Origin of the sequence: Salinivibrio sp. MA351, assembly GCF_001996065.1 — a bacterium.
Taxonomy (GTDB): Bacteria; Pseudomonadota; Gammaproteobacteria; order Enterobacterales; family Vibrionaceae; genus Salinivibrio; species Salinivibrio costicola.
In genome coordinates, this window is sequence record NZ_MUFG01000002.1 from 115,343 (window position 1) to 173,013 (window position 57,671).

General features: G+C 49.9%; 53 protein-coding genes, 9 tRNA genes and 1 pseudogene (2 of these 63 running past the window's edge). 26 read left to right on the forward strand and 37 right to left on the reverse strand.

Translation table 11 applies throughout. The features are described 5' to 3' along the window. From BZG78_RS01910 to BZG78_RS01925, 4 genes are all read right to left on the reverse strand, one after another. Window positions 1-34, reverse strand: the start of a protein-coding gene (locus BZG78_RS01910; RefSeq protein ID WP_077660233.1) for a YjjI family glycine radical enzyme. Its footprint begins 1,526 nt before the window's first position; the window shows 34 of its 1,560 coding nt (coding positions 1-34); its start codon is at window positions 32-34; its stop codon lies off the left edge, out of view. A gap of 98 nt (window positions 35-132) precedes the next feature. Beyond that, the gene (locus BZG78_RS01915) at window positions 133-1,017 is read right to left on the reverse strand and encodes a sterol desaturase family protein (RefSeq protein WP_077660234.1); all 885 of its coding nucleotides are present in this window, start codon (window positions 1,015-1,017) and stop codon (window positions 133-135) included. Between the two features lie 176 nt (window positions 1,018-1,193). Next, entirely contained in the window at window positions 1,194-1,856 is a 663-nt protein-coding gene (locus BZG78_RS01920; RefSeq protein WP_021023127.1) for an epoxyqueuosine reductase QueH, read from the reverse strand. Between the two features lie 240 nt (window positions 1,857-2,096). Continuing rightward, window positions 2,097-2,187 (reverse strand) — tRNA-Ser (locus BZG78_RS01925). A gap of 183 nt (window positions 2,188-2,370) precedes the next feature. Here BZG78_RS01925 and BZG78_RS01930 point away from each other — a divergent pair. Further along, window positions 2,371-2,730, forward strand: a complete 360-nt coding sequence (locus tag BZG78_RS01930; RefSeq protein WP_021023128.1) for a HopJ type III effector protein — start codon at window positions 2,371-2,373, stop codon at window positions 2,728-2,730. 67 nt (window positions 2,731-2,797) lie between these two features. Here the strand turns inward: BZG78_RS01930 and BZG78_RS01935 are convergent, their stop codons facing one another. Next, window positions 2,798-3,775 carry an arginine deiminase-related protein gene (locus BZG78_RS01935; RefSeq protein WP_077660235.1) on the reverse strand — a complete coding sequence of 326 codons (978 nt, stop codon included), beginning with the start codon at window positions 3,773-3,775 and terminating at the stop codon, window positions 2,798-2,800. A 243-nt stretch (window positions 3,776-4,018) separates the two neighbouring features. Between BZG78_RS01935 and BZG78_RS01940 the strand changes: the two genes are divergently transcribed. Then, window positions 4,019-4,990 carry a sensor domain-containing diguanylate cyclase gene (locus BZG78_RS01940; protein ID WP_077660236.1) on the forward strand — a complete coding sequence of 324 codons (972 nt, stop codon included), beginning with the start codon at window positions 4,019-4,021 and terminating at the stop codon, window positions 4,988-4,990. 147 nt (window positions 4,991-5,137) lie between these two features. Here BZG78_RS01940 and BZG78_RS01950 read toward each other — a convergent pair. The 6 genes from BZG78_RS01950 to BZG78_RS01975 form a co-directional block, all read right to left on the reverse strand. Further along, window positions 5,138-5,214 (reverse strand) — tRNA-Met (locus BZG78_RS01950). A gap of 36 nt (window positions 5,215-5,250) precedes the next feature. After that, a tRNA-Gly gene (locus BZG78_RS01955) sits at window positions 5,251-5,326 on the reverse strand. A 37-nt stretch (window positions 5,327-5,363) separates the two neighbouring features. After that, window positions 5,364-5,440 (reverse strand) — tRNA-Met (locus BZG78_RS01960). A gap of 29 nt (window positions 5,441-5,469) precedes the next feature. Beyond that, window positions 5,470-5,543: transfer RNA gene (locus BZG78_RS01965), tRNA-Cys, on the reverse strand. 250 nt (window positions 5,544-5,793) lie between these two features. Next, window positions 5,794-6,363: an alpha-ketoglutarate-dependent dioxygenase AlkB gene (locus BZG78_RS01970; RefSeq protein ID WP_242412973.1), complete on the reverse strand. Its 570-nt coding sequence runs from the start codon at window positions 6,361-6,363 to the stop codon at window positions 5,794-5,796. Between the two features lie 116 nt (window positions 6,364-6,479). Further along, window positions 6,480-7,088, reverse strand: a complete 609-nt coding sequence (locus BZG78_RS01975; RefSeq protein WP_021023132.1) for a 2OG-Fe(II) oxygenase — start codon at window positions 7,086-7,088, stop codon at window positions 6,480-6,482. 295 nt (window positions 7,089-7,383) lie between these two features. Here BZG78_RS01975 and BZG78_RS01980 point away from each other — a divergent pair, with 295 nt between their 5' ends. The 6 genes from BZG78_RS01980 to BZG78_RS02005 all read left to right on the forward strand — a co-directional run bounded on the left by BZG78_RS01980 (window position 7,384) and on the right by BZG78_RS02005 (window position 15,013). Further along, the gene (locus BZG78_RS01980) at window positions 7,384-8,427 is read left to right on the forward strand and encodes a spermidine/putrescine ABC transporter substrate-binding protein (protein ID WP_077660238.1); all 1,044 of its coding nucleotides are present in this window, start codon (window positions 7,384-7,386) and stop codon (window positions 8,425-8,427) included. An 80-nt stretch (window positions 8,428-8,507) separates the two neighbouring features. Further along, a complete protein-coding gene (gene ltaE / locus BZG78_RS01985; protein ID WP_242412974.1) occupies window positions 8,508-9,515 on the forward strand; it encodes a low-specificity L-threonine aldolase in 1,008 nt (335 codons plus the stop codon). 205 nt (window positions 9,516-9,720) lie between these two features. Beyond that, on the forward strand, window positions 9,721-12,096 hold the full coding sequence (locus BZG78_RS01990) for an ATP-binding protein (protein ID WP_021023135.1): 2,376 nt from the start codon (window positions 9,721-9,723) through the stop codon (window positions 12,094-12,096). A 175-nt stretch (window positions 12,097-12,271) separates the two neighbouring features. Beyond that, on the forward strand, window positions 12,272-12,499 hold the full coding sequence (locus tag BZG78_RS01995; protein WP_021023136.1) for a FeoA family protein: 228 nt from the start codon (window positions 12,272-12,274) through the stop codon (window positions 12,497-12,499). Further along, a complete protein-coding gene (gene feoB / locus BZG78_RS02000; RefSeq protein WP_077660240.1) occupies window positions 12,499-14,841 on the forward strand; it encodes a ferrous iron transport protein B in 2,343 nt (780 codons plus the stop codon). Before BZG78_RS01995 ends, feoB begins: the two co-directional genes overlap by 1 nt. Continuing rightward, window positions 14,792-15,013: a FeoC-like transcriptional regulator gene (locus tag BZG78_RS02005; protein ID WP_158009972.1), complete on the forward strand. Its 222-nt coding sequence runs from the start codon at window positions 14,792-14,794 to the stop codon at window positions 15,011-15,013. Before feoB ends, BZG78_RS02005 begins: the two co-directional genes overlap by 50 nt. A gap of 49 nt (window positions 15,014-15,062) precedes the next feature. Here BZG78_RS02005 and BZG78_RS02010 read toward each other — a convergent pair. The 5 genes from BZG78_RS02010 to BZG78_RS02030 all read right to left on the reverse strand — a co-directional run bounded on the left by BZG78_RS02010 (window position 15,063) and on the right by BZG78_RS02030 (window position 16,261). Next, window positions 15,063-15,149, reverse strand: a tRNA-Leu gene (locus BZG78_RS02010). A gap of 41 nt (window positions 15,150-15,190) precedes the next feature. Next, window positions 15,191-15,266, reverse strand: a tRNA-Gly gene (locus BZG78_RS02015). Between the two features lie 2 nt (window positions 15,267-15,268). Then, window positions 15,269-15,345: transfer RNA gene (locus BZG78_RS02020), tRNA-Met, on the reverse strand. A gap of 26 nt (window positions 15,346-15,371) precedes the next feature. Beyond that, a tRNA-Cys gene (locus tag BZG78_RS02025) sits at window positions 15,372-15,445 on the reverse strand. A 228-nt stretch (window positions 15,446-15,673) separates the two neighbouring features. After that, on the reverse strand, window positions 15,674-16,261 hold the full coding sequence (locus BZG78_RS02030) for a TfoX/Sxy family DNA transformation protein (RefSeq protein ID WP_077461225.1): 588 nt from the start codon (window positions 16,259-16,261) through the stop codon (window positions 15,674-15,676). Window positions 16,262-16,550: 289 nt separating this feature from the next. On the opposite strand from BZG78_RS02030, the gene BZG78_RS02035 reads away from it, so the two are divergent. From BZG78_RS02035 to BZG78_RS02045, 3 genes are all read left to right on the forward strand, one after another. Continuing rightward, window positions 16,551-17,156, forward strand: coding sequence for an LON peptidase substrate-binding domain-containing protein (locus BZG78_RS02035; RefSeq protein WP_077461224.1), 606 nt, complete (start codon window positions 16,551-16,553; stop codon window positions 17,154-17,156). Window positions 17,157-17,281: 125 nt separating this feature from the next. Beyond that, window positions 17,282-18,205 carry an HDOD domain-containing protein gene (locus BZG78_RS02040; protein ID WP_077660241.1) on the forward strand — a complete coding sequence of 308 codons (924 nt, stop codon included), beginning with the start codon at window positions 17,282-17,284 and terminating at the stop codon, window positions 18,203-18,205. A gap of 181 nt (window positions 18,206-18,386) precedes the next feature. After that, the gene (locus tag BZG78_RS02045) at window positions 18,387-19,292 is read left to right on the forward strand and encodes a lysine exporter LysO family protein (RefSeq protein ID WP_021023143.1); all 906 of its coding nucleotides are present in this window, start codon (window positions 18,387-18,389) and stop codon (window positions 19,290-19,292) included. 72 nt (window positions 19,293-19,364) lie between these two features. Here BZG78_RS02045 and ptsG read toward each other — a convergent pair whose 3' ends face one another. The 15 genes from ptsG to yceD form a co-directional block, all read right to left on the reverse strand. Beyond that, window positions 19,365-20,795, reverse strand: coding sequence for a PTS glucose transporter subunit IIBC (gene ptsG / locus BZG78_RS02050; RefSeq protein WP_077461222.1), 1,431 nt, complete (start codon window positions 20,793-20,795; stop codon window positions 19,365-19,367). A gap of 330 nt (window positions 20,796-21,125) precedes the next feature. Further along, window positions 21,126-21,353: a hypothetical protein gene (locus BZG78_RS02055; RefSeq protein WP_077660242.1), complete on the reverse strand. Its 228-nt coding sequence runs from the start codon at window positions 21,351-21,353 to the stop codon at window positions 21,126-21,128. 55 nt (window positions 21,354-21,408) lie between these two features. Next, a complete protein-coding gene (locus BZG78_RS02060) occupies window positions 21,409-22,188 on the reverse strand; it encodes a YchF/TatD family DNA exonuclease (RefSeq protein ID WP_077660243.1) in 780 nt (259 codons plus the stop codon). A gap of 1 nt (window position 22,189) precedes the next feature. Next, entirely contained in the window at window positions 22,190-23,182 is a 993-nt protein-coding gene (gene holB, locus BZG78_RS02065; protein WP_077660244.1) for a DNA polymerase III subunit delta', read from the reverse strand. Next, the gene (gene tmk / locus BZG78_RS02070; protein WP_077660245.1) at window positions 23,179-23,817 is read right to left on the reverse strand and encodes a dTMP kinase; all 639 of its coding nucleotides are present in this window, start codon (window positions 23,815-23,817) and stop codon (window positions 23,179-23,181) included. The genes holB and tmk overlap by 4 nt, the downstream gene beginning before the upstream one ends. Next, window positions 23,814-24,830, reverse strand: coding sequence for an endolytic transglycosylase MltG (mltG, locus tag BZG78_RS02075; RefSeq protein ID WP_077660246.1), 1,017 nt, complete (start codon window positions 24,828-24,830; stop codon window positions 23,814-23,816). The genes tmk and mltG overlap by 4 nt, the downstream gene beginning before the upstream one ends. Next, window positions 24,824-25,633: an aminodeoxychorismate lyase gene (gene pabC, locus BZG78_RS02080; RefSeq protein WP_077660247.1), complete on the reverse strand. Its 810-nt coding sequence runs from the start codon at window positions 25,631-25,633 to the stop codon at window positions 24,824-24,826. Before pabC ends, mltG begins: the two co-directional genes overlap by 7 nt. Before the next feature lie 108 nt (window positions 25,634-25,741). Beyond that, window positions 25,742-26,980, reverse strand: coding sequence for a beta-ketoacyl-ACP synthase II (gene fabF / locus BZG78_RS02085; protein ID WP_021023150.1), 1,239 nt, complete (start codon window positions 26,978-26,980; stop codon window positions 25,742-25,744). Between the two features lie 92 nt (window positions 26,981-27,072). Further along, window positions 27,073-27,309 (reverse strand): acyl carrier protein, encoded by a 237-nt coding sequence (gene acpP, locus BZG78_RS02090; protein WP_025673161.1) that lies wholly within the window; start codon window positions 27,307-27,309, stop codon window positions 27,073-27,075. A 157-nt stretch (window positions 27,310-27,466) separates the two neighbouring features. Next, entirely contained in the window at window positions 27,467-28,201 is a 735-nt protein-coding gene (gene fabG / locus BZG78_RS02095; protein ID WP_021023151.1) for a 3-oxoacyl-ACP reductase FabG, read from the reverse strand. A gap of 72 nt (window positions 28,202-28,273) precedes the next feature. After that, window positions 28,274-29,200, reverse strand: coding sequence for an ACP S-malonyltransferase (gene fabD, locus BZG78_RS02100; protein WP_077660248.1), 927 nt, complete (start codon window positions 29,198-29,200; stop codon window positions 28,274-28,276). Between the two features lie 17 nt (window positions 29,201-29,217). Then, window positions 29,218-30,177, reverse strand: coding sequence for a beta-ketoacyl-ACP synthase III (locus BZG78_RS02105; RefSeq protein ID WP_021023153.1), 960 nt, complete (start codon window positions 30,175-30,177; stop codon window positions 29,218-29,220). Window positions 30,178-30,185: 8 nt separating this feature from the next. Next, entirely contained in the window at window positions 30,186-31,208 is a 1,023-nt protein-coding gene (gene plsX, locus BZG78_RS02110) for a phosphate acyltransferase PlsX (protein WP_077660249.1), read from the reverse strand. Between the two features lie 9 nt (window positions 31,209-31,217). After that, window positions 31,218-31,388 (reverse strand): 50S ribosomal protein L32, encoded by a 171-nt coding sequence (gene rpmF, locus BZG78_RS02115; RefSeq protein WP_021023155.1) that lies wholly within the window; start codon window positions 31,386-31,388, stop codon window positions 31,218-31,220. 5 nt (window positions 31,389-31,393) lie between these two features. Then, window positions 31,394-31,924, reverse strand: a complete 531-nt coding sequence (gene yceD / locus BZG78_RS02120; RefSeq protein ID WP_021023156.1) for a 23S rRNA accumulation protein YceD — start codon at window positions 31,922-31,924, stop codon at window positions 31,394-31,396. 204 nt (window positions 31,925-32,128) lie between these two features. Between yceD and BZG78_RS02125 the strand changes: the two genes are divergently transcribed. Then, the gene (locus BZG78_RS02125) at window positions 32,129-32,722 is read left to right on the forward strand and encodes a nucleoside triphosphate pyrophosphatase (protein ID WP_077660250.1); all 594 of its coding nucleotides are present in this window, start codon (window positions 32,129-32,131) and stop codon (window positions 32,720-32,722) included. A gap of 114 nt (window positions 32,723-32,836) precedes the next feature. Here the strand turns inward: BZG78_RS02125 and BZG78_RS02130 are convergent. The 4 genes and pseudogenes from BZG78_RS02130 to rluC all read right to left on the reverse strand — a co-directional run. Then, window positions 32,837-33,034, reverse strand: a pseudogene (locus BZG78_RS02130) (type II toxin-antitoxin system death-on-curing family toxin); the annotation flags it as partial. A gap of 34 nt (window positions 33,035-33,068) precedes the next feature. Next, the gene (locus BZG78_RS02135; protein ID WP_077461211.1) at window positions 33,069-33,239 is read right to left on the reverse strand and encodes an acetyltransferase; all 171 of its coding nucleotides are present in this window, start codon (window positions 33,237-33,239) and stop codon (window positions 33,069-33,071) included. A gap of 76 nt (window positions 33,240-33,315) precedes the next feature. Continuing rightward, window positions 33,316-34,053, reverse strand: a complete 738-nt coding sequence (locus tag BZG78_RS02140) for an HAD-IA family hydrolase (protein WP_242412969.1) — start codon at window positions 34,051-34,053, stop codon at window positions 33,316-33,318. Window positions 34,054-34,137: 84 nt separating this feature from the next. After that, a complete protein-coding gene (gene rluC, locus BZG78_RS02145; protein WP_021023160.1) occupies window positions 34,138-35,088 on the reverse strand; it encodes a 23S rRNA pseudouridine(955/2504/2580) synthase RluC in 951 nt (316 codons plus the stop codon). A 719-nt stretch (window positions 35,089-35,807) separates the two neighbouring features. On the opposite strand from rluC, the gene rne reads away from it, so the two are divergent. The 14 genes from rne to gspS2 all read left to right on the forward strand — a co-directional run bounded on the left by rne (window position 35,808) and on the right by gspS2 (window position 56,768). Then, window positions 35,808-38,828 carry a ribonuclease E gene (gene rne, locus BZG78_RS02150; protein WP_077660296.1) on the forward strand — a complete coding sequence of 1,007 codons (3,021 nt, stop codon included), beginning with the start codon at window positions 35,808-35,810 and terminating at the stop codon, window positions 38,826-38,828. A 290-nt stretch (window positions 38,829-39,118) separates the two neighbouring features. Next, complete coding sequence (locus BZG78_RS02155) at window positions 39,119-42,526, forward strand: hybrid sensor histidine kinase/response regulator (protein ID WP_077660297.1); 3,408 nt, start codon at window positions 39,119-39,121, stop codon at window positions 42,524-42,526. Window positions 42,527-43,184: 658 nt separating this feature from the next. Further along, entirely contained in the window at window positions 43,185-43,385 is a 201-nt protein-coding gene (locus tag BZG78_RS02160; RefSeq protein ID WP_077660251.1) for a hypothetical protein, read from the forward strand. Window positions 43,386-43,473: 88 nt separating this feature from the next. Next, complete coding sequence (locus BZG78_RS02165) at window positions 43,474-45,162, forward strand: ABC transporter substrate-binding protein (protein WP_077660252.1); 1,689 nt, start codon at window positions 43,474-43,476, stop codon at window positions 45,160-45,162. 83 nt (window positions 45,163-45,245) lie between these two features. Further along, complete coding sequence (locus BZG78_RS02170) at window positions 45,246-46,238, forward strand: ABC transporter permease (protein ID WP_025673154.1); 993 nt, start codon at window positions 45,246-45,248, stop codon at window positions 46,236-46,238. Continuing rightward, entirely contained in the window at window positions 46,235-47,263 is a 1,029-nt protein-coding gene (locus tag BZG78_RS02175; RefSeq protein ID WP_077660253.1) for an ABC transporter permease, read from the forward strand. The genes BZG78_RS02170 and BZG78_RS02175 overlap by 4 nt, the downstream gene beginning before the upstream one ends. Continuing rightward, entirely contained in the window at window positions 47,260-48,249 is a 990-nt protein-coding gene (locus BZG78_RS02180) for an ABC transporter ATP-binding protein (protein WP_077461207.1), read from the forward strand. Before BZG78_RS02175 ends, BZG78_RS02180 begins: the two co-directional genes overlap by 4 nt. Window positions 48,250-48,276: 27 nt before the next feature. Continuing rightward, entirely contained in the window at window positions 48,277-49,272 is a 996-nt protein-coding gene (locus tag BZG78_RS02185; RefSeq protein WP_077461206.1) for an ABC transporter ATP-binding protein, read from the forward strand. 20 nt (window positions 49,273-49,292) lie between these two features. After that, a complete protein-coding gene (locus tag BZG78_RS02190) occupies window positions 49,293-51,269 on the forward strand; it encodes a glycoside hydrolase family 9 protein (protein ID WP_242412970.1) in 1,977 nt (658 codons plus the stop codon). Continuing rightward, a complete protein-coding gene (locus BZG78_RS02195) occupies window positions 51,269-53,233 on the forward strand; it encodes a family 20 glycosylhydrolase (RefSeq protein WP_077660254.1) in 1,965 nt (654 codons plus the stop codon). The genes BZG78_RS02190 and BZG78_RS02195 overlap by 1 nt, the downstream gene beginning before the upstream one ends. A 109-nt stretch (window positions 53,234-53,342) precedes the next feature. Then, a complete protein-coding gene (miaE, locus tag BZG78_RS02200; protein ID WP_077461204.1) occupies window positions 53,343-54,110 on the forward strand; it encodes a tRNA isopentenyl-2-thiomethyl-A-37 hydroxylase MiaE in 768 nt (255 codons plus the stop codon). A gap of 344 nt (window positions 54,111-54,454) precedes the next feature. Beyond that, window positions 54,455-55,405, forward strand: coding sequence for a transposase (locus BZG78_RS02205; protein ID WP_077660255.1), 951 nt, complete (start codon window positions 54,455-54,457; stop codon window positions 55,403-55,405). Window positions 55,406-56,079: 674 nt separating this feature from the next. Further along, window positions 56,080-56,391 (forward strand): YciI family protein, encoded by a 312-nt coding sequence (locus BZG78_RS02210; RefSeq protein WP_077461202.1) that lies wholly within the window; start codon window positions 56,080-56,082, stop codon window positions 56,389-56,391. Beyond that, the gene (gene gspS2 / locus BZG78_RS02215) at window positions 56,391-56,768 is read left to right on the forward strand and encodes a type II secretion system pilot lipoprotein GspS-beta (RefSeq protein ID WP_077660256.1); all 378 of its coding nucleotides are present in this window, start codon (window positions 56,391-56,393) and stop codon (window positions 56,766-56,768) included. Before BZG78_RS02210 ends, gspS2 begins: the two co-directional genes overlap by 1 nt. On the opposite strand, the gene BZG78_RS02220 is transcribed toward gspS2, so the two are convergent. Both BZG78_RS02220 and BZG78_RS02225 read right to left on the reverse strand, forming a co-directional pair. Next, on the reverse strand, window positions 56,761-57,429 hold the full coding sequence (locus tag BZG78_RS02220; protein WP_077660299.1) for a TIGR01621 family pseudouridine synthase: 669 nt from the start codon (window positions 57,427-57,429) through the stop codon (window positions 56,761-56,763). The two genes, gspS2 and BZG78_RS02220, sit on opposite strands and share 8 nt — an antisense overlap. 97 nt (window positions 57,430-57,526) lie before the next feature. Then, window positions 57,527-57,671 carry the 3' portion of a substrate-binding domain-containing protein gene (locus tag BZG78_RS02225; RefSeq protein ID WP_077660257.1) on the reverse strand. 860 nt of this gene lie beyond the right edge of the window, so 145 of the gene's 1,005 nt are visible here — the last part of the coding sequence; the start codon falls outside the window, past its right edge; the stop codon is at window positions 57,527-57,529.

The following is a 57,671-nucleotide window of genomic DNA, read 5'->3' on the forward strand; positions in this document are numbered from 1 at the left end:
GATGGGTAACAATGGCATGCATAGCGTCTGTCATGTGGAAACTCCTGGCGAACTGAATTCTGAAAGTAACCCTATGAGGATAAAGGGTTGTTTCCTCAGAATATGTTAGCTTGCCCGCAAGGTAGCAAACCGCTATGTCTTACGTGATGCTTCCTCGTCTGTCGTGTGACCTTGTGTTTGTTCTGGCGGTGCAAACAAGCACTGCCATCGTTGCCGCAGGGTCAGATCTGGCTGCGTGGCATCGCGCCACATTTGTTGCCATTCTGAAAAGGTCACCACCAGAGGATTGAAACTGTTCACTGGCTTGGGGATTCCATAGCGCACCGGTTCAGATTCCGGCTCGAAGGTGCCAAATAATTTGTCCCAAATGATCAAAATGCCCGCGTAGTTTTTGTCGATGTACTGAGGATTTACGCCATGATGAACGCGATGATGAGACGGGGTATTAAAAATCCACTCCACAGGCCCCAGTGTCTTTATCCATTGGGTATGAACAAAAAACTGTAACCCTAAATTCAGCAGTACAACAAACACCACCCATTGCGGCGGAAACCCAATCACTACAAGCGGCAGCCAAAACAGCCACATCCCTGCCAGCGGGTACATTAGGCTTTGGCGAAACGCAGTACTAAAGTTCATGCGCTCTGAGCTATGATGCACCACATGCGCCGCCCACATCCAGCGAATACGGTGGCTGGCGCGATGAAACCAGTAGTAACAAAAATCCTGCGCGACCATCAGCAGTAAAAACAGGCTCACCGACATCTCAATATCGAACAACCGCCAGCCAAACCACCATAAATAGACCTTGGCAATCAGTAACCCGGTCAGTAAATCTGCAGCTTGATGCAACCCCGCCAAGGTAAAATTGCAAAGCACTTCCGGCACGTAATAACGGGCGTTGTCGCCCAATTTCCCGCGGCGCAGCGCCACCCAGTACTCTCCCAACATGCATAAGAAAAACACGGGAGCCAGCACAAGCAGTAGCCATTCGGGATGAGCAATCAGTTCGGTCACGGGGCCTTTATCGCACGGTACAATTTATTAACATATTAGGGGGTTCTGCCCTACCTGTAAGGAAAAGCATCACCAAGCTGTTAATTTGCGCACACATTGCAATGCGGTGGGCATTCTCAGTGAGTGGAGAAAAAAGCGCCGAAACGGCGCCCTTCGCTGGTGTCAGCGGTTTAGTTTTAATCGTCGCCGTAGTATTGCACGCCGAGCTTAATTCGCTCGCGTCCTTGCGCTAGGCGGTGTTTATTCGTATCCCGCAGCGAATAAATACACCCGCAGTATTCCTGCTGGTAAAAACGCTCGCGCTTGCTGATTTCTATCATTCGCTGACTACCGCCTTGCTTGCGCCAGTTGTAATCCCAATAGCTTACATCTGGATATGGGGCGGCTGCGCGATGGCCACAATCATTAATTTGCTGCATGTTCTTCCAGCGCGAGATACCCAGTGAACTACTGATAAACCGGAAACCATGTTCGGCGGCATATAACGCTGTACGCTCGAACCGCATATCAAAGCACATGGTACATCGGATGCCGCGCTCGGGTTCAAACTCCATCCCCTTTGCTCTGGCGTACCAGTTATCGGTGTCGTAATCCATATCGATAAACGGCACGTCATGATCTTCTGCAAAGCGAATATTCTCCTGCTTGCGAATTTCGTATTCTTTAACAGGATGTATGTTGGGATTATAAAAAAAGATACTGTAGCGGATCCCGCTTGCTTGTATAGCTTCCATCACCTCTCCCGAACAAGGGGCACAACAAGAGTGAAGGAGTAACTGGTCGTTGTCGCGATCAAAGTCAGGCGGCAAAGGCAACGGCGTACGTGTAAATTCAGGCATGGCAATTCCGTGTTCACAATGCAAAAAATAAAACGCCAATATTCATATATTTGCGTATGTAACGGATTCTAGCACGCCATCGCCCAAATTTGCAGACGTTGTGATTTTCGAGCGGTGTTTTGCGCTTATTTATGATGAACTTTACATCACTTACTCGGGCGAGTGTGAACAGACTTCGGAAAGAGAAGGTTAAAATAGATACAAAAAAGCCGCTGATTTTTCAGCGGCTTTTTTTAAATTTGGCGGAGGGACAGGGATTTGAACCCTGGAAGGGCTATTAACCCTTGCCGGTTTTCAAGACCGGTGCTTTCAACCGCTCAGCCATCCCTCCGAACAGCTTTGTATACTAATGATGCCCTAGTGCAATGTAAAGTACTGCAACACTATTTTTTGTTTAAGTGATGGATATTCATCCATTACTGACATGTCGCGGCTTCACATTCGGTGAACAAGTTGGTACAACGTGCATATACTCTCCATTGAGAGCTCGCATGTTACTAACTCAGGAACCGACATGACCTTAGACAGCTTTCTCGCCAAAGTCACACAAACACCCGATATGGTAATGTTTGATGAGACGATGGCGGTGATAGATGCACATTACGACTACGCGCCCACGCGATTTACTAACGGTAACCTCGCCAATAAAGCTGGACAAAATACAGGCTCTTGCAAAGTGCTCGCGTTTTGCCGGCTGCATGAGTTAACAGAAGCGCAAACGCTCGCGTGTTTCGGAGGGTACTACCGCGAGGACGTGTTGAGCCATCCCTCTGGGACTGATCATAAAAATATTCGTAATTTTATGGTAACCGGATGGAAAGGTGTGTCGTTTGACAAAATGCCCTTAAAAGCAAAAACGCGAACGCATTCTTAAATGACGTCCGATCAAAAACGGCGACCCGCGGTCGCCGTTTACCTATGACGCCATACTTGATCGAACGCTAGCTAGTATGCTGACGCGGCAGAAATATCTCCCCCATCATACAACGTACGCTACCGCCGCCAATTGTCTCTATTGTTGTGACATCGATAGGAACCAGTTTCCCAAACTGGCGTAATGTACGCTTTTGCGCTTCTGTAAAAGCACTGTAAGCAGACAACGACATCACAATCACCGATTCGCCATGTCGATTTCGCAATTGCAAGATATTGCCACAAAGCTGATTCATTTGTGATTCACTGATCGAGACGAGCGTTTTGTCTTCGCTCAGTGTATTGCAGACCAAATCCCGCTGCCCGACCTCTATTACCTCATCACAAACCACGGCAAACGCTTCGCCCACAGCCATCATCACATTGGTATGATAAACCGGATTGCCATCGCTCATCTCGGTGTTGAAGCTCACGACTTGTCGCATGCCCACCTTTGCTGCCCATTCGGTCAATAAAATACTGTCACAACGGTGTGAAAGTGCCGCATAAACACGCTGGTTAAGGTGATCGATAACCATTGCGCCTGTGCTTTCGAGAAACGCCTCTTCTTTATCGTGACATTTGACCTTATGCACATGATTAACGTCATAGCCGGCACGATCCAATGCTGCCATTAAACGCTCTGGCTTTACCTCCAACTGACGGTTTGGGCATGCCATAGGGTAAAGATAAAGCTCACCACTGGGCAAGGTGCTAAACCAGTTATTCGGGAAGACGGCATCCGGTGTCGCCGGATCCGAGTCAGGGTATTCCATCACCACCACATCAATACCGTGGCGACGCAAAATCATCACCATGTTATTAAACTCTGCCATGGCGCGCGTTTTTACTTCCTCGTCGGGCAATGAGGGAGCGTGTTGAAAACCATTATCCTCACTGGTTTGTGCATTAAACTTAAAATGAAGCGGGGGCACCATCAACACGGCCGACGCTGCGTGGGGATGGGATAGCGGATATTGGGTATCATAGCTCGCTAAAAACGCCATAAGCAAACCTTCTAAAACAACATGACTTAAAGAGTATAGATGGGCTATGGGGTACGCGATCAGTTTTAAACGCGCAACAGCCTCACCCGGTGGAATGAATAACCGCAGGAAAATATCATTGAAACAAGTTTTTTACAAATCGGTTTTTACAAATCATTTTTTTTACAAATCCAGGTGAATCCGCACATTGCAGGGCGGAAGTTTAGTTAACTACACTATTAAAATAAACAGGGAGAACAAAGCATGAAACCAGCGCAGCCAACTCGCCACGAAGATAAGCGTCTTCACGCCTTGTACGATCTAGGGATATTAGATACGGGCCGTGAAGATCGATTTGAGCGAATTGTGCGTGTCGCTGCCTACGTATCTGATTGCCCGGTGGTTGCGATTAGCCTGGTTGATGAAGATCGCCAATGGTTTAAAGCCAAACGTGGGTTAGCCGTTAATCAGACTGGGCGCAGTGAGTCCATTTGTGGGCATGCTATTCATCAACTCGAACCATTTATCATTGAGGACACGCTTAATGATCGTCGATTTGATGATAACCCATTGGTAACCGGCCCTCCTAACATCCGTTTTTATGCTGGATTCCCTTTTAGTCTTGATAGCGAGCACTTGCTTGGTACCCTCTGTGTCATCGACCACAAGCCTCGTCAGCTCACTGACGCCTGTGAGCGCGCGCTGTCAGATCTCGCGCGAATCGTGGAACATGAGCTGGTCATGACTCAACAAAATGTGATCGACCCTTTGACAAGCGTATTTAATCGCCGTGKCTTTTACCGAGAAGTAACCAGCTATTTGACCGATGAGATGGTGATCGAAGATCAACATACTTTGCTGCACTTTGACGTCCGTCAGCTACAAGGCATAAATCGGCACTATGGCAAGCATGCGGGTGATGGCGTCCTGAGAGCATTTGCCGCCTGTTTAAGGGATGTCTTTGATGATACAGGCTGGATAGGACGTTTAGAAGGCTGTGAATTCGCCGTATTATTGATTCAACAAGACGTTGACGCCGTCGAAGCCCAATTAGATCGATTTTACCTAAGGCTCTGCCGGCGTTTATCGTCAGAACGTTATCCGTTTGTCTATTCGATCGGCCTCGCCCACTTCACCCAGATCGATGAAACAGTGACATTAGAAACCATGTTATTAGACGCAACGAACGACACTCGGACATACCCTGTGCCTTCGGAAACACGTGATATTGGATAACGCTAACAAAATAGATGAGATAAACGATGAGGAGATTGGAGCGACATACGAGGTTCGAACTCGTGACCTCGACCTTGGCAAGGTCGCGCTCTACCAGCTGAGCTAATGTCGTTTATTCAATCAAGCGCTTAAAAACGCTTAGAAAATTGGTTGCGGGAGGCGGATTCGAACCACCGACCTTCGGGTTATGAGCCCGACGAGCTACCAGACTGCTCCATCCCGCGTCCGTAACATCAATCATGCTTGATGTGGGCAAAACTTGGAGCGACATACGAGGTTCGAACTCGTGACCTCGACCTTGGCAAGGTCGCGCTCTACCAGCTGAGCTAATGTCGCCTATGCAATTAAGCGTTGCATCACGCTTTGTAAAAATTGGTTGCGGGAGSYGGATTYGAACCAMCGACCTTCGGGTTATGAGCCCGACGAGCTACCARACTGCTCCATCCCGCGTCCGATTTTACTGTGCACCTAGAGGAACTTGGAGGCGCGTCCCGGAGTCGAACCGAGGTACACGGATTTGCAATCCGCTGCATAGCCACTCTGCCAACGCGCCTTTGTTTTGTTTCCGTCTCTGCGGTACGGGGAGGCATTCTACGGATAAACGTGATCGAGTCAACACTTATTATTTAATAAAAGTTTCAGATGGCTGTTTTACAAACAAAAGCGTCAAACTTCGACCAATCCGCTGTTATTTTCAGCATTTATTACTGCCATTCCCCTATTCGTTGCTAAAAATTTCACGCAATCGCATGGACGAGGCGTAATGCGATAGTGACTTGTTCACCGCAGGCCATCAGTTTGCTTTACTTAGCCTCTTCACTGTTTAACCAACGAAACGTCAGGTTGATTCGCTCACCCAGCGGCTTTTGCGTTTTGGGCACACTATGTTGCCAGTGGGTTTGCGTCTCGCCTGCCATCACTAACAGTGAGCCATGATCGAGTAAAAACTCACGCTTTAGCTGTCGCTTGGGGTGACGGAATAAAAACCGACGACTCGCGCCCAGACTCACCGAGGCAATGGTCGGCTGCTTCCCCAATTCCAATTCATCGTCTCTATGCCAGCCCATGTAATCGCTACCATCTCGATAGAGATTGAGCAAGACGGTATTGAAACGGGCGTGGGTGGCGGCTTCAACACGCGCTTTCAAATCCAGTAACTCTGATGTCCAAGGACGGGGAGATAATGTGAGTCCACTGTAGGTATAAGCATGATCACCATACCAAGCTAATAAGCGCGGCTGCATCACGGTTCGCCCAAACATCGAAATAGGAAGTTGCTGCCAAGCCGTTTGTTCGCGAAGCGATGTAAAAAACGCATCCGCTTGATTGCTCGCTAGCCAGTTTGGGGACCAATAGACCTCAGCTTGGGGCATAGCGACACCTTGCTGCGGATCAAACGTCGTGTCGGTAAAAAAACATTGTTGCTGTGGGGGGCGTGCCATACACAATTGTCACCTCGGTTCTCATATGGCATTCAGTATGGCTGTGGTTAACGAATTGGATCAACACGTCGGCCACTCATGCCATTTAACCGATACCAACCCGCAATACTAAACCGTTGCCTTTTGGCCGGGAGCACTTCATGGGGAAACGCTTCGGATAAAAAAGTGACCAGCCGTCCCGCTTTGGGCCACAGCGTTTGGCGATGCGACCCATCAGGGTTGTAGATCACTATTTCACCACCGTCTTGCTCAGACCAATCGTGGTTTAGATAGAGTACCGTCGTGACTTTACGATTTGATCGTCCCTCAAACGCATCATAATGTTTGGCATAAAAATCACCGGGATTGTACTTAGCAAAATGCGCCTCGTACTCAAACAACCCCAAAAATAAATGCCGATTGAAGGCGTACTGCAAATTCGCCATTTTATCCAAAAGCGTATCGATAGCGGGCGCCGTATCACGTTCTAACCAATAGATTTTGTCGCGACGAATTTGGGTATTGGTATGCTGTTTACGCTCTCGGCCAATTGCCGCTTGATTCCACTGAGCGGGTAAGCATGCCTGCAAATCGCTAACCGCTTGCGCCGATAAAAAATCGTCACAAACACTAAGGCCATGAGTCGCAATATCATCGATGATGGTCAGTTCGTTCAAATACTTATCTCCGCCGCCAATTAGAACGGTTACCTTACTGCCTTTTGACTGGGGGGCAACCTATTTTCTTTATCGTGACGATAAGGACTATTTATCGAACCGTCTGTGTCATCACCCATATCACTCACCTTGTATTCGGCGCGAGTTTAGGGGGCGAGCACGGCATTATGCTACTGTTTAGCGGAACCTTTAAAAAGGCCGAGATTGATCAAGAAAAGGCTTTTATACAGAGTCTGGGTGCAATATTATGCGCTCGACGTGTACTCGGCCAGTTAGCCATTGAAGGACCATGATAATGAAGAAAATCACTCACGGAATCACCGCAACAGCACTTGCACTCACGACGGTATTCGCAAGCGGCGTCCATGCCGAAGATAAGGTGCTCAATCTTTATAATTGGGCAGAGTATATGCCCATGGATGTCATTGAAGCGTTTGAAGAAAAATACCAGGTTGATGTGAACTACTCGACATTCGAGAGTAACGAATCCATGTATGCCAAGCTTAAGCTGCTAAACAGTGAAGGCTATGATCTGGCGTTTGCCTCAACCTATTTTATTGAGCGCATGATCAACGAGGATATGCTCGCTAAAATTGATAAAAGCCAGATTGGTCATTTTGACCAGTTACGCCCAGGCTTGCTCGGCCAATCATTTGATCCAAAGAATGACTACTCGCTTCCTTATGTTTTTGGTGTCACGGGTATTAGCTACCACAGCGATTACATCGACGGTAGCAAAGTGACAAAATGGGCAGATTTATGGCGCGACGATTTTCGTGGCCAAGTCATGCTGCTGAATGATGTGCGTGACGTGTTTGGGATGGCGTTAAAAGCCCAGGGCCATAGCATTAACAGCACCGATGAAGCGGAAATTAAGCAAGCCTATCAGTCCCTACGCGATCTGCGTGATAACGTGGTGGTTTATAACTCCGATGCGCCACACGTCCCGTTTATTACAGGCGAAGTCAATATTGGTCAGCAATGGAATGGCAATGCCCATATGGCTCAACAAGAGATCGATGGAATTGAGTTTGTCTATCCGCAAGAGGGCGCGATATTATGGATGGATAATTTTATTATCCCGAAAAACGCTGAGCACAAAACCTTGGCGCACCAGTTTATCGACTTTATGTATCAGCCTGAAAACCAAGCAAAATTAGTCGAAGAGTTTGGCTACCCCGCCCCCAACACTGGCGCCGCGGAGTATTTAGATGCCGATCTACGAGAAAACAAAACGATTTTCCCGTCTGATGAAGCCGTCAATAACGGTGAATTTACTGATGATGTTGGTGAAGCGGTGAAGATCTACCAAAAATACTGGCAAATGCTGAAAAGCTAAACAGTGACGCTTTCCGAGCTTACGCCAACCGTAGGCCCTCGCTGATAGAGGGCCTTTGATGATAAGGATGTTGCCTGATGATTGATTTTCGTTCTGACACAGTGACTCAGCCTGACGAGGCGATGCGAACGGCGATGGCGAATGCCCCCGTCGGCGACGACGTGTATCGCGATGATCCTAGCGTCAATACACTAGAAGAGTGGGCCGCTTCACGCCATGGCTTTGACGCTGCCCTTTTTACGGTCTCTGGAACCCAAGCCAACCTACTGGCCCTAATGGCCCATTGTGAGCGTGGTGATGAATATTTATGTGGTCAACAGGCCCATAATTATAAGTATGAAGCCGGAGGCGCCGCCGTATTAGGCTCGATTCAGCCCCAACCGATAGACAATGCCCCAGACGGCAGCCTTCCCTTTGATAAGCTCGCAGCTGCAATCAAGCCAAACGATTTCCATTTTGCGCGAACGAAACTCTTAAGCTTAGAAAATACCATCGGCGGTAAAGTTTTACCTTTATCCTACCTGGCCGAGGCGCGCATTTTTTGTGATCACCATAAGCTGCAATTACACCTCGATGGCGCGCGCGTTTACAATGCGGCAGTCGCGTTAGGCGTCGATATCACCGCCATCAGTTGTCACTTTGATTCAATGACCATTTGTTTATCCAAAGGACTTGGCGCCCCCGTTGGCTCTCTTCTTCTTGGTTCTCAAGCCTTTATCAATAAAGCAAGGCGTATACGGAAAATGCTTGGTGGGGGGATGCGCCAAGCGGGGATCTTAGCGGTTGCCGGTCAGAAAGCACTCAATGAAAATGTTGAACGCCTGGCTCAAGATCATGCTAATGCGCAGTACTTAGCGAGTGAATTGCATCAACTTGACGGCTTTTCAACTGACGCTTATCCGGTCCAAACCAATATCGTCTATGTCGATATCGCCGATACGATCGAGCGTACACGGCTTCAAATGCGGCTGATTGAGAAGGATATTCGTGTCACATTCAGTGGTCATCCCGCTCGTTTGGTGACCCATAAAGACATCAGCCGTGAGGATATCAATACCCTTATTCGTGCCATAGCCGACTCTCTTTAGCCGCTATCATCGAAGCGCTGACCTTCTTCCTTCGCGATAAAATCGATAAAAAGCGGGCACATTAGCCCGTTTTTTGTTTATAAAATAACCAGCCAATGTAAAACTGTGACCCTATCATCGCTTTCTCCACCAAAGTCACTAAAACAATCACTTACAGTCGCTACACTAAAATCAGTAACGATTAAACGCCAATACGGGGACAGCCATGGCTCTCACTCAGCTCACCAGCGATCGCTTGTATCGTGAATCTAGCTTGAAACACAGCGACATTACGTCAACCAAGCATCTTGCGCCACTTGACGAAATTGTCGGTCAAGATCGTGCTCGCCACGCCGTTGAATTCGCGATGTCAATTAAAGAAAAAGGTTACAACATTTACGCCATCGGTCAGAACGGACTCGGTAAACGCACCATGATGATGCGCTACCTTAACCAACACTGGCAGACTGATTCACCCGTTTATGATTGGTGCTATGTTGCGAATTTCCAAGAAGCACGTTCACCACAAGTCCTAAAACTCCCCGCGGGAAAAGGTAGTGAATTAAAAAAGCATATTGAACAGCTCATGGGTAAGCTCGCCAATGCCCTGCCAATGGCGTTTGATAATGAAATGTACTACCAACGTGCGGAAACCTTAAAAAATCAACTCACTGAGCGGCAACAAACGATTCTGCAAGGCTTAAGTGAAACCGCAGAAAAAAACAGTGTTAGTCTTTCTATCACGCCACAAGGGGATTATCAGTTCGTTGCCCTTAACGGTGAGGAGCCACATACCGAAGACACCTTTGATGCTTTATCACAAGATGAACAGATGGCCTTCGGTAAAGTGATTGATAAGCTTGAGACTGAATTACGCGGCGTTGTTCGCCAATTGGGTGAATGGGAGTCAGAATACGCAGACAAACAAAAAGCGCTTGATGAAGACATTGGCCAAGAAGTGATTGCCACCCATATCGCGCCACTGAAAAAGACGTTCGCAGATCTACCCGAGATCATCACTTTTCTCGAGGCAATGCAGGCCGACATGCTGGAACACCTTGATATTTTTTTAGAAGACAGCGAAGAGCAAGCGGCACTCGCCTACGCGGCGTTAGATAAAAAGCTCCCTCGCCGTTATCAAGTCAATGTATTAGTTAGCCAACACGACGCGCAAGCCCCCATCGTGGTCGAAGACAGCCCCAGCTATCACAATTTATTTGGCTATGTTGAAAACGCCACCTTTAAAGGCACGGTCTTCACTGACTTTTCTCTCATTCGCGCCGGCAGTTTCCATCGCGCTAATGGCGGTGTGTTGATGATGGATGCCATCAAAGTGCTCGAAAAACCTTACGTATGGGAAGGCATTAAACGTGCCTTGAGCAGTCGTCAGCTCAGCGTCAGTGCGCTAGAGCGAGAGGTAACCCTCAGCGGAACCGTGTCACTCGATCCGGCCCCCATTCCACTTGATCTCAAAATTGTTTTATTTGGCGATTATCAAACGTATCAGCTTTTACAACGCTACGATGCAGAATTCAGTGAGCTGTTCCGGGTCACAGCAGATTTTGAAGATGACATGCCGCGAACAGAGAGTACTGAGCACCAATACGCCAAATTTATTTCCAGCATTATCCATGATGGCAACCTGTTACACTGTAGCCGCAGTGCTATCGCTCGTATTATCGAGCACAGTGCACGACAAGCGGAGGATCAAAACCGTTTGTCGCTTCATTCAGCTGACATCGCTAACTTATTGCGCGAGTCCAATTACTGGGCCACGCAAGCAAAAGCGAATACCGTTGGCGCGCTGCATGTTGAAAAAGCCCTTGCCAGTCGAAACATGCGGGTAAGCCGCTTACGAGACAGCATGATGCAGAATGTAGAAAACGGGGTAACGTTGATCAACACCCAGGGAACGGCTCTCGGCCAGATTAACGGCCTGTCAGTGCTCAGCACCTCTGACTACAGCTTTGGTTTACCCAATCGCATTACCGCGACCACCGCGTTTGGCGAAGGTGAAGTACTCGATATAGAGCGTAGCGTAAAACTAGGCGGGCGTATTCACTCAAAAGGGGTAATGATTTTATCCGCGTATCTTGCCACGCTTTTGGGTAAAACCGATAAGATCCCGCTAAAAACGCATCTGACCTTTGAACAATCGTATGGCGGCGTCGACGGTGATAGCGCCTCCATGGCGGAATTTTGTGCGATTTTCTCGGCAATGACTGAGGTGCCACTGCGCCAAGATATCGCCATCACAGGATCCATGAACCAATTTGGCGAAGCACAACCGATTGGCGGTGTGAATGAAAAAATCGAAGGCTTCTTTGACGTCTGCACACTCAAAGGGCCAAACCACCAACAAGGGGTAATTATTCCTGCCGCCAATATTCAGAATCTGATGTTGCGCAAAGATGTGGTGCTGGCGGTTGAAAAAGGCGAATTTCATATTTATGCCGTTTCGCACGTCAGTGAAGCACTCTCGCTTTTATCAGGAGAGAAAGCGGGCTTCGGCCCCGAGGGTAAAGCCCCCAACGGACTATTGACCATCGCGATGGATAAACTGAACAATCAACGCGATGCACATCGTACTTCCGCAAGTTAAAGATAGCGGCCAACACTGGCCGCTTTTTTCTTCTTAGCTCACATCAGGATCGTCACTTCTCATTGTGGCAGCAATCACGTTATTGACTTTCACCATAGCTTGATCCGACGCAAAAAAAATAGCGACCTTTGCGCGTAATATGCAATGAAAACCATTCTTATTTGGATCTCGCATTATGAAACTGTCAACGCTTGGTCGCGGTCAGTCCGCGCGTATTACCAGTGTCCATCATGTGCCCGCTGTTATCCGTCACCGCCTTGCTGTTATGGGGTTAATCCCGGGCACCGCGGTGGAGCTGGTTCGGCGAGCACCGCTTGGAGACCCATTACAAATCCGGCTCGATAACGAACAACTCGTCGTTCGTCGTGACGTTGCCAAATTGATTGATGTGGAGACACTGTAATGGAAAAAAAACGCATTCTTCTTGCCGGTAACCCAAACTGCGGCAAAACCACATTATTTAATGCGTTAACCGGCTCTCGCCAAAAAGTCGGTAACTGGGCTGGTGTCACGGTTGATAAGAAAGTCGGCCAGCTCACGTTCAATCAAACAGCGAACGACAATACAGAGTGTGAAATTACCGATTTACCCGGTTTATACGCCCTAAATGCAGGCTTTGATGCCAGTCTAGACGAACAAATCGCGACGTATTCAATTGATAGCCACGACTGTGATGCGATCATTAACGTGCTAGACGCCAATAGTCTTGAAAGAGGACTGTACCTTACCTTGCAATTACGCGAGCGCGGTGTCCCGATGATAGTGCTGATCAATAAGATGGATCGGTTAGATCGCAACGGACAACAGCTCGATATCGGGAAGCTACAAGAATGGCTTGGTTGTCCCGTGCTTACCGTTACCGCATGCCAAGCCGACAGTGTGGCGACTTTCCGCCATCAGCTCGCCCACATGATGATGGAACTTCCGCATTGCGACGCCATGCAGTTAAACTATGGTGAGCATATCGAGGCATGGATCCAATCTCATCTTGGCGCCCCGTTTGCAGGCTCGGCAGCGGCACAAGTGAATCAACGCGCCCATTTGCTTGAGTGCCTAGAGCGAGATCGTTTGCCCGATGGCAATGATACGTCCCTACAAGCGTCATTTTCCCAGGCTTGCCAATCGCTGGCCGGAGAAGATACCGACATTCTTATCGCCGATACACGCTACAGCTATATTCGCGATCTGGTACATGACACACGACGCGAGCACCGCCATTTAAGCCGCAATAAAACCGAAAAACTCGACAAGGTGATCCTCAATCCTTTTTTATCGCTGCCTATTTTGCTTGCCGTACTCTATGCCATGTTCGTATTTGCCATCAATATTGGCGGCGCCTTTATCGACTTTTTTGATATCGCCGCTGGCGCTGTTTTAGTGGATGGCACCCATCAACTATTAGATGGCATATTGCCCGCAGCGATCGTGACACTCGTTGCAGATGGTGTGGGTGGTGGTATTCAAACCGTGGCGACCTTTATCCCGGTGATTGCTGGGCTGTATCTTTTTCTCACCGTTCTAGAAAGCACCGGTTACATGGCGCGCGCCGCCTTTTTGCTCGATGGTTTGATGCAAAAAATTGGCTTACCGGGTAAAGCCTTTGTCCCCCTGATCCTCGGCTTTGGCTGTACAGTGCCTGCCGTCATGGCAACGCGCACTCTTGAGCAAATTCATGAGCGCAAAACCGCCGCAGCAATGGCCACCTTTATGTCCTGTGGTGCACGGCTCCCCGTTTACGCCTTGTTTGCCGCAGCGTTCTTCCCGCAAAACGGACAAAACCTGGTATTTGCGCTCTACTTACTTGGGATTGCAGCGGCCGTGCTCACTGGTTTGATTTTGCGCCACACCCTTTATCCAGGCCAGAGTGAAAGTCTGTTAATGACACTACCGGACTACGAGCTCCCCCGTATGCGCCACGTGTTGAGTCATACCTGGCAAAAGCTGCGCCGTTTCGTATTGGGGGCAGGTAAAACCATCGTCATTGTGGTAACCCTCTTAACTTTCTTTAACTCTCTCGGTACCGATGGCAGCTTTGGCCATGAAGATAGCGAGACATCCGTGTTATCGAAAGCGGCTCAAGTCGTCACCCCTGCTCTCTCACCCATTGGTATCGAAGAAGATAATTGGCCAGCCACTGTCGGCTTAGTGACCGGACTATTCGCCAAAGAAGCAGTTGTTGGTACCTTAAATAACCTCTATGCCCCAACCAATGCAGAACAAGACGAAGGCTCGATCAGTGATGCACTTGTTGACGCCGTTCAAAGCATTCCCGAAAACTTATTTGGCATTGATTACAGCGATCCATTCGCGATGAGCGTGGGAGAGATAGAAAACACCGAAGCCGCTGCGCAAGAGCAAGCAGTGAGTATGGCAACGTTTGACAATTTACACCGCCAATTCACGACGACGGCCAGTGTTATGGCTTATCTGATTGTGATCCTACTGTATACGCCCTGTGTTGCCGCGATAGGAGCCTATACCCGTGAGTTTGGCCGTCGATTTGCGCTATTTATCGCGGGATGGTCAATGCTCTTAGCTGTCAGTGGTGCCACACTGTGCTTTCAAGTCAGTCAAATCGGCGTGGCGACCACTCAGGCAACAGTTTATATTGTCAGCCTTTCTGCCCTACTGATTACCGTGATCGGCGTAATGCGTTATGTTGGTCGCCATCCTCATTGGTTTAAGGAGACCTATTATGATCCTGCAAAAGCTCAAAGCCAGTGTCACTCAGGCGGGTGTCATTAGTCGAGAAGCGCTTGCAAAAGAGTATGGCCTCAGTCCCGACGGGGTTGAGGCCATGATGGAGACTTGGATCAGGCGGGGCACGATCATCCGCCAATGTACTTGTCACGATCAGCAAGAGGTTCAATACCGTTTAGCGCATCATAACGAAATACAATGCTTGAGTATGGTATAGCGAGACATACAAAAACGGCGACCATTAAGGTCGCCGTTTTGCTTTGTAATGGTGCCCCGGGCCGGACTTGAACCGGCACAACGCGAACGTCGAGGGATTTTAAATCCCTTGTGTCTACCAATTCCACCACCAGGGCACGCAATTTTTTTTCAGCCGCTTACGCCACTGTTTTTAATTTGGAGCGACATACGAGGTTCGAACTCGTGACCTCGACCTTGGCAAGGTCGCGCTCTACCAGCTGAGCTAATGTCGCTTTGGTTGCGGGAGGCGGATTTGAACCACCGACCTTCGGGTTATGAGCCCGACGAGCTACCAAACTGCTCCATCCCGCGTCCGTATTGTACTAGCCAGAGTTCTATGGAGGCGCGTCCCGGAGTCGAACCGAGGTCCACGGATTTGCAATCCGCTGCATAGCCACTCTGCCAACGCGCCTTCGCGCTTCACCTCTCGGCTAAGTGGTTTGAATTCTACATAAGTTTTTCTGGCTGTCACGTACAAATTATCGTTTTTAGGTTTAACCGTCGATTATTTATCCAAACATCGCATTAACACCCTTTTATTGATCATAATTCGTCCGAAACATGAAGATAAACACGATGAAAGTACCGCAATAAAAAAGTCGCCGATCCGCAGATCGGCACGCGCGCCTTAAAAAGGAGATCAAACAGCAGATAACAGGCGCTCACGTTCATCTTCTTCAATCAGTTTCCAATGCCGGCCTTGTTGCGCCCCTGCCAATTTCCAAAGCAAACATAAATCAAGATCGTTACCATGCGTCACTTGCAAACGACGAAAAATCTCTTCCGGCGCCATGCTGTAAAATGTGGAAATATCTTCTACCCCCGACTTTTTCAACATCCGCTCTATCGTCAAACGCAGGTTAGGGAGATCGCGCAAACGACGGTGATGTCCCCCAGCTTTATATGCTCTATCATTCAGCGCATGATCGCGCGACGCCTTAACCAACACCGCCAGTTCAACATCGTCCTCAATAAAGAGTGCGGTCACATCATAATAATTCACAACCGCAGACGAGCTTTTCTTCACGTGAACAAACTTTTTGCACCCTTTATCAACCAACGCATCAGTTACTATGCCGCCACCACGCAGATAAAATCGCTTATCGGTGAGTAGCGCAAACATCGCATCCTGATGGAAAAACCCAGTACCACCAAACATTGAGCGCTGCTCCATCTCGCCGAAAGTGTTTAAAAAACATGTCACTTGGGTTTTTAATTGCTTTTTCATCAAGGGCTCCTCCTATTAGCAAGTGATTAATAATGGCAATAGCATTTTTGACTGATAAATTAATTATTTTGCATGTTTATTTGCGCAAAGAAGAGTGCATCAAATTGATATGAAATACTATGCATTTGATCACTCATCCCCATAAAGACCACTTTCATATTGTGGAATATGTCGCATTTATGACACGTATTTTCATCAGCTTAAAAAAGTCTTTCCATTGAGAAAGCTTTATCCATCGCACTACAGTGCGCTAAATTAGGAGTAAGCCAGTCATGAGTAGGGAGCCGGTATGTCGATACACCCTTTGCTGATTGAAACCAATCATTTATTACCAGGTGGCGTAAACACGTATATTGTGTCTGAGGCTTTCTACTTAGACGCACTCCCACAAGCAGGCGAGCCACCGCGATTACTTGTGGCCATGATAGATATGGACGAAATCAGCCCCCAGGCTCCGTCGACTCCGCGTCCTTCCACGATTTCCCCGATTGTGACACTTTGCCAAGTGGCTGATTTTAATCGCCATGATCCCCAGCAGATCGCACTGACATTACAGGGCATTGAAAGTGTCAAGGTGGAGGCTATCGAACGAGGAGAAAGGGATATTGACTTGGCACGGCATACTCCGTTGCCGATATGGCGACGTCAAACCGTTCCTGAGCCCTATCACTATCTGAGTGACAAGCTAAAACAATACTACCGTTCCAATCCTGGGTTGCATGACCATTTTCAGCTGACCCAATATGACGACATAGGTTGGGTCTGTTTACGCTGGTTAGAGCTGCTTCCCATTGAGGTTAAGCAAAAACAATTGTTACTTTCACAGCCTAACGCCTTATTCGTTGCCGAATTTATTGATAAACTATTGCGTTATCCGCTTACCGACCCTGAATAGGCGCGAGTTTGCTGTTTAAACCATGACCAAAGACGCCATCAGGCGCACTGATTCGATCAAAGGCGGTTCTATTTTGCTTTTGGCCGCATTACCATGCCGTCTGGTGACAAACACTATCGGGACTTATGGATCATCTGTCATTTTTCTGGGTCTCACCGGATCGCGATAAATATTTGCGCTCCCTCGAGACCGAATTTTATAAACGCGCTGTCGAAACCGTTCGCGTTAACCGCCTCTCTCTTCCCCCTTTACCGGACGCCATTCTGTCCATACAGCACGCCAGCAAGCAGCCTGAAACCACGATGCGAGATATTGCTACCTTGTTGATGGAAGATCCTAGCTTGTGCGGCGCGGTACTCAAAGCGGCAAATTCCGCCCTTTTTGCGCCGAGGGCAACTGGACAATGCAAAGATGTTCAAACCGCCGTTTCACGTCTAGGGGTCGACCGTGTTTTAGGTATTATTACCGCAGCGGCCATTCACCAATTGAAAAGCGATGCGACGTTTTCTCACGACTGCAACGCGCTTTTGAAGCAAAGTGCACAGAAGTCGCGTGAATTTGCCGCGGCAATGGCGTTAGTGACCCAAACCATCAGACATTATTGTGATGAGCCGCTATCGGTCGAACCAGAAAAAGCACTGATTGTCGGTTTACTGGCCGACATCGGTTTATACAGTATGATTGGTGAGTTCCAGCGTTTTATTCATGAAGGTCACTACCTCCAATTTGATATTGCCGAGCAAGTCTTTTTTGCGCTCGCCGGCGATTGTAGCCGGTTAGTCCTGAAACAATGGGCATTCGATCGCGATTTTATTGAAGTGGCTATCAATAACAAGCTATACACCAAACCGCGTCCTGATATCACCTATCTTGATGTGGCAAGAATGGCGAACCACTTATTGATGTTTCGCAACCACGATGACGCGATTGAAGAGCATGAAGTAGAAATGACCGCGCCAGGCGCCGAGGCGTTATACGAACTCTCCAATCTGGATGATCGCGAGTTTTCACGTCAACTCAACCGTGTTATCGACGCCACGAGCATCTAGTCGGATGCAAACGTTTGATGCAAACGTCTCATACTAAACCCGCTGCATACTCCCTCCGCTAGCAAGTAACTAGAGTGGCTCTGATGTTGAAGGCGCAAGTCACTCTGGTCTGATTTTATTGACCTGCCTATTAACTGATTGATAACCTCGAAGTCCCTTTCTTAACACCGAGCATCATCTAATGTTTTCAGGGATGTTATTTATCTTCGCGCCACTTATCGTTGGCTACTTGATCCCACTCAAGCAGCCCCGCCATGTTCATACCGTGAATACGCTGACGATGCGATTGGTCATGGTTATCCTGGTGTTAATGGGGCTTAGCCTCGCGGGCTTAGACAACCTCGGCCAACATATCTCCACCATTTTGCATTTTGCCGCCACTTTCTTCATTTGTATTGGCGCCGCTAACCTTTTAGCGCTGCCAATTCTCGATAAATGGATGCCGACACAAACGCAAGGTCACCAATATAAGCTGACGTTACGTGGCATGATGTCTGAATCTGGAAAACTGATCGGCGCGGTCGCCACAGGTTTAATCGTTGGTCTACTGTGGCAACAAGATCTCTCTTGGGTCGACGCCGCCAGTGAAGGTATTTTGTTATTGTTGCTATTACTGATTGGCATCCAGCTACGCAATAGCGGCATGACGCTAAAACAAATCATCCTCAATAAGCGTGGTTTGATGATTGCCGCACTGGTGGTGGCAACGTCTTTACCTGGGGGGTTACTGGCAGCTTGGTGGTTGGGTATTCCTTATCACCATGGTTTAGCGATGGCCTCTGGGTTTGGCTGGTATTCTTTAGCCGGCATTTTAATGGGCGATGGCTTAGGCCCTGTCTATGGTGGCGCCTCGTTTATTCTCGAGTTAGGACGCGAGCTTGTGGCGATTATGATGATTCCAATATTGATTCGTCGCTATCCACTTACCGCCATTGGCTACGGCGGCGCAACCGCGATGGACTTTACTCTGCCGATCATTCAAAGCACCGGGGGTATCCGCTGTGTGCCGATTGCCATTGTCAGCGGGTTTATTCTCAGCCTCCTGGTTCCCGTCCTTATGCTCTTTTTTCTTTCTTTAGGCGGTTAATCACCCAGCCAGTGGGATCAAAAAAGGGGTAGCACCCGGCTACCCCTTTTGCAAAATGGATAATGGTAGCGCTTATTGCGCGCGCATCCAGTTGTCCATTTCAGTTCGTAGGTTGTCTGACTTAGTACCAAAGATAGCTTGTACACCACCTGATACTTTTACAACACCCGCTGCGCCAAGCTGCTTCAACTTCGCTTCGTCAACAATGTCAGTATCCGCCACAGAGACGCGCAGACGTGTGATACATGCGTCTAAAGCAGTAATGTTGTCTTTACCACCGAAAGCTGCGACCAAGTCACCCGCTAGTTCAGAGCCTGTCGCTGTCGATACATCCGCCACGGCTTCGTCTTCACGACCTGGGGTTTTCAGGTCAAGGGCGCGAATCACCACGCGGAAGACAATGTAATACAGCACACCATAACCAAGACCAAGTAGTACCAGAGTAGTCACGTTTTCAGCACGTGGCATCTGTACGATAAAGTCAATGAAACCGTTCGAGAAGGTATGACCGTGAACCACACCCAGTGCGTTCGTCAGCACATAAGCAGCACCCGCCATGATGGCGTGAATACCGTAAAGTACCGGTGCGATGAACAGGAACGAGAACTCAATGGGTTCAGTGATACCGGTCAGGAACGACGTCAGAGCGGCCGATGCCATGATACCCATGATTTTGGCACGGTTCTCTGGCTTCGCTGAGTGAGCGATAGCAAACGCAGCGGCGGGTAGACCGAACATTTTGAACAAGTAACCACCGGCTAACTGACCAAAGCCGTTACCTGCTTCACGCGTTACGTCGTTAGCGGTCAAGAAACACGTCATGATACCGTTGACTTGCTCACCGGCGTTGTTAACACAGCTACCTGCTTCATAGAAGAAAGGCACGTTCCAGATGTGGTGCAGACCAAATGGGATCAATGCACGCTCTACCACACCGTAGATACCAAAGGCGGTAACAGGATTTTGCTCTGCGGCCCAGTGAGAGAAGGTAGCGATCGCACCACCGATTGGCGGCCAGATCACAGACAGGATCACACCCAGAGCAATCGAAATAAAGCCGGTGATAATAGGCACAGAGCGTTTGCCGGCAAAGAAGCCGAGGTAGTCTGGCAGCTGAATCGTGTAGAAGCGATTAAACGTCCACGCTGCAACACCACCCGCGAGAATACCACCAAGCACACCTGTCTTGATCGTATCTACACCCATAACGGGTGCCATCACATCCAGCGTAGCCACCATGATGCCGTAACCGACAATAGCAGATAGGCCCGATACACCGTCGTTATTGGTGAAGCCAAGTGCCACACCTACCGCGAACAGCAAGGCCATTTGACCAAACACCGAACCACCCGCTTGTTCCATCATGTGAGAAATGATGTCTGGCATCCAGCTAAAGTTGGCCGCACCAACACCTAATAGTATACCTGCAACCGGTAGCACAGATACTGGAAGCATCAGCGCCTTACCGACTTTTTGCAGATTAGCAAAGAGGTTTTTTGACATAGTTCTTGCTCCTAACAAGGACGTTTAACAATTGTGTCTCTGAAGACAGACCTTTCGATTCCCCCCGCAAGAGGTCACACGATACAACAGGCGCCCAGAGAACAAACGATTTGTGATTATTGAACTCACCCAAACTATAAGGGGGGAATCAGTACCTTGCCTATCCGTAACGACTTTACTGATTAAAAAGTAAATATAGATCACAAACCGAACGGGTGACAAAAACAGCAAAAACAAACGTAAGATTATGATTAAAAATGACTTTTTACACTGACGACGGATAAAAAGACCGCATAAAAAAACAGCGACTTAAAAACCTCAAAAGTTATTTCATGTAACGAAAAATCTCAGGCGCTCGATAAACGTTACAATGGCCATTTTTTCTTTATTTTCCATGTAGTTATGAGCAAATTGCGCCAGATCAAATTTCGAGCTGCATTCAGTGCAAAGTAAAAACCTGAGGAAAAAACAACCGATTATTGACGACAGTATAGCCAAATCATCATCAAAACGACGCGCTTGATAGCGGTAAAAAGCCGCGCTTTTTGTCGTTATCATTCATGGGTACATTCAGGTAGGAAAAAAGCCCGATTGAACAATCGGGCGACGCGGATTATTGCGGATTCGCACTCGAAAAAAGCGCAAAAAAGTTCCGGCTAGTGATATCACACACCGTTTCAACAGACTCACCTTTTAACATCGCCACGTATTCGGCGACCTCTTTCACGTAAGCCGGTTGGTTTTGCTTGCCACGATGCGGCACCGGAGCCAGATACGGCGAATCCGTTTCGACCAGCAATCGTTCAAGCGGCAAACGCCGCACCACATCCTTTAGCTCCGTCGCTTTATTAAAAGTAACGATGCCAGAAATCGAAATGTAGAAGCCTAGCTCAATCGCCGCTTCTGCCATTTCATAGCTCTCTGTAAAGCAGTGTAGCACACCGCCTACACGCTCAGCGCCTTCCTCGCGCAAAATCGTCAAGGTTTCCTCTCGCGCGGCACGGGTATGAATAATCAGGGGCTTATTTAGCTCGACGGCGAGACGGACATGCTGACGGAAAATCGCTTGTTGCTGCTCGGCCAGTTCCGGTTGGTAGTGATAATCCAACCCAGTTTCCCCGATCGCGACCACGCGCTCATCCGCGGCCAGGGCTTTCAGTTGCTGATAGTCAAACCCATTTTCTATATCTAAGGGGTGAACACCACACGAGGCAAAAACATGAGGATAAGGGCGGATCATGTCTAGCATCGCCGGGAAACTATCCAATGTAACGCCAACAGAGAGAAAATAATCGACACCCCTTGCCTGTGCTTTATCCAGAACATCTTCCACATTCTGGTGCAGCGAATCATAGTCCAGTTTGTCGAGATGGCAGTGAGAGTCTATTAACACGTTATTCTCCAATCGATAATAGCCATTGGCTAAGTACCAATTCGGTATTTAGCCCAGTATGCGTTTGCAGCTGACGCTGCAGTTGATGTAATTGTCGCAATTGCGTATGGACGTGCTGAGTCGCCATCACATTCGCCACCTCAGCCACCAAGGCGTGATGATGGCGATGCAAAATAGCGTGTTTTGCGCCTTGTCGCCATTTGAGCACATCAAGTAGAAAATGGCTCAGCCAGTCCAGTGAGGCGGGATAGTGTGCGACCAACACCTCTGACGTGTCAAATAAGCCAGTACGGCTTTTTACGTAGGTCGCAAAGCCATTGATCACCGCATGATGATGATCGAGTCCTCCAGATTCAACAAAATCACGTGCTGCCAATGGCGCACCGCGGCAAAGCGTGACCGCATGATCAGGAACCGTGCGCTTCAACGCTTGCTCAATCCAATGCTTCGCGGTTTCGTTATCCGGCTGTGGCGCTTTCCAGACGCTGCATCGACTGATAATCGTCGCTAACAAGCTATCAAGTGACGCGGTTAGCAACACGAAGTAACATCCTTCTGGCGGCTCCTCTAATGATTTTAATAGTGCGTTAGCCGCGGCCTCACCGAGGTTTTCAACGCGCTCAATCACGATAAAACGGGCACCGCCTAGCTGCGACGTTTCCATCGCTTGACGTTGCACCTTACGCACCGCATCAATGCCTATCTGCTTACCGGGTTTTTCAGGCATCAACCAGTGCATATCAGGGTGATTACCGGCATCAAATAACTGGCAACTATGACAACACCCACATGCTTGGTCGGCCTGCTGCTTGCACAAACGCACCTTGGCCAAATGACTGGCCATTGCGCGCCGACCGCTTCCCGGAGGGGCAGCCAGTAATACGGCATGCGGAAAGCGTGCGGTCACTAACAGTTGCTGCCAGTGCGTCCATACCGTATTAAACCAAGGAAACACGTGCGGGGCGGGATGGCGCGCGACGACTGACTCACTCATAACGTTTTAAGTTGCTTAAGCCACGTCGATAACGCCGTTTTAATGCTGGCGGTCACCACCTCAAGCGGTTGACTGGCATCGATAATCACCACACTCGGATCCTGGTGCGCTAACGCCAAATAACGCGCGCGAGTGCGCTCAAAAAAGTCGATCTGCATTTGCTCAATCCGATCGAGCTCACCGCGGCCACGGGCACGCGCCAACCCCATTTCAGGATCAATATCCATATATAGCGTCAAGGCGGGAGCAAAGTCACCGAGGACAGTCGCTTTTAAGCTTTCTATTAGTGCAGTATCCATCCCGCGTCCACCGCCTTGATACGCTTGGGAAGACATATCATGACGATCGCCAATCACCCACTGCCCTTTTGCCAACGCTGGTTTGATCACGTTTTCAACCAGTTGAACACGAGCCGCGTATAGCATTAATAACTCGGCTTTATCTGTTAAAGGCTCCTCAGGGTGGCCTTGTTTTACCAAGGTTCGTAACTGCTCTGCAAGTGGCGTCCCACCTGGCTCACGCGTAGTGATCACATCATGAATGCCGGCATCGTGGAGTACCTGCTTCACTTGACTAATAGCGGTACTCTTACCCGCCCCTTCAAGGCCTTCTACGACGATAAAATGATTGTTCATTGATTTCTCAACACTTTTAGGTAATCACGCACAGCTCGATTGTGTTCGGCCAATGTCGTGGAAAATTGATGGCCCTCTTTGCCTGTCGCGACAAAGTAGTAATAGTCAGTATGTGCCGGTTGCGCGGCAGCCATGATCGACGCTTTACCTGGCATCGCAATGGGCGTGGGCGGCAATCCATTAATCACATAGGTATTATAGGGTGTCGGCGTACGCAAATCGCGCTTACGGATATTGCCATCATATTGCTCTCCCATGCCGTAAATGACCGTGGGGTCCGTTTGCAAGCGCATGCCTTTGCGCAACCGGTTAACAAATACAGAGGCCACGTTTTCACGCTCACTGGCAACGGCTGTCTCTTTTTCGATGATAGAGGCTAAGATCAACAACTCATAGGGCGTTTTAATAGGCAAGTCGTCGGCACGGTGTTGCCATGCTTTCTCGAGTGTGGCCTCCATGGCGCGCACGGCACGCTGTAACAGGTCAATATCCGTATCATTCACGTCGTACGCATAGGTTTCAGGCAGTAACAGTCCTTCCAACTGATCACGTGATACCCCGAGCTGTTCGGCAATGACCGCTTCACTGACACCCTCTAGTGTATGATCTAAGTGCGGTGCTGATTGCAGCTGCGCACGCCACTGTGCGAACGTGCTCCCTTCGACAAAAGTGATTGATGCCTGATACTGCTGTCCCGATCGGAGGGTGGTGAACACTTGCGCGAGCGTTTGCCCAGGTTGAAGTTGAAATGTCCCCGCTTGAACGCGGGTTAACTCAGGATACAGATGAGGGGCAAACTTGGCCCAGAGACTTGATGCCACCCAACCTTTGGCTTCAAATTGCCTTATAACGCGTTGATAGTGCGCACCAGCCGGCACAGTGAATAATTGAGGAGATTGAATCGATAAAGACGTCGCAACGAATGCTTTCGTCTGCCATATCACCACTGCAGCGGCCAGCACAACCAACGCCATTATCACGCTGATCCCCCCTAAAAGTCGCTTTTTTAGCACGCGTTTAACCTCTGTTGTAACACCCGAGTCAGGGTATGTGTGTTAAATGGTGTGTCGTTGATTGCCGTGACCGGCACCACTTTCATTAAGGTGTTGCAAATAAAGACTTCATCGGCCTGGTAAAGCGCCGTCTCATCGGTGCTCACCGTATGGCATTGAACATCTCCGACGCCCTCTATCACAGCCATCACTTTATCGCGCATCAACCCAGCCACACCGGCATACTGTAACGCCGGCGTATAAACCACTGGGCCACTACGCCAAAAAATATTCGCAGCTGAGGTTTCCACTACATGGCCAAACATATCGCTTACCACCAGGTCATCGGCTGTGGTGTCGGCGAGTGCCTGTTTGAGTAACACTTGCTCGAGCCGATTTAAGTGCTTTAGCCCCGCCAACGGTGAGGCGCCCAATTGAATGGACGTGGTTGCCAGCGAGATCCCCTGTTGCTGCCATTGGTGGTAATGGGAGGGAAAAGGATGCAGACTAACGATAACCGTCGGTGCCGTGCACCCTTGGGGGCTATAGCCACGCCCACCTTGACCACGGGTGATGATCACTTTCAGAACCTGCTCACCTTGAGCCTGTTGACAGGCCAAATCAAGGGTGTGCGCTAATAGGACCCAATCAACGTCTGCAATGGCTAAACGCTGACAGGTATCCTGGAGGCGAAGAAGATGTGCATCGCGATCGAGCAACACCTTGGAATACACATGACCTGTGGTAAAACAACCATCGCCAAATTGTAAGCCCCGATCGGACACCGCTATCTCGGTGCTAAGCTGTCCATTAACCCAATGCATGATTCCTTGCCACCTCACCAATAAAAACGGCCCGACAAATCGGACCGTTATTATATCAAAATCTCTCAATCAAAATCTCTCATCACGCAGCGCTCACTGCGCGTGTCATTAGATTTTTTTGAAGATCAAAGAGCCGTTGGTGCCACCAAAGCCGAATGAGTTACACAGCGCATAATCCATTTTTACATCGCGCGCATGATGTGGCACATAATCGAGATCGCACCCTTCATCAGCATTATCAAGGTTAATCGTCGGCGGTACAATTTGGTCAATCAATGACATCGCGGTAATGATCGACTCCACCGAGCCTGCCGCGCCAAGAAGGTGTCCTGTCATTGATTTGGTCGAAGACACCAAAACGCTATCCGCGGCTGCCCCCATCGCACGGCGCACGGCCTTACTCTCGGCGACATCACCCGCCGGGGTTGAGGTGCCATGGGCATTGATGTAGCCGATTTGCTCAGGCGTGATGCCTGCATCACGAATGGCAGCTTCCATCGCAAGTGCAGCGCCAGAGCCGTCTTCACTGGGTGATGTCATATGATACGCATCACCACTCATACCAAAGCCGACGAGCTCACAATAAATCGTCGCCCCGCGAGCTTTAGCGTGTTCATATTCTTCAAGCACCATCACACCGGCACCGTCGCCGAGGACAAAACCATCACGATCTTTATCCCAAGGACGCGAGGCCGCTTGAGGATCATCGTTGCGAGTCGACAGCGCTTTCGCTGCAGCAAAACCACCGATACCCAGCTCTGTCGAGGCTTTTTCGGCGCCGCCTGCCACCATGGCATCGGCATCACCAAACGCAATCATACGCGCCGCATGGCCAATATTGTGTAGGCCGGTGGTACACGCGGTTGAAATCGAGATATTTGGACCGCGCATGCCATAGTTAATCGACACGTGACCGGCAATCATATTGACGATGGTTGATGGCACAAAGAAAGGGCTAATTTTACGTGGACCCTTCTCCACAAATGCACGGTGGTTCTGTTCAATTAAACCAAGGCCACCAATGCCCGATCCGATCGCAACACCAATACGGTGTGCATTGTGGTCGTCAACTTGCAGTCCGGAGTCTTTAATGGCTTGAACACTGGCCGCGATGCCGTATTGAATGAACAAGTCCATTTTTCGTGCATCTTTTTTCGACATGTAGTCTTCACAGTTGAAGTCTTTAACCATGCCGGCAAATTGAGTAGCAAAGGCGCTGGCATCAAAATGCTCAATGGCGGAGATACCGCTTTGCCCGGCTAGCAGAGCTTTCCATGAGGACTCAACTGAGTTACCGACGGGTGATAACATACCCATGCCAGTCACAACAACACGACGCTTAGACACGATGATATTCTCCGGAGAATATTAATTTGGATTGTAGAGTAGAGTAAAAAAAACACAGGCGGTCAAGGAGACCGCCTGGTAGGATTCTGAGATTACGCTGAAGCGCCGACTACGTAGTCGATAGCGGCTTGTACAGTCGTGATCTTTTCTGCTTCTTCATCTGGAATCTCTGTATCGAATTCCTCTTCAAGAGCCATTACCAGCTCAACGGTATCCAGAGAGTCCGCGCCCAAGTCGTCTACAAATGAAGCTTCGTTTTTCACTTCTGCTTCGTCGACACCTAGTTGCTCAATGATGATTTTCTTTACGCGTTCTTCGATGTTGCTCATATTAATACTAGTCCTTACAAGATTCGCAGATGCGATATGTGCTGTAGTTTATTCATTAATGTGGAAGTTGCAAGACCTCCACGGCTGGTCAAACCACGATTTGGGGACAAATCAATCGGAGTTTGACGTGTGTCATTCCAGATTGCAACGGTCTCGATCAAATCATGTACATGCCGCCGTTAACGTGCAAGGTTTCGCCCGTCATGTATGCGGCATCGTCTGATGCTAAAAAAGCGACCGTCGCAGCAATCTCTTTGGGATCGCCTAAACGTCCCGCGGGCACTTGTGCCAAGGTTGCTGCACGCTGATCGTCACTGAGGGCCTTGGTCATATCGGTTTCGATAAACCCAGGCGCAACGGTGTTAACGGTAATGCCACGCGCAGCCACTTCACGTGCCATGGATTTGGTAAAACCAATGACACCTGCTTTTGCCGCAGCATAGTTGGCTTGTCCCGCATTCCCCATCACACCGACGACAGAGCCGATATTGATGATTCGGCCGCAGCGTTTTTTCATCATCGCACGCAAGACTGCCTTTGATAAACGGAAAATCGACGTCAAGTTGGTATCGATGATATCTTGCCACTCGTCGTCTTTCATACGCATCAATAGGTTATCACGAGTGATACCCGCGTTGTTAACCAGAATATCAACATCACCAAATTCTTTTTTGATCGTGGCTAAAACGTCCGCCACTGAATCCGATGATGTGACATTCAGGGCCAACCCTTTACCGTTTTCACCGAGGTAGTCGCTGATCGCTGCGGCACCGTTTTCACTGGTTGCCGTCCCGATCACTGTTGCACCGCGCTCAGCCAAAAGTTCTGCCGTTGCTCGGCCAATACCTCGGCTCGCACCTGTCACCAGTGCTACTTTTCCGTCTAGTTTCATTCGGTTACCCTTTTAATTGATTCTGCCGACATCGGCCGGCAGTCACAGAATACTATTACCGCACAGTCACACTTAGGCTGTTGCTGACGCCAAGCTGGCGCTATCGTTAACAGCCGCACTGCTCAATGATTTGTTGATGCGTTTGGTCAATCCCGTTAGGACTTTACCTGGCCCAAACTCGAGAAGCTGCTCAACGTCTTCAGTCGCCATACGCTCAACGGTTTCCGTCCAGCGGACTGGACTATGCAACTGGCGCACCAGTGCTTCTTTAATGGCGGCTGGGTCCGTTGATGTCGCCACGTCGGCATTATTAATCACAGGAATGACAGGCACATTAAACGTGACAGATTCAAGTGCTTGCGCTAACTTTTCAGCAGCAGGTTTCATCAATGCACAGTGTGACGGCACGGATACCGGCAATGGTAGCGCCCGCTTAGCGCCCGCTTCTTTGCACAGTGTATTGGCGCGTTCAACCGCGTCTTTATTCCCAGCAATCACGACTTGACCGGGCGAGTTGAAGTTAACCGGCGAAACAACCTGATCTTGAGCGGCTTGTTCGCACGCCGTTGCGATAGCGTCATTGTCGAGACCAATAATCGCTGACATCGCACCGACGCCTGCAGGGACCGCTTCTTGCATCAATTGGCCACGTAACTCGACAAGCTTGATGGCTTCTTTAAAGTCCAATACCCCTGCACAGACCAAAGCTGAGTACTCACCCAGGCTATGACCCGCGAGTACCGAAGGCGTTGCACCACCTTGCGATTGCCAGACCCGCCAAATCGACACTGACGCCGCCAACAAAGCAGGCTGAGTGCGGTGGGTTTCATTCAAATCTGCCTCAGGACCTTGTTGAACCAACGCCCACAGATCATAGCCAAGCACCTCAGAGGCCTCTGCAAACGTCTGCTGAACCACACCATATTGTTCAGCTAACTCACCGAGCATACCCACGGCTTGCGAGCCTTGGCCCGGAAATACGATCGCTGTTTGAGTCATATTCGTTTCCTATTAGTTTAGAACCTGACCAGTGCAGAACCCCATGCAAAACCGCCACCAAATGCTTCGAGCAATACCGTTTGACCACGTTGAATGCGTCCATCACGCACCGCTTCATCAAACGCAGTCGGTACAGAAGCCGCTGATGTGTTGCCATGACGGTCTAGGGTCAACACCACTTGATCCATCGACATCGCGAGTTTTTTCGCGGTCGCTTTAATAATTCGGTAGTTCGCCTGATGAGGAACTAACCAATCAATGTCTGATTTTTCGATTTGGTTCGCCTGAAGGGTTTCCGTGACAATATTCGCCAGCTGCGTTACCGCCACTTTGAACACTTCATTGCCGGCCATATAGAGCCAGGCTTCATCCGATACATGGGATTGGCCCCGATCGGGATACTTCAGTTTCAAAAGCTCACCAAATTTTCCATCCGCTTTTAAATGGGTGGACAAAATACCATCTTGCTCATCGGCCGAAAGCACGACGGCTCCCGCACCATCGCCAAACAAAATAACGGTAGACCGATCCGCGGGATCGCAGGTGTGCGAGAGGCGATCGGCACCAATCACGAGGGCATGTTTTGCCAGCCCATTTTTAACGTACTGATCGGCCACACTCAACGCATACACAAAACCAGAGCATGCAGCGGCAATATCAAACGCTGGACAACCTTGTATCCCCAACATCGCTTGCACATCACAGGCAGCGGCTGGAAACGCACGTTCACCACTGGTCGTGGCAACAATAATGAGATCGATATCATGTTTGTCGATGGCGGCCATTTCAATCGCCTGTACGCCGGCTTGATAAGCCATTGAGGCAACGGTGTCTGTCGGTGCAGCAATGCGACGTTCTTTGATCCCCGTACGAGTCACAATCCACTCGTCACTGGTGTCTACCATTTGTTCAAGGTCAGCATTGGTGCGAACCTGTTCAGGCAAATAGCTGCCTGTGCCCAAAATCTTACTATACATGAAGACTACTAATGCCTCTCGAGAAGAACTGCCTCTAAACGGTCACTTATCTTAGTTGGGATTTGCCGTTCGACCTCGTGCACCGCTTCAAAAATAGCGTTTTCGTAAGCGGCGATATCTGCGCGTCCGTGGCTTTTTACAACGATGCTGCGCAATCCTAGCAAACTTGCGCCGTTGTACTGGTCGGGTTTCAGCTGTTGGAGTTGATTTAAAAGCTCAGAAAATAGCCATTTCGCGATCCAGCGCTTGATAGGATGAGGATTAAGGTGCGCTTTCACCTTATCGGTGATCAAACGGGCGACGCCTTCGCTGGTTTTTAATGCGACATTGCCAACAAAACCATCACAGACAATCACATCCGTTTCACCGGTGTAAATCTGGTCGCCTTCAACATAACCCGTGTAATGCACCGATGGGCTATGCAAAAGCAAGTCAGCACAACGACGCACCCAGTCATTCCCTTTGATCGCCTCTTCACCGATATTTAATAAGCCAACCCTTGGCGTACGGCCAAGCTCTGCTTCGGCTAACACCGCCCCCATCACCGCAAACTGGAAGAGCGTATCCGCGTCACAGGCCACATTCGCCCCTAAATCAAGCAACCATTTACGTTGATGATTGGCACCGGGCAGCGCAGTGACTAGCGCCGGTCGCTCGATACCGGGTAATAATTTCAAAAGGTATTTGGACAACGCCATCAAAGCACCGGTATTGCCGGCACTGACACACGCATCCGCCTCACCACTGGCGACGCATTCAAGCGCGACACGCATGGAGGTATCGGCGCTACGTCGCAATGCGGTAGACGGGCGCATATCATTAGGGATTACGTCCGGGGCATGGACGATGGATAGTCGGGGATGATGCTGGGCATTAAGTTGACGAAGCGACGCTTGGATGCGAGATTCATCGCCCACTAGCATCACTTTTAGGTCCGCAAAACGCGACAATGCCTGCACGGAGGCAGGCACTGTGACTTGGGGACCAAAATCCCCGCCCATCGCATCGAGTGCAATGGTTAGCCTAGTCAAGGGTCAACCTTACTTGTTGATAACCTTGCGGCCACGGTAGAAACCGTCTGCAGTCACATTGTGACGCAGGTGAGTTTCACCGCTGGTTTTGTCTACAGATACAGCTTGAGTACCCAGTGCATCGTGTGAACGACGCATACCACGCTTAGAACGGGTTTTACGGTTCTTTTGTACGGCCATTGACCCTACTCCTCGTTACTTTGCTTTAAGTTTTTTAGTGCGGCAAACGGATTTGGACGCTCATCAGCAAGTGGGATTTCCCCGAACACCATGTTGTCCGTACTGACTTTGCAGTCTGTATCTTCGTGCATGGCGACTTGTGGCAAGGCCACAATCAACTCGTCTTCGACCAATTGAATCAGATCAATCTCACCGTTTTCGTCGACTAATGCCGGCTCATAAGCATCCGGTAAATTGCCCACCTGGTCTTCATTGAAAACCGGGCTATAAACGAATTCAGTTTCATAGCGATACGAGAACGGCCCCCAACAACGTTGGCACTCAAGACTCACTGAAACGGCTGCTCGACCCGTTACAATTTTCAAGCCTTGGGCATCAATGTCGAATGAAAGCATGACCTCTGCATCACTATCGATGCTTTGGGTTGCCTCACCGAGGCGCAACAATCGCGACTTGTCTACAATACCATCGTAGTCGAGTTGCTTTTGGGCGCAACGGAACGGATCAACCGTCAGCGGTAGCTTTACCTTCTGCATAGGGCGCGAATATTAGCCTCCAAATGCGCTGGAGTCAAAGAAAATGTTACCTACGCGTCGCTGTTTAGGCTCGATAGCCACTCGGCCGGTTTGCCGACATCGCGCAAGTTATCTTTTCAGGTTAGACTGAGTGCGAACAATTAACAAAAATCGATCACGCGCGAGTCGTTTAGACACACTGGCGCGCTTAAAAAAGGAACGGTCATGCATACCACACAACCGCCAAAAATTGTGCTGGCATCAAGCTCCCCCTACCGCCAGGCCCTCTTAAAAAAGTTCGCCCTCCCCTTTTCGACTTTTTCACCTGCCATTGACGAAAGTCGACTCGAGAACGAACGCGCCACTGACTTAGTGGAACGGCTCGCACTCGAAAAAGCGATGGCCGGGATGCCGCTGTTCGATAACGCCATCATTATAGGCTCTGACCAAGTGTGTGTGATTGACGAGGAAGTCTTAGGCAAGCCGCATGAGCGAGACGTTGCTATTGAGCAGTTAAAGCGCGCCAGTGGCAAGAAAGTAACTTTTTACACGGGGCTGGCGGTGATTAATAGTGAAACCGGTGAGCATCAATCGGACGTTGAACCTTTTCATGTCGATTTCCGTGAGCTCACCGAGCAGGAGATTATCCGCTACATCGATATCGAGCAACCGCTAGATTGCGCGGGCAGCTTTAAATGCGAAGGCTTAGGGATTGCCCTCTTTAACGCCATGCATGGCCGCGATCCCAATACATTAGTGGGGCTGCCACTGATTCGGCTACGCGAGATGTTAGAGAAAGAAGGGATCAGGGTTATCTAAGTTTCAGCAATGGCGTGTATCGGGCAGATCTCGATACAACTTGCTTTCTAAAAAGGCAGAAAAATTTACCACAAGATCGCATGCATGACGAAAAACCAAGCTAGTCAAGCTGGTTTATACGCCAGCATACTGTGCGTATAAAATGTCTGCAAAATCAAGCTCATTAATTTCGCCTATGACAAGATCTCGCACAGCGTCAGCGAGAAGTAAATTGTCATGCGTTAGTTCAAAGTCATTGAGCGATAGATACTCCAGTGCAACCGCTAAACCAGTACGCTTATTGGCATCGGGAAGCGCGTGAGCTACAGCGATATGACACGTTCAAAGGGAAAGCTAATAATATCCATTACATATCAGCGAGCTTTTTAAAGGTATTAGAGTGTGTTCGTAAAGCCAGCTTGGTTTCTGACTTGACAATCTGACGTCCTAAAACACCCGATAAATCAAGACTTTTCTTGGCTTTGATTTTTGGCCTCTGTATTGCACCAACACCATAGGCCTCTAGTTTTCTATTCATGCCTTTTACTTCCTATACAATCTATTACTCAATAATCGCCGATAACATGGGGGACCGCAAGAAGCCGATTTAAGATTTAGCCGGTTGTAACCGGCGCGTGATCTATCAATGCGGTGAGGCTGTCCAATACAGCAACGGGACCAAAGGTCTTTAGGCTAGCGTGATCTTCAACGCCCCAGGTAACAGCCAACCGTGCCATATCCGCATTCACGGCTAATTGCATGTCATGGCCCGTATCACCGATCATAATCGCTTTCTCGCACGCGATGCCCGTCTGCGCTAACACTTCGTCTAGCATTTGTGGGTCAGGTTTAGATGCCGTTTCATCCGCGCAACGCGTCGCAACAAATAAATCCTGCGTGCCTGTCTCTGCCATAGCTCGATCTAAGCCTGCTCGTGATTTTCCGGTCGCAACCGCTAATTGAAAGCCTTGTGCTTTTAATGCCACTAATGTGTCTTTGACACCAGGAAAAAGCTGGCACGGTGTTGGATTATCGTGGACAAATTGCTGACGATAATGCGCAATCCAGCTCGGATACCAAGCCGGATCAGCGCCGGGATAGAGTAATTGATAGCCCTTTTCCAGACTTAAACCGATCATGGCTTGCAAGCGTTCAGGCGGTAACACTGGCAACTGACCGGTTAAACGTGCTGCCCTATCAAGGCTAGACACAATCCGCCCAATGGAATCCATCACCGTACCGTCCCAATCAAAAATCAGTAACGAATAAGAGGCAATGGCAGGATGCGGCTTTCTTATTGCCATATTTGACGCCGCATCACAATCAACAGTGGTCGGTGGTTCAATGTGCATTTTTACCTCGTGTTCTCAACACTTACTGTTGCAAGACGCAGCGACAAAATACTGCGTATTGACGATCTGGGAATACGGAAAAAATTATGCGTTTTTCGCCCGTAGCCCTTCAAGGGCGCGCTCAAGCTTGGGCTCCATCGGCGCGCTGAGCGTCATGGTGTCTTCATTCCCCGGATGCACAAAACGGATATTGGCAGCATGAAGGAACAAGCGATCCAGCCCGACTGACCGGGTATATGCATCAAAGCGCGGATCACCATAGCGATCATCCCACGCTAAAGGATGCCCGACATACTGCGCGTGTACCCGTATTTGATGCGTTCGTCCCGTCACAGGACTAGCCTGCACCAAAGTGGCTTCAGCAAAGCTTTCAATCACTTTAAAACGCGTTTCAGACGGTTTCCCCTTAGGGTTGACACGCACAATGCTATTCACCTCATTTTTTAATAGCGGTGCGGTCACTTTGCGCTGTTTGGCTGGCCATTTGCCCATGACTAACGCGTAATACTCTTTTTGCACCGTCTTTTCTCGAAACTGCGCCTGTAAATGTCGCAGTGCCGAGCGTTTTTTCGCAATCAATAAAATCCCTGAGGTGTCACGGTCGATCCGATGAACCAGCTCTAAAAAACGCGCCTTAGGTCGCAATGCACGCATGGCCTCAATGGCACCGAATTGCAATCCACTGCCTCCGTGTACCGCGGTCCCCGATGGCTTATTAAGCACTAACAGATGATCGTCTTCGTGCAAAATACAATGTTCAAGCGCCGCTACTTTGTCTAACTTGGTGCTGGGTGCGGCTTTTTCATCTTTGTCGGGAAGACGAATAGGTGGCACGCGCACCACATCTCCCGGTTGGAGTTTATATTCCGGTTTTATCCGTTTTTTGTTAACTCGCACTTCGCCTTTACGAAGCACGCGATAAATCATACTTTTCGGGACATTTTTCAGCTGATTTCGCAAAAAATTGTCAATACGTTGGCCGGCGATATCATCATCGATGTCGATAAATCGCACTTGAGATTTTTGTTCTGTCATAACTTATTATTCTACCTCTAAGTGTGCTGACATGCACCTGTTGAGCGTGCTAAAGCCGTTAAATCACGTGATGACTATGCCGCAAAATCGCGGCAAAATCCGTTGAGTTCCGCTCTCTTCCTGCCGGGCAATCGTGCAAAAAAACGCCATATTCACTGGGTTTTTCTATCAAGGCAACATAAGCCAATAAAGCCGATTGCTGGACTCTGGTCTCCCTGCTATAGTTGCGGCGTTAGTCAGAAAAGCAAACGCTTAGCTGACACACGGTTTATCGTCTGCGATAGAGATATCGCGCTTGGCAAACACGTGGCGCTCGGGATATAAAAACGCGAGTGGCGCGGTTGCGAATCGAGCAGTCGGTAACCGTCATGCGGTTAATCCCGCAATAGCACCATAATTCCGAATGCTTTTAAGGCGTTACGCGGCAATTGGCGTAAGACGTAAACCCAAAGCACCCGTTAGTGTGTTGACACGAGGCAGTGAGTCAGTGTCAGAGCTCTCCGCCATCGGTAAAAAACGGCGGACGCCAACTGTGTAATCCGGTGAGCCATAAAAACCGTTGCAGCTGGCCGATTAAAACTTGCCCGAGCGCACCCCTGATTTTCTCCAGCCGGGAGGCTGCATCATATCAGACTTGGGGTCAGGCAGCATTGGCGACTGCTCTCGTCATCAACCGCTAATAACAACGATAAATAAATGAGAAAAATCAGATGAAAAGAATGTTGATTAACGCAACTCAGAAAGAAGAGTTGCGCGTCGCATTGGTTGACGGTCAACGGTTATACGATCTCGATATCGAAAGCCCTGGCCATGAATCGAAAAAAGCTAACATTTACAAAGGACGCATCACCCGTATTGAACCCAGCTTGGAAGCGGCATTTGTTGATTACGGCGCAGACAGACACGGTTTCCTCCCGCTCAAAGAAATCGCTCGCGAATACTTCCCTTCCGGTTACAGCTATCAAGGCCGTCCCAACATCAAAGATGTGGTGAAAGAAGGCCAGGAAGTTATTGTCCAAGTAGACAAAGAGGAACGCGGTAATAAAGGTGCGGCACTGACCACCTTTGTTTCTTTAGCCGGTAGTTATCTGGTTCTGATGCCAAATAACCCGCGTGCAGGCGGTATCTCTCGCCGTATCGAAGGCGAAGAACGCAGCCAGCTGAAAGAAGCCATGTCCGGCCTCGAGCTGCCACAAGGCATGGGGCTGATTGTCCGCACGGCTGGGGTCGGCAAATCGGCCGAAGAGCTTGAGTGGGATTTAAAAGTGCTTCTTAACCATTGGCAAGCGGTGAAAGAAGCGGCAGCGGCAAACCCTGCACCTTTCCTTATCCATCAAGAAAGTAACGTGATTGCGCRCGCAATCCGTGACTACTTGCGTCGCGACATTGGCGAGATTTTGATCGACAGCGAAAAAGTCTTCACACGGGCGCAAGAACACATCAAGCTGGTTCGTCCTGACTTTGTCAGCCGCATTAAGTTTTATGATGGCGAGGTTCCACTCTTTAGCCATTATCAAATCGAGAGCCAGATCGAATCGGCCTTCCAACGCGAAGTACGCTTGCCATCCGGTGGCTCGATTGTTATCGATCCGACTGAGGCACTGACGTCTATCGATATTAACTCTGCCCGAGCCACCAAAGGCAGCGACATCGAAGAGACAGCTCGCCAAACCAACGTCGAAGCGGCAGAAGAAATTGCTCGCCAATTGCGTTTGCGTGACTTGGGCGGCCTGGTGGTGATCGACTTTATCGACATGACCCCAGTACGTCATCAACGCGAAGTCGAAAACATGCTCCGCGATTCGGTACGAATGGATCGTGCTCGCGTACAAATCGGCCGCATCTCGCGCTTTGGCTTGTTAGAAATGTCGCGTCAGCGCTTAAGCCCTTCATTGGCGGAAGCCAGTCATCATATTTGCCCACGCTGTAAGGGCACAGGCGTCATTCGTGATAACGAGTCACTGTCTCTTTCCATCCTTCGCTTGATGGAAGAAGAGGCAATGAAGGAAAACACCGCACAAGTACTCGGTATTGTTCCTGTCCCTGTGGCCTCTTATCTACTCAACGAAAAACGCCGCTCCGTCCAGCACATTGAGAAGTACCACAATGTCAAAGTGGTGGTGGTACCAAACGCCGAAATGCAGACCCCGCACTTTGATGTGGTTCGTGTGCGCGGTGGTGAAGAGATGGCTGACCTGTCTTATCAATTGCCCGGTCAAATCGACGCGTTGAAAGAAGCAGAAGCACGCGAAGAGCCACAACAAGCACGTCCAGCGAAAAAACGTGAAGAGCCTGTTCTGCAAGGCTTTGCCGCACCCGCGACACCAGCGCCAAGTGCGCCAGCTCAAACGGCGTCGACCGAGGCATCCGTTACAGCGACAACACCGGGATTATTGGCAAAAGTCGGTCAGTTTATTGCTAAGCTATTTAGCGCGCCTGCCAGTGATGAGGCGACGAGCCAAACCACACAAAAGCCTGAAGCATCAAGTCAGGAACAAGGTCAGAAATCATCACGCGACCAACAAAATCGTCGCAATCAGTCTCGTGGTAGTCAATCGCGTGGCAACTCATCGCGAAGCAACCCATCGGCTAGCAACCATAAGCCCGATGCGCAAGACGAGCAAAGCGATAACAGCAGTAACGATCGCGGTCGTAACAATAAGCAACGTCGTCAAAATAAATCCCAAGAAGAACGTCGCGACACCAATCGTAAAGGCAAGAAGCCTCGCAACGATAACCGTAGCGACAAAGCGAAGAAAACCGCAGAGCAAGCACCAGCGGTCGAACCACAAGACGACAGTAAAGCGGCGAAACCGCAAGCTGAAAAAGCGGATACTAAAGGTCAGAAGCCCAACGATCAGAAGGCGGAAAAAACCGAACAGGTTAAACAGCGCCGTCAACGTCGTAAGCTAAACCGTAGCGTGCGGATTAATAAAGACATCGCAGAGACACACGCGCCGGTCGAGACTGCCGCCGAGCCAGGTAAAGACTTGCATCAAGTCGGTGCCGAAGTCGCCCAACAAGCGAAACAGCAACCGGAAAACGGCAAAAAAGAAGGCCAGCAGGACAAGCGTCGTAACCGTCGCTCACCTCGCCATCTTCGCGCCAGTGGCCAGCGTCGTCGTCGCCGTCCAATAGTGAAAAGCCCAATGCCGCTCACCACGGGCATGGCCTCACCGGAAATGGCAATGGGCAAAGTGTGGTCAGCAGAGCAACCGGTTAAGGTGAAGCAAGATCGCCGTCGCCAAGATAAACGCCAAACCCATCAGCCGATTGTGAGTGGTGTGGCGCGTCCTGAAATGGCGATGGGAAAAGTCATTATCATGCAAAGCAAACCGGCTGACGCGGCCTCGGTTTCAACCCCTCCTGCATCTTCTGTAGGCACACCCGCGGCTGAACAGAAGCCTGTTGTGCAGCCCGTGCAGACGCCTGAGGTGGAAGCCACACCGCAAGTGGCTGTTTCACCCGCACCGGCCACGACACCGGAGCATGATCCGAACGTCGATTTAGTGACCGAGAAAGTGATTGAGCGCGAGGTGGCAATCAATGCACCGACCGCCACTATTCAATATCGCCGCGCAACATCACCGATGATGAAAGCGCCGGCACCGAATGAGACAGTCGATCACAGTCCTGTGGCTATCGCCGCGTTTAACGCGCCAAACGCAGACGCCAAAGCAGCAGGTAGTGCCTGCGCTCGTGCATCAGCGTATGCGCCTGCGACCAAGCCCCAGCACTAATTGCTAGGCTTAACGGCATTCTTCAAAGGCCTCGGCATATGCTGAGGCCTTTTTTTAGGTTTATTCCGCCAACGCAATACCTGTCACCCTACCCTCACTTGCAGCGATACATAGAAAAGTGCGTCAATCAACACGCTTCTATCGATACTTCCTTGTCAAAGCGAAAAAACGCAGTAACGTCGTAACAGGATGCGTTCCTCAAGCCTGATTATTCACGTTAACATTGACTCAGACAGGACGAGTGAACCCACAACCTTTATTAAAGTGCTGTAGGGAAAATGCTGTTTATTATGAAGAAGTTTCTCGCTGTCTACCCATTTAAACGCCTTCATCATACCCTGATGCTGGCATTCTTGTTATTAAGCCTTCTTCCACTCACTTTGGTGGCATTGTTTTTTTTAAATGCTTATAGCCAGGATCTGCAAAAGCAAAGTACCGCGCATCTTTTATCGGTTCGAGACAGCAAGCAGCAGCAAATCAATGATTACTTGAATGCCCAAGAAGCCGAAGTGCTAGGCTTTGTGGCCTCTGAGCTAGCCTATGCCAGTGGCGGCCATTTTTATGGTTTGATCGATGCATTTCGCCGCTTACGCCCTGACATTGAACAAGCCCGTCAATACGCCCAACGCCGTTATCTCCCCGAGTCAGGGAACAAAATAAAAACGCCCGTCGCCAAAGACGATCCCAACTATTCAGCCACTGAGCGTTATCGGCTGCTCCATCAACGTTATCATCGCGCTTATCAGGCGTTACTGGCACGCGCGGATTTTGATGATGCTTTACTCGTCGATAAACAAGGCAACGTCACCTACTCGGTGAAAAAACACGCCAACTACGGCACCAATTTAATCACAGGGCCATTCCGAGATACCTCATTGGGGCACACCTTCTCAGCCTTGACACAGCACAGCCAAAAGATACAAGGCAAACTTGACCCGACGCCACATGTCGTTATTTCAGATTTCTTACCCGAGCAAGATGGGATACCCGTGGCTTGGCTAGGTGCACCGATTATTCAACAAGGATACCTTCACAGTTATGCCCTGTTTCGGCTACCCAACCAGGCTCTTGCCGCATTAATGGCACCAAGAGAGTCCAATGGTATTCAAACCTTATTGGTGGGAAAAGACGGCCAAGTACGTGCGCAATCAGCAACCTCTAAAGCGATCACCAACAGCACGCCAGTGATGGACAAGGCGCTAGCGGGGAACACAGGTGTCACCCGTTACCAAAGCCCCTCGGGCAAGACATTACTCGCCGCTTATACCCCCATTGATAGCCATGGTTTAAAGTGGGGACTCGTCGCCGAGGTACCCACACAAGTTGCATTCGCACGAATCCATCAATTAGAGCAGCTATTTATTGTCGCCATGCTGCTCGCGACCCTCGCCGTGGTCGTTGCATCGCATTATGTGTCTAACTTTATTACTCGACCACTCCTTCAGCTTACGTGGGCCGCGGAAAAAGTCAGTGCCGGTGATCTCGACACCCAAATCCATCACACACGCCGGCCTGATGAAGTGGGTCGGCTAGCAGTGAGTTTTGCGCGCATGCGTCATGCCATTCGCGAGAAAATCCAGTTAATTCAACAGCAAAATCAAACCTTAGAAGCCAACCTCACCATCATCAAAGCTCAGAACCAAGAGCTGCAGTTGGCCAACACGCTAAAAGATGAGTTCCTCGCCACCACGTCACATGAACTACGCACGCCGCTACACGGTATGATAGGTATTGCAGAAGCAATGATTGATGGTGCGAACGGCCCAATTAGTCGCGACCATCAATACCAATTGTCGATCATCGTGAACAGTGGTCAACGGCTAGCAAAACTGGTTGATGATCTTCTCGATTATCACAAAATGCGTTATGGCCAACTGGATCTCGAACAATGTCCTGTCGATGTTAACGCAATGACACAATTGGTCCTTTCACTCGCCAAGCACCTTAAAAAAGATAAACCCTTGGAGATCATCAACCAGCTGAGCGATTCGCCAGTATGGGTATACGCCGATCCGCAACGGCTCGAGCAAGTTATGTACAATCTGCTTGGCAATGCGATCAAGTTCACCGATGCAGGCAAAATAGTGATCAGTGCCGATACCATTGATGACCGTATTCGCGTTCAAGTGGTTGATACCGGCAAAGGGATCCCCGCCGAACAACTCAGCCGAGTCTTTGAGCCGCTTGCCCAAGCAGTAAGCGGCCACTATCACTATCAACACGGTGCGGGTCTAGGGCTATCGATTAGTCGACAACTGATTGAACTGATGGGCGGTCAACTCTATGTCAGTAGTCAACCACAGGTCGGAACCACGTTCAGTTTCACGCTTGCCAAAGCACATGAAATGCCCGCACTGACGGATGAGACTGATCAGCATATCTCAATGTCCGAGCATATCCACCCCTTAGACGCGGATCAACGCTTCCCCGACCCAGCTGAAGCCAGCGTCCCCGCTCCAGCCGAAGACGCGCTGCATATTATGGTTGTCGATGATGAGCCGACCAATCAACAAATCCTAACCAGCTTTCTTCACATGGAAGGCTACCGTGTTTCAGCCGCCAGCGATGGCCGCACTGCGATAGATAACGTGATCGCCACACCGCCAGATCTGGTACTTTTGGATGTACTGATGCCGGGAATGAGTGGCTTTGACGTCTGCGAGCAACTCAGGACACACTTCGATCATGCCGCACTTCCCATCATTATGCTCACTGCACTCAACCAGCCGGATGACAGGGTCTATGGCTTTAGCGTAGGTGCGAATGATTACCTCAGTAAACCCTTTGATAAACGAGAGCTGGCCGCACGGATTGCCACCCACCTAACCGCAAGTCAAGCTGAGCAGCGACGCCAAGAAAATCAACGCCTTGAACAGGCACTAGAGCAAAGCGCACAACAACAAGCCAGCCTGCTCGAAACACAATCTTGGCTGATCTCACAGCTGTCTCTTGCGCCCGAAGCCATGCTCGGCATGAGTCGTGATGGCCAAGTTAGGTTCGTCAACGAAGCGGCAGCACGCTTGTTTAAGCGCGATAAAGAAGACGTAAAACGCATGCACGGCCACGCGCTCGTTACCGCCCCCGACCACGCCCAACATAGCGAACGCTATCAAGGGCCACTTACCGCCTTCATTGACGGAACGCCTGAGCACCTTGATGGCATGTTGTTACGCTTTTCTGCAGAATCTGATATCGACAGCCTCTACGTGATCAACAACGATGCCCCCGTTTCTCAAACCCGTATACAAAGCCTTGAAAGTGCGATTGAAGCCCTCTCTGGGTATGCATTAGGCGGCGACATTCGCCAACTGGACGCATTAAAAGCCATGGGCGGTGAGTTTGAGGCGTTGGCAGAAAAAGCTGAACATCAACAAGAAAGTAAAATCAACACCCGTAGGCAACTCATTGTCGAAGCCATGATTGCAGGGTTAGATTACTGGGAAGAAGCCACCGGCAAAACCAAGTTCGACTTTGCCGAACAAAGCGGCTTATGGCGCGTATACCTTGATCGTAGCAGCTTACAAACGCGCACTTTAGACAAGTACCTCTTGCTAGAAACCCTTCCCAAAACGCCAAGGTGGCGCACTGTGCTGAATTCCATTCGCTTTATCCTCGATCATTGCGACAAACGTAGCACCACCCGCACTCAGCTAGAATCTTACTACCAACAACTGCGCCAACTACTGTTAGACGATTAACAACACACCCAGCACTGCAATAAAGTGCCTCCCCTTCCGGGGACAGGCACTTTTCTCCTCTTCCGGGGACAGACACTTTTCTCCTAGCTCCTTACGAGTAGCTCCTTACGAGGACAGGCATGTTTCTCTTTTAAGAGGACAGTCCAGAGCTCCTTACGAGGACAGGCACATTTCCCTTTAGGAGGACAGACACGTTAAGTCCATGCCGTTTTTATTTTCTTCTTGCAGGTATCTTCTTACGGGGACAGGCACCTTTCTTACGGGGACAGGCACCTTTATCTTCTTACGGGGACAGGCACCTTAGTCATAAGGTGCCTGTCCCCACAATCACGATATTTTTCTAAAAGTGTCTGTCCCCGATATCTCTCTGTCACCAATACAGTGCCTGTCCTCACTATCACCTGTCCTCACTATCACCCTCCTATTAAATTAATAATCGACACAAAACAACATTATGGATCTGCCTATTCAGCATGGATAAAAGCCATCTAAACCAAGATTAAAAGTGAAAGTGCGCGCTTTATCACAACAAAAATAAAGATAAATTTTTCGACGAGAAATAAGAGAGGGAAGGTGTGTGACATAGGTCGACCTATCAATAATAACACTGTAAACAATTGATAATTAATAATTTAAAGTTTAGCTTATTGAGGATGAAATGAACGATTTTGAGATTAACTGCATGGACAATCGTCTTCTCAAGCCCTTCATTTTAACGAAAATAACGGCGATTAAAGGTGTTTTTACGGTTTTAACGATTTCGACCGTTGCAGCAAAGGGGCAACTGGGGCTTATTGAAGGGAGTTGCTGGCCGACCTCTTGCAATAACACCATGACGACAACCACAGCGGAACGTTAGCAACCGGTAACATTGAGCTCACAGGCGGTCCATTAAAGAGCTCACCACTATCCATCACGTGAACTGAAAGCAACAGTAAGGAATGGCTATGTTTTCGAGTAACAGTAGAATTGCCAGCAAGACCCTACTTGCCTCTGCAATAATTGGTGCGTTAAGCATGAGTGCTGGCGCAAGTGCTGCTGAGCGCAGTGAGCTCACCATTCATCCCAAAGAGTTCAATACCTTCGTCCGTAACTTTAACCCCTATTTAGGATCGACCTATCTTCACACGACGACCGACTTTATCTATGAACCTTTGGTCGTCTTTAATGAACTACAAGGCAACGAGCCCGTTTATCGTATTGCGACGGGTTTCGACATGGCAGACGATTTAAAAAGTGTCACCTTTACCCTGCGTAAAGGGGTGAAGTGGTCAGACGGTGAAGCCTACACCGCCGATGATGTGGTGTATTCGTTTGATTTGGTCAAAGCGAACCCAGAACTCGACCAATCGGGGATTAACCAGTGGATCGACGATGTGAAGAAAGTTGATGATTACACCATCCGCTTTGAGCTCACTGAAGCTAATTCGAACGTCCCTTATGAGATTGTCAAAGTTCCCGTGGTGCCTGAGCATGTGTGGAAAAACATCGACAACCCCTCCTCATATACCAACGAGAATCCTGTCGGGTCAGGCCCCTTCACCACTGTCGATACCTTTACCTCGCAACTCTATATTCAGTGCCGCAACCCGCATTATTGGGATAATGATAATCTCGACGTCGATTGCCTGCGTGTGCCACAGATTGCCAATAACGATCAGTTTTTAAGTAAGGTGATCAATAGCGAAATGGACTGGACGTCCTCGTTTATTCCTGACATTGATCGCACCTATGCCGCGGCCAATCCAAACCATCACTATTGGTATCCGGCTGCCGGCACTCAGGCCTTTATGGTCAACTTTAATGACCCCGATCCTGCCAAGCGCGAAGCGCTGACCAATGTCGATTTTCGCCGTGCTTTCTCGATGGCGATTGATCGTCAAACCATCATTGATATCGCTTTTTATGGCGGTGGCACGGTGAATGACTTTGCATCCGGCCTTGGGTATGCCTTTGAAGCCTGGTCAGACGACGCAGTGCATGAGAAATATCGTCAATACAATACTTACGATCTAGACGGCGCCAAAGCCCTGCTCGCTGAAGCCGGCTTTAAAGATCAAGACGGTGATGGCTTTGTTGAAACACCATCGGGCAAATCGTTTGAGCTAGAAATTCAGTCGCCCAATGGCTGGACTGACTTTAATAACACCGTACAACTGGCGGTTGAGCAACTTGCCGATGCCGGTATCAAAACAAAAGCACGTACCCCGGATTTCTCGGTGTATAACCAAGCCATGCTCGAAGCCGATTACGATGTGGCCTACACCAACTATTTCCACGGTGCCGACCCGTACACTTACTGGAACAGTGCGTATAACTCTAACTTGCAAGACGGCGATGGCATGCCACGTTTTGCGATGCACTACTACCAAAATGCCGAGCTCGACAAGTTGTTAGATAGCTTCTACAAAACCGCGGATAAAGATGAGCAGCTGGAAATTGCTCACCAAATTCAAGCGATTATCGCCAAGGATCAAGTCACCATTCCGGTGCTTTCTGGCGCGCAAATGTATCAATACAACACAACCCGCTTTACCGGTTGGTGGAACGAAGACAATCCGAAAGGTCGCCCCTCTATCTGGGCCGGCATTCCCGAACGTCTTCTCCACGTACTGGACCTTAAACCCGTTCAGTAACCACTATCGGGCGCATTGTGCGCCCGCTTTTCCACGGTGTTCACGCCACGAACATCACCACTTCGCTGTGTAAGGTGTGGGTTATGGGTTATTTTTTCCGACGGCTAACTTTTTACATGATTGCCCTTTTAGTGGCAGCAACACTCAATTTTATTATTCCTCGAGCCATGCCCGGTGATCCTGTCACCATGATGTTTGCCAACGCCTCGGTGCAAGTCACCCCAGAGCGGATTGAGGCAATGAAACAACTGCTGGGCTTTGTCGATGGCCCCCTCTATATGCAGTATTTCACTTACATGAAAAACGTGCTGAGCTGGGATTTAGGGACCTCCATCCAATTTTATCCATTATCAGTTAACGAACTGCTGGGTAAAGCGTTTGGCTGGTCGCTCTTTCTCGCCGGCAGTGCCGTGCTGCTCTCTTTTTCACTGGGCTCGATTTTGGGCATTTTTGCCGCATGGAAACGCGGCGGGAAATACGATGCCATGATCACCCCAGGCATGCTGATTATCCAAGCGGTACCGCAAGTGGTCATTGCAATGCTCGCGCTGTTTATTTTCGCGATTGGGTTGAAATGGTTTCCGACCGGATACGCCTATACCCCAGGCGTCACGCCCGACTGGACCAGTTGGACCTTTATTAAAGATGTGGCCTATCACGCCGTACTCCCGCTTTTTTGTGCCTCCATCATTCAAGTAGGCGGCTTTTTGGTCAACATGCGCAACAACATGATTAATCTGCTGGCGGAAGACTACATCACCATGGCGCGCGGCAAAGGGTTAAGCGAAAACCGCGTGGTCTTTAACTACGCGGCCCGTAACGCGCTCTTGCCCAGTGTCACTGCGCTGTCGATGTCGCTGGGTATCGCCATCGGTGGCCAGCTGATTGTAGAAATTATTTTTAACTATCCCGGTCTTGGCTCGGTGCTTTTGAATGCGATTAACGCGCGAGATTACCAAGTCCTGCAAGGCCAACTGCTGATTATGACCTTATTTATGCTCTCGTTTAACTTAATTGCTGACATGCTGTACGTGGTGCTTGACCCACGCCTGCGAACCGGAGGAAAAGAATCATGAAAGATCTCCTCACGCTTATTGTGCGCAACAAAATCGCGCGCGCGGGCTCCATCATTGTCGGCTTATTTATCTTAATGGCGATATTCGCTCCACTACTAAGCCAGCATGCACCGGATAAACGCACCGGTAACCCGCATGAATACCCAAGCTTTGTGGTTAAAGCCGCACAAGCCAACTCAGATGGCTGGGTCGCCACCCACTTAGCAGACCATCCTCGTACCTTGCTAATGTCAAAAGACGCGGAGCATGCCCTCGGCACCACCCGTATGGGCCGCGATGTCTGGTCCCAGTTACTCCATGGTGCTCGCGTTTCACTGGCAGTCGGTTTTGGCGCCGGGATCACCGTGTGTGTACTCGCCACCTTAATTGGCATTACAGCCGGCTATTTAGGCGGTTGGGTTGACGATGTACTCACCGCCGCGATGAACATCATGTTGGTGATCCCGCAATACCCACTCTTGTTCGTGCTCGCCGCGTTTATCGGCGAAGCCGGGCCGCTGACGATCGCCATCATTATTGGCTGTACCTCCTGGGCGTGGGGAGCACGGGTGGTTCGCTCACAAACCCTTGCCCTGCGCGAAAAAGAGTTCGTGAAAGCCGCTGAAGTGCTGGGCGAGTCGCGCTTTCGCATCACCTTTGTCGAGATCTTGCCTAACCTCGTGCCCATTGTCGGCGCCAGCTTTATTGGCTCAGTGATGTATGCCATTGCCATGGAGTCAATTATTTCCTTCTTAGGCCTTGGCGATCCCAACACCATCAGCTGGGGGATCATGCTCTACAACGTACAAACCTCGTCATCCATGCTGATTGGCGCGTGGTGGGAGCTGCTCGCACCTTGTATTGCGCTGACCTTACTGGTGACGGGGCTTGCCTTGCTCAACTTCGCAGTGGATGAAATAGCCAACCCGCAATTACGTGCGCAAAAAGGGATGAAGCGCTGGAAAAAACTTAACCAGCAAGAAAAGAAAGCCCGAGACGAGAATCCCGTTGCCGAACACATGTTGATCAGTGGAGATAAATCATGAGTCGCACCCCACTTATCTCAATCCGTGATCTGTGCGTGGACTACATTACCGATGCCGGTGATGTCCGAGCCTGCGATCACGTCAGTTTTGACATCGCCCCCGGTGAAGTATTTGGCCTGGCTGGCGAATCGGGATGCGGTAAATCCACCGTTGCCTTTTCGCTGATGCGTCTGCATAAGCCACCCGCATTTATCACCGGCGGCGAAGTGCTATTTAACGGCGAGAATATCCTCAACTATAGCGATGCCCGCATGCGTGATTTTCGTTGGCGAGAAATGTCGATGGTGTTTCAAAGCGCCATGAATGCCCTCAATCCCGTGCTGACGCTTGAAGATCAATTTTGCGATGTATTAATGCGTCACACCAATATGACCCGTAAACAAGCGGTCAATCGAGCGCAAGGCTTGCTGGAAATTGTCGATATTCACCCCAGCCGCCTGACCGATTATCCGCACCAGTTTTCGGGCGGGATGCGTCAGCGCTTGGTAATTGCCATTGCGCTAGCCCTCAACCCGAAAATGATCATCATGGATGAGCCCACCACCGCATTAGATGTGGTGGTGCAGCGCGAGATCTTACAAAAAATCTACGCGTTAAAAGAAGAGTTTGGCTTTTCGATTCTGTTTATCACCCATGACTTATCGCTCATGGTCGAGTTTTCCGACCGGATAGGGATCATGTATTCCGGTGAGCTGATTGAAGTCGCGCCGTCCAAACAAGTACTTACCAATCCCTATCACCCCTACACCGAAGGGCTGGGCAGCTCATTCCCCTCACTCACCGGGCCCAAGCGCCAACTGGTGGGTATCCCAGGTAATCCGCTCAACTTACTCGAAATCCCGACCGGCTGCCGCTTTCAAGCACGTTGCGCGCAAGTGCATGAACAGTGTCGAACCACCCAAACCGTGCTGCGCCAAATCGAACCAGGCCGTTATTCCAACTGCCACCTATACGACGGCGAGCCGATCGCCCAACAAAAAGTCTAATATCGTGCCAATGTGAGGAAGTCAGTGATGAGTACAGGTCTTGGAGAACTGCTGGTTGAAGGTAAAAACGTGGTGAAAGATTTCCCTATTAATAGCCATGCCCTTAAACAACCCATGATGCGAGCGATCAATGATGTCTCGTTCAAAATGTACAAAGGCCGTGGACTTGCGGTGGTGGGTGAATCAGGCTCGGGCAAATCAACCACCGCGAAAATGATCGCCAAAATGTACGCCCCGACCGACGGCTGCATTGAATACCGGGGACGCGATATCACCACCATTAAAAAACGTGATGAGCTGATGCGCTATCGCGAAGGCCTGCAAATGGTCTGGCAAGACCCTTTTGGCTCGCTCAATCCCACGCATAATGTGTTTCACCATATTGCGCGTCCGTTATTGATCCACAAAAAAGTCGCCAAGCGCGACAAAGCCCAATTGAAAGAACGGGTGTTCGAGCTGCTCGAGCAAGTGGGCCTCACTCCGGCCAAAGAAACGGCGGAGAAATTCCCCCACCAGCTGTCGGGCGGCCAACGTCAGAGGATAAACCTAGCGCGTAACATCGCCGTAGGCGCGGAAGTGGTACTCGCCGACGAACCCACCTCGATGCTGGATGTGTCGATTCGTGCCGGCGTGCTTAACCTCATGGAAGAGATGAAAGTGGAGAAGCAAATGTCGCTGCTCTACATCACCCATGATATCGCCACCGCGCGTTACATTGCCGAAGACTTGGCAGTGATGTACGTCGGCCATATGGTCGAATGGGGCGACACCGAAGAAATTATTCATCGCCCTCAGCATCCTTACACCCAACTGTTGGTCTCAGCGGTGCCCGATCCCAGCAAATCCATTCACGAGGAACTAAAGGGCAACAAGGGTGAGATCCCACTGTGGACACCAGATTCCGTCGGCTGCCCTTTTTCCGGCCGCTGCCCACATGCCACCGCTAAATGCACCGAACAGCTACCCGGCGTGACCAAGCTCGCCGACAACCACTATGTGCGCTGCTATTTGTACGAGCAATAGCGACCAATAAGGATACCATCATGCAAGTGCTGACCAATCACATCGGCTACTCGTTACACGGTGACAAATACGCGGTGATCGTCAGTGACAGCGAATCCCTCACCGGCACACCCGTGGTACTGATTGCCCTGCCTCCTCTTAAGGGGACAGGCACATTTAGCACTGCCGATAAAGCTGCCTCCTCTTCCGGGGACAGGCACTTTAACGAGGCCGCAGGAAGTGCAAACAATTTTACCGGGACAGGCACTTTTGTTCGTGGGACAGACACAGTATCACTCGATAAAGTGGTCGCGCAGTTTGAATTACACCAAGGAACACAGTTAAACAACTGGCAGATGGACTCGGCTTATACCCTCGATTTTTCTGCCTTTGCGCATCGCGGACGCTATCAACTCGTGCTGTTAACAGACACACCGGTATATTCGCATCCGTTTGAGATCCGAGATGATTGCCTGTTTCACACCACGTTTTCCGACCTGCTGCATTACTTTAAATCGCAGCGGTGTAGCGGTATCTATGAACACGCGGATCAGCGCGCCAAGGTATTTGGTTCTGATGAACGTATGGATGTATCCGGCGGTTGGTACGATGCCTCTGGCGATGTAAGCAAATACCTGAGTCACCTTTCCTATGCCAATTACTTTAATCCTCAACAAATCCCGCTGTTGGCTTGGGGGCTGGCCGATCTTGCCAACCAATTTAGCTCGGACACGCTGCCTGCGTTTATGCGTACACGCTTAGCTGATGAAGCGAAACACGGCGCCGATTTTCTTCTCCGTATGCAACACCCCAGTGGCTTTTTTTACATGACGGTGTTTGATCAATGGTCGAAAGATCCGGAGCGCCGCACCCTTTGCGCTTACGCGACGCAAGATGGAGTAATGAGTGAGGCTTACCAAGCCAGCTTTCGTCAAGGCGGCGGCATGGCGATTGCAGCCCTTGCCGCCGCAAGCAGAGCCTCACTTTGCTCAGAGCCTGACCAACAAGCACGCTATTTAGACGCTGCCATTCGTGGCTACTGGCATTTGGTTGAACATAACCATCACTACCTTGATGACGGTGAGCCCAACATTATTGACGAAACCTGCGCCCTTCTCGCCGCATGCGAGTTACATCACGCCACTCGACAATCTACCGAAGAGCAATCTACCGGGGACAGTCACGCTTATTTAACGGGACAGGCACCTTTAGGTTCCGGGGACAGACACATTAGTGCGAACGGTGACTGTCCCTTTTTGATCGAGGCACGAGGTTGGATGCAAAAGCTGGTCGCACGGCAACGCAGTGATGAGACTTGCCAATATTATTGGTCGGCCAATGCCGATGGGAGCCGCCCGTTTTACCATGCCGCTGATGCAGGTCTGCCCGGGTTGGCGTTAGTTCGCTATCTCGATGTAGAAACCGAACCCAGTCACCAGGCTATCGCGCAAACAGCACTGGAACGCGCCTGCCAGTTTGAGCTGAGCCTAACACAAACCGCCGATAATCCATTCGCGTATCCGCGTCAGTACGTCAAACCCGTCGATGGCGTTAAACAGGTGCGTCACTTTATTCCTCACCACAATGAAACCGGCTATTGGTGGCAAGGCGAGAATGCACGCTTGGGGTCACTGGCGACCTTTGCGTGTCATGCCACGCGCCATATTCAAGACGATGCGCTAAATGCTGCTCTCCACACCTTTAGCCAACGGGCGCTTAATTGGATCCTCGGTTTAAATCCATTTGATATCTGTATGCTCGATGGGCATGGCCACAACAACCCAGATTACCTACCGCACTTGGGCTTTTTTAATGCCAAAGGGGGGATCTGCAATGGCATTACCGCAGGGATGGAGGATGAAACACAGATTGCATTCAACCCCGCGCCATATTGCGATGATATGGCGCAAAACTGGCGATGGAGCGAGCAGTGGTTGCCACATGCAAGCTGGTTTATGCTCGCCATCAGTGCGCAAACGCTGACTGGCAACGGCCACTCGAACAAGGAGAACACGTGATGACTTACCGCCTCGATCTTAGTGTGATCAACGAGTATCCCAATGACACTCCACCGCGCAGCCGAATGGGGTTAACCTTGCATAATCTCACCGACTGTCCCTTAAATCAGCTGTCTATTGCGGTACTGTTTGATCGCTTCATCAACGCCAAGACCCCGTCACAAGGCAGCATCGAGCAAGTTGGCAGCTATTGCGTCATTACACCGGAGCATCAAACACTCGATGCCAATCAGAGCTTATACATCGAGTTTGATGCCCACACGCCGCCATTACGGTTCCTTTGTGCGGGCTTTAAAGATGCGCTGCTCTATGCCAATGGCGAGCAATACTCCGTGATGCTCACCCCCATCAATTTAGCGCATACTCACACCACACGCTCATCGATTCCAGATGTTCATCCCGCCGAGCACGCCATTATTCCGGTACCCAAATCGGTGCGCCACCAGCCAGGATACTTTACGTTTTCACCCACAACACCGTTAATCGCGGTGGATCCACAGGCCCTTCCCGCCGCGCAGTGGCTAAGCAACGAATGGGTTCGCATGTATCCGCAAGCTGATATTGCACTCGACCCACGCCACCAAGATGCGGTCACTGGCGATCATGCCATTATCTTACGGCCTTTACCCGACTCTGCACTTCGAGATATCACACACCGTGATGAGGCCTATCAGCTCACCGTCACCGACCAAGGCGTGGTGATCCAAGCCTGTGCTGAACGCGGGTTTATTCACGGCTGCGCATCGCTGTTACAACTTTGCCAAGAGCAAAACACACAGCTTCGAATACCGGCAATCAAAATCAGCGATGCACCACGCTTTGCTTACCGAGGGATGATGCTCGATTGCGCGCGCCATTTTCATTCGGTGGACACGGTAAAGCGACTGATTAACCAGTTAGCCTATTTTAAGTTCAATACCTTTCACTGGCATTTAACCGACGATGAAGGCTGGCGACTGGAAATTAAAGCTCTGCCTGAATTGACGCGCTATGGGAGTCAACGCGGCCCCAATACCCGCCTTGCTCCGCAATTCAGTCATATTGCAAAACGTCACGAAGGTTATTATCGCCAAGAAGACGTACGTGACGTGATTGAATACGCCGCAGCCCGTGGTATTACCGTCATTCCTGAAATTGATATTCCCGGCCACTGTCGCGCAGCCATCAAAGCGCTGCCTGATTGGCTACACGATGCCGACGACCGCTCGACTTACCGCAGCGTGCAGCACTACACCGATAACGTATTATCGCCAGCCCTCGATGGCACGTATCGATTTTTAGATACGGTATTAAGTGAAGTCGCCGAGCTTTTCCCCGCCTCATGGGTCCATATTGGCGCCGATGAAGTCCCTGACGGGGTATGGACGGATAGCTCAATTTATCGGGACAGACGCATGAACGGAGAAACGACCACTTCGCTACAGGGACAGATACTGACCTATGCTGAGCAAAAGCTTCGCGCCTTGGGCAAACGTATGGTTGGCTGGGAAGAAGTGCAGCACGGCGATAAAGTCAGCAAAAACACCGTGATCTATTCATGGCAAAGCGAAGACGCCGCATTGCATTGTGCGCAGCATGGGTTTGATGTGATTTTAACCCCGGGTCAAGCGACCTATCTCGATATGGTGCAAGATTATGCTGCCACCGAGCCCGGGCTCGACTGGGCGGGCGTCACACCATTAGAAAAAGCCTACCAATATGAGCCGCTAGCAAGCCTCGCCAGTGATGACCCAGCTCGTGAGCATATGCTAGGCGTACAATGTGCACTCTGGAGTGAACTGATCACTAATCAGGACAGGCTCGATTATATGGTGTTTCCAAGGCTTACCGCCATTGCAGAAGCGGCCTGGAGCCACAGTGAGCGCCGTGACTGGCTCGATTATCTGGCCAGACTCAAAGCGCAGTTACCGCGTTTAGACAAGTTCGGTATTCAATACCGTTCCCCTTGGGCATCGAACAAGTAGGCCGAATTCGCCCACCTGGCAGTGCCTCCTGCGCTGCCAGCTCTTTGCGCTCGCATCCCATCTGTTTATAATGCCCAGCCATTGTTGTCAGTCTGAGAGTGTTTTCGGCATGCTACGCCAAGAAATTAATACCCTACTCACCCCTATTCATGGTTTTCTGCACTGTCAAACCCCCGACAGTTGGATTGACGCGGCCATTCAGCCTGACAATCAATCGATTCTTTTGCGCGATCACGCAAACTGCGAATTAAAAGCCAGCCAAACCGCGATGTGGCTGATCCGTAAATATGCAGTCGACGCGGCGAGTGGCGAGCAACTGCTGGCATGGGCCAAACCCTATGAAGACTTTGTTTATCGCCGCATTCGCGATGGGATCTTCCACGCGCGCAAAAACGGCCTCAGCGCGCCTTTAACCCCTAAAGCCGGCTTTGCCCACGGCCAAGCCTTGATTGATAAAATGGTCCGGTTAATCAAAGAAGAGTTTCATCATTTTGAGCAAGTGATTGAAATCATGGACGCACGCGGTATTCCTTATCAACCGTTAGAAGCAGGTCGCTACGCCAAAGGATTAATGCGCGCGGCACGCACTCACGAGCCGGCAACCTTGGTCGATAAACTGATTATTGGCGCCTACATTGAAGCACGTTCCTGCGAGCGCTTTGCCAAAGTCGCCCCACACCTCGATGATGAACTACAAAAGTTCTACATCTCGCTACTGCGCTCGGAAGCACGCCATTATCAAGATTACCTGACGCTCGCAGAAACCATCGCCGGCGAAGACATTCGCGACCGTATCCAAACCATCGGCGAGCGCGAAGCAGAGTTGATCCAAGCGCCCGACAGCCAATTCCGCTTTCACAGCGGCGCCCCTGCCTAACTTCTTATGGCAGCTTCTCTTTGTGGGGACAGGCACTTTTATTCAACGTGATTTCCTGCGGGGACAGGCACCTTTACACATGTCTCTACTAAGTTTCCTTTCCAGGGACAGGCACTTTTAGTTTTCGCCGGATACAAACACCTCTTGGTGACTGTCCTGGTAGTTTGCTTTATAGCCCGCTTGTCCCCGTTGTTTACTAATCGGGACAGACGCCTTTAGTAACTAACCAATCTCACAGTTACAGTATTTCTTGTACTGTCACGAAAAACCAGGCCAGAAAAGATGATAACTGTTCATTTATACAGTACATTTTACATACACCCATCTACCAAAAGGGACTGACGATGACCAAAGCTCGCGCATCTTTAGTGAACCTATCAGCCACACCCTATTATCATTGCGTCTCACGCTGCGTGCGCCGCTCTTTCCTGTGTGGCTATGACGCTCAATCGCAAAAAAGCTATGAGCATCGTCGCGCATGGATAGAAACGCGTTTACTTACACTAGCCAAAGCTTTTTGCATCGATATCTGCGCTTACGCCATTATGAGCAATCATTATCACGTTGTCCTACATATCAATGCAAAAGCCGCCCAATCCCTGACAAATATCGACGTAATTGACCGCTGGCTAGCCTTTCACCAGACTCCGGTACTCATCCAACGTTTTCGTCAGGGAGAATCTCTCTCCAAATCGGAGTACAAAGCGTGCTGTCGGATCATTGAGAGCTGGCGCGAGCGTTTGATGTCTGTCAGTTGGTTTATGAAGCTGCTCAATCAATATATTTCAGCGCAAGCGAACCGAGAAGATCAATGCACGGGGCATTTTTGGGAAGGACGCTTTAAAAGTCAGGCCTTGTTGGATGACAAAGCTCTTGCTGCGGCAATGGCCTATGTCGATTTAAACCCCGTGAGAGCAGGTATTACCAAACAGCCCAAGCATTCGAATTACACATCGATAAAAAAGCGCGTTGAATCACTCGAGCAAAATAAAGCGACACCAGCAGGCTTATTCGCCTTTGCAGGAAATCCGAGGAAATCTATGCCCGACGGCATTCCGTTCCGGCTAATGGACTATTTAGCACTTGTTGAATGGACTTGCCACAAAGGACAAGAAAGGGGCTCAAATCAGCGGCCTCCCCTACTCACACGACTGAATATGTCGAGTGAAACCTGGCTGACCACATGCGCTCATTTAGAGTGCGGAAATGTTGTAGGCTCACTGTCGAGTATCCAAGCCGTATTACCGACACTGGGCCTAAAACGCATGACAGGCGTCATGATCCCAAATCGTTGAGGCAAGCACTAAAACACGCATCAATGCGTAAAGGAATCGTCATACTAGCCCGAAGATCTACCCTACCCAATAAGCCAGCACCATTATAAACACGAACAAAATACCTACCGCTTTTAAGAGCGGCTTTAGCCCTTTGGACCCACCTTCTGGGGACTGATTACAACATCCCATATTACCTCCTCATCGTTATTTCCCCAGGATAAACCCTCCAGTTACAGGAAGGTAAAGGCATGTTCGGATTTTAAAGAGGTAAGATTTCATTAGAGATTTTACTAGAGAGATTTGAGATTTTACTAGGACAGGCATCTTAACAACGGCTTGCTGGTTACTAGTGGTGACTATCCCGGATAAAGCGGATAAAGCGGATAAAGCGAAAAGGGGATCTTGTTGGGACAGGCACATTTGCTTGTTGGGACAGGCACATTAGCAATGCTGATAATTGTCCCATATAGCACGCTAGATGGAACAATCGCAGACAAGACATAAAGTGTCAGACGTAATGCGTCTGTCCCAACAAAAGACAGCTAATCAAAAGCGCCTGTCCCTCCAATGCTCCCGCCAATGCTCCCGCCAATGTTACCAATGTTGTCCCGCCAATGTTTTCTAATACGCTGTACTCAGAAATCTGTACTCTGTATCCTAGTACTGACAAACATCTATCAAGGACAACAACGATGTGGTATCTCATTTATTCGCAAGACGTCGAGAACAGCCTACCGCTACGCAAGCAAGCGCGTGACGCACACCTTGAACGCTTACACCAACTGGAAAAAGAAAACCGCTTGATGATTGCCGGGCCAAACCCTGCCGTTGACAGCGACGAGCCAGGCGAAGCTGGGTTTACGGGCTCGACCGTTATTGCCTGGTTTGAGTCACTATCAGCCGCAAAGGCATGGGCCGACAAAGACCCTTATGTAGCCGCTGGCGTTTATGCTGAAGTGACCGTAAAACCGTTCAAAAAAGTGCTTCCGCAGGACCCAGCCTAATGCGATATATAAAAATACTGATGATGGCCTGCCTGGGGCTAGTACTCAGTGCATGTAGCAGCACCCAGCATGACCAAGCCGCAGAAGCCGCAATCCAACGTGCAGACATGATTGCACAGCTACTGCCGATGGATATTGAAGGCTACTCACTGGTTCGAGCACGTGCGCAAGATGCCATCATCGAGCTGACGCTTCTGGATAAGAATGCCAAAAAAGCACCAGGAGAGCTCTTTTCCGGTTTAAAACATCGTTATTGCCAAGATAGCGACATACGCAGTATGTTAGACAGTGGTATCAGCTATACCATTTTGGTTCGCGATACCCGCGGCCGACAAATCCTCAATAACGCTATCAATGCACCCAGCTGTGCTAGCTAATTAAGCACCAAGGCTGCTCCCACTCTACCGGTAAGGCTGGCCACAACTCGCCTTGGCTCGGGGGCAGCACATAGCTGTAGAGCTTGGCTGGCTGATCATCGGCAAAACGACACGTAAATTGCAGCCCATAAGCGTGTAAGTAGCCACGATCGGCAGGCTCGCCGCCATAGTAATCATCACCGATAAGCGGTGAGCCAATACTTTTCATCGCCACGCGAATTTGATGGGTTTTACCCGTGTAAGGCCGACAGAGAAAAAATCGCCGCCCCTCACCGCCTGCAATAGAGATAAAACGCGTCCTCGCAGGGTTATCTTTGCTGGCAAGCAACTTCCAACTGCCTCGCCGACTTTTACCCATATCGCCGAAAATCAATCCCTGTTTCTTACGCGGCTTTTTCGCACTTAATGCCAAATAGAACTTTTCTATCTCGCGTGACGCGAACAATCCTGAGAGGACAGACGCCGCATGAGAGGACGTTGCCAGCAGCAGCAAGCCCGACGTCATCTTATCTAAACGATGTACAAGGTAGACCTTCTCAACCCCAATATACGCCGCGACCACAGGCAACAGTGCCGCTTCATCGGTCTCTTTTTGCACGCTAACGCCATGGTGCTTGTTGATCACCACAAAGTGTTGGTTTTGGTCGACAATTGAAAACATAACGAAGGGATTTACCGGTTGGCCATTGAGGACAGGCATCATAACGGCTTCCCCCTCAGCCCGCTAGAGCAATCATAAAAGTGCCTGTCCCCGGTAGCTAAACCCGCTTCACGCTCTCGCGCACCACCAGCGTTGGCTCGAGCTGCACCGTTTGGCTTTCACTATAAGGGGCATCAAGTTTACTAAGAAGCGTTTCGACCGCTGCTTGACCGAGACGATATTTGGGCTGGTGAATGGTAGTC

What these genes read in the sequence shown, in the direction of transcription:
- BZG78_RS02055 (WP_077660242.1), bottom strand. Translation starts at nt 21,353, where the DNA reads ATGATAACGACAAAAAGCGCGGCTTTTTACCGCTATCAAGCGCGTCGT.
- BZG78_RS02155 (WP_077660297.1), top strand. Translation starts at nt 39,119, where the DNA reads ATGAAGAAGTTTCTCGCTGTCTACCCATTTAAACGCCTTCATCATACC.
- BZG78_RS02175 (WP_077660253.1), top strand. Translation starts at nt 46,235, where the DNA reads ATGAAAGATCTCCTCACGCTTATTGTGCGCAACAAAATCGCGCGCGCG.
- BZG78_RS02165 (WP_077660252.1), top strand. Translation starts at nt 43,474, where the DNA reads ATGTTTTCGAGTAACAGTAGAATTGCCAGCAAGACCCTACTTGCCTCT.
- acpP (WP_025673161.1), bottom strand. Translation starts at nt 27,309, where the DNA reads ATGAGCAACATCGAAGAACGCGTAAAGAAAATCATCATTGAGCAACTA.
- BZG78_RS01920 (WP_021023127.1), bottom strand. Translation starts at nt 1,856, where the DNA reads ATGCCTGAATTTACACGTACGCCGTTGCCTTTGCCGCCTGACTTTGAT.
- BZG78_RS02005 (WP_158009972.1), top strand. Translation starts at nt 14,792, where the DNA reads ATGATCCTGCAAAAGCTCAAAGCCAGTGTCACTCAGGCGGGTGTCATT.
- ptsG (WP_077461222.1), bottom strand. Translation starts at nt 20,795, where the DNA reads ATGTCAAAAAACCTCTTTGCTAATCTGCAAAAAGTCGGTAAGGCGCTG.
- BZG78_RS02205 (WP_077660255.1), top strand. Translation starts at nt 54,455, where the DNA reads ATGACCAAAGCTCGCGCATCTTTAGTGAACCTATCAGCCACACCCTAT.
- BZG78_RS01980 (WP_077660238.1), top strand. Translation starts at nt 7,384, where the DNA reads ATGAAGAAAATCACTCACGGAATCACCGCAACAGCACTTGCACTCACG.
- BZG78_RS02045 (WP_021023143.1), top strand. Translation starts at nt 18,387, where the DNA reads ATGTTTTCAGGGATGTTATTTATCTTCGCGCCACTTATCGTTGGCTAC.
- BZG78_RS02195 (WP_077660254.1), top strand. Translation starts at nt 51,269, where the DNA reads ATGACTTACCGCCTCGATCTTAGTGTGATCAACGAGTATCCCAATGAC.
- BZG78_RS01935 (WP_077660235.1), bottom strand. Translation starts at nt 3,775, where the DNA reads ATGGCGTTTTTAGCGAGCTATGATACCCAATATCCGCTATCCCATCCC.
- pabC (WP_077660247.1), bottom strand. Translation starts at nt 25,633, where the DNA reads ATGCATTGGGTTAATGGACAGCTTAGCACCGAGATAGCGGTGTCCGAT.
- miaE (WP_077461204.1), top strand. Translation starts at nt 53,343, where the DNA reads ATGCTACGCCAAGAAATTAATACCCTACTCACCCCTATTCATGGTTTT.
- BZG78_RS02180 (WP_077461207.1), top strand. Translation starts at nt 47,260, where the DNA reads ATGAGTCGCACCCCACTTATCTCAATCCGTGATCTGTGCGTGGACTAC.
- fabD (WP_077660248.1), bottom strand. Translation starts at nt 29,200, where the DNA reads ATGACTCAAACAGCGATCGTATTTCCGGGCCAAGGCTCGCAAGCCGTG.
- gspS2 (WP_077660256.1), top strand. Translation starts at nt 56,391, where the DNA reads ATGCGATATATAAAAATACTGATGATGGCCTGCCTGGGGCTAGTACTC.
- BZG78_RS02170 (WP_025673154.1), top strand. Translation starts at nt 45,246, where the DNA reads ATGGGTTATTTTTTCCGACGGCTAACTTTTTACATGATTGCCCTTTTA.
- yceD (WP_021023156.1), bottom strand. Translation starts at nt 31,924, where the DNA reads ATGCAGAAGGTAAAGCTACCGCTGACGGTTGATCCGTTCCGTTGCGCC.
- BZG78_RS02220 (WP_077660299.1), bottom strand. Translation starts at nt 57,429, where the DNA reads ATGTTTTCAATTGTCGACCAAAACCAACACTTTGTGGTGATCAACAAG.
- BZG78_RS02190 (WP_242412970.1), top strand. Translation starts at nt 49,293, where the DNA reads ATGCAAGTGCTGACCAATCACATCGGCTACTCGTTACACGGTGACAAA.
- BZG78_RS02105 (WP_021023153.1), bottom strand. Translation starts at nt 30,177, where the DNA reads ATGTATAGTAAGATTTTGGGCACAGGCAGCTATTTGCCTGAACAGGTT.
- BZG78_RS01990 (WP_021023135.1), top strand. Translation starts at nt 9,721, where the DNA reads ATGGCTCTCACTCAGCTCACCAGCGATCGCTTGTATCGTGAATCTAGC.
- BZG78_RS02160 (WP_077660251.1), top strand. Translation starts at nt 43,185, where the DNA reads ATGAACGATTTTGAGATTAACTGCATGGACAATCGTCTTCTCAAGCCC.
- feoB (WP_077660240.1), top strand. Translation starts at nt 12,499, where the DNA reads ATGGAAAAAAAACGCATTCTTCTTGCCGGTAACCCAAACTGCGGCAAA.
- rluC (WP_021023160.1), bottom strand. Translation starts at nt 35,088, where the DNA reads ATGACAGAACAAAAATCTCAAGTGCGATTTATCGACATCGATGATGAT.
- BZG78_RS02135 (WP_077461211.1), bottom strand. Translation starts at nt 33,239, where the DNA reads ATGAATAGAAAACTAGAGGCCTATGGTGTTGGTGCAATACAGAGGCCA.
- BZG78_RS02040 (WP_077660241.1), top strand. Translation starts at nt 17,282, where the DNA reads ATGGATCATCTGTCATTTTTCTGGGTCTCACCGGATCGCGATAAATAT.
- holB (WP_077660244.1), bottom strand. Translation starts at nt 23,182, where the DNA reads ATGAGTGAGTCAGTCGTCGCGCGCCATCCCGCCCCGCACGTGTTTCCT.
- BZG78_RS01995 (WP_021023136.1), top strand. Translation starts at nt 12,272, where the DNA reads ATGAAACTGTCAACGCTTGGTCGCGGTCAGTCCGCGCGTATTACCAGT.
- BZG78_RS02125 (WP_077660250.1), top strand. Translation starts at nt 32,129, where the DNA reads ATGCATACCACACAACCGCCAAAAATTGTGCTGGCATCAAGCTCCCCC.
- BZG78_RS02185 (WP_077461206.1), top strand. Translation starts at nt 48,277, where the DNA reads ATGAGTACAGGTCTTGGAGAACTGCTGGTTGAAGGTAAAAACGTGGTG.
- BZG78_RS02140 (WP_242412969.1), bottom strand. Translation starts at nt 34,053, where the DNA reads ATGCACATTGAACCACCGACCACTGTTGATTGTGATGCGGCGTCAAAT.
- BZG78_RS01970 (WP_242412973.1), bottom strand. Translation starts at nt 6,363, where the DNA reads ATGCCCCAAGCTGAGGTCTATTGGTCCCCAAACTGGCTAGCGAGCAAT.
- BZG78_RS01930 (WP_021023128.1), top strand. Translation starts at nt 2,371, where the DNA reads ATGACCTTAGACAGCTTTCTCGCCAAAGTCACACAAACACCCGATATG.
- fabG (WP_021023151.1), bottom strand. Translation starts at nt 28,201, where the DNA reads ATGAAACTAGACGGAAAAGTAGCACTGGTGACAGGTGCGAGCCGAGGT.
- rpmF (WP_021023155.1), bottom strand. Translation starts at nt 31,388, where the DNA reads ATGGCCGTACAAAAGAACCGTAAAACCCGTTCTAAGCGTGGTATGCGT.
- BZG78_RS02210 (WP_077461202.1), top strand. Translation starts at nt 56,080, where the DNA reads ATGTGGTATCTCATTTATTCGCAAGACGTCGAGAACAGCCTACCGCTA.
- BZG78_RS02035 (WP_077461224.1), top strand. Translation starts at nt 16,551, where the DNA reads ATGTCGATACACCCTTTGCTGATTGAAACCAATCATTTATTACCAGGT.
- tmk (WP_077660245.1), bottom strand. Translation starts at nt 23,817, where the DNA reads ATGAACAATCATTTTATCGTCGTAGAAGGCCTTGAAGGGGCGGGTAAG.
- BZG78_RS02030 (WP_077461225.1), bottom strand. Translation starts at nt 16,261, where the DNA reads ATGAAAAAGCAATTAAAAACCCAAGTGACATGTTTTTTAAACACTTTC.